This window comes from Pseudomonas sp. HOU2, assembly GCF_040729435.1.
Classification (GTDB): Bacteria; Pseudomonadota; Gammaproteobacteria; order Pseudomonadales; family Pseudomonadaceae; genus Aquipseudomonas.
In genome coordinates, this window is record NZ_CP160398.1 from 3328056 (window position 1) to 3384389 (window position 56334).

Here is a 56334-nt window from a genome sequence, read left to right on the forward strand (position 1 = left end):
GAAATGCATCTTGCCCGACAGCGCGGTGCGGTAGCCGAGGCGGCGCAGGTAGTGGGCGTAGGTCGGAATGTCGGCGGGGAAATCGGCGGCGTTGTCGTAGGCGCCGATCTTGCTCGGCAACTGGCCGCTGACCAGGGTGAAGCGCGATGGCGCGCACAGCGGACTGTTGCAGTAAGCGGCATCGAACACCACGCCTTGGGCGGCGAGGCGCGAAAGGTTCGGCAGTTTGATCGGCGACGGGCCGTAAATTGGCAACATTGGCGCGGCCATTTGATCGGCCATGATGAAAAGAATGTTCTTGCGCTTCATGTGATCGCGGCATTCCATAGTGAATATTTATGCGATATTGCTGCGATCGAGCATGGAGTCCATGCCCTGTCCGGTAAAGCCCGCGCCGGACAATGACTAGGATAAGCACCGCTTATGTATGAAGCCCTCGGTAATCTGTCCCTCGACCTGTTGCGCGCCTTCGAAGCGGCGGCGCGCCATCGCAGCTTTACCGCCGCCGCGGTGGAGCTGGGCACCACGCAACCGGCGATCAGCCAACAGATCAAGCGTCTGGAAGAGCAGCTTGGAGCACGGCTGTTTGACCGAATATACCGCGGCATTGAACTGACCGAGGGCGGGGTGATTCTGTTCGAGCAGGTTCAGCTCGGTTTGCAGCATATCGATGCAGGATTGAGTGCGATCAGCACGCAGCAGCAACATGAAGTGTTGCAGGTCGCCACCGATTTCGCATTCGCCGCTTACTGGCTGATGCCGCGCCTGCACCGCTTCCACGAAGCCAACCCGAACGTCGATGTCAGCCTGGTCACCAGCGAGCGCAACCACAACATGCTGCGTACCGACATCGATGTCGCGGTGCTGTTTGGTGACGGCCGATTCAAACAGGGCGAGAGCCATTGGCTGTTCAGCGAAGAAGTGTTTCCAGTGTGCAGCCCGCAACTGCTCAAGGGCCGCACCCTGCCCTTGCCTGCTCAGGCGTTGCTGGAGTTTCCGTTGCTGCACTTGCGCGGGGAAAACAGCAGCAACTGGTTTGACTGGAGCGGTCTGTTTCGCGAACTGGGCATCAACACGCCGCCTGCACCGGGGCAATTGCGTTTCGACAATTACACCCTGCTGATTCAAGCGGCGATTGGCGGTCAGGGTGTGGCCATCGGCTGGCGGCATCTTGTGGATAACTTGCTGACCCAGGGCTTGCTCTGTCGGCCTGTCACCGAGACCACGTTGTCGCGTCTGGGTTATTACGTGGTGTTGCCGCAGCGCAAACGCCGGGGTGCGTTGATTCAGCAGTTTGTCGACTGGTTGATGACCGAACAGGCCAGCAGCGCAGAGTCCCTCGCCGGAGTGGCATTGCCATCGATTGCGGTTTGAACAGCAAAAGCAACTCCCTGTAGGAGCTGCCGCAGGCTGCGATCTTTTTACGTACCCGACGTCGCCACAAAATTCACATGCTGCCCCACATGCAGATTCAACCGCAGCTCATCGGCAATCCCCACCGCAACGCGGTTCAGCCGTTCCAGCGGCTCCGCCAGCCCCGGCTCCAGATTGCCGCCCACCTGGCTGAAATGCTCGATCGTCAGCCCCGCCACCCCATGCGGCGCATTCACCAGCGTCCACTGCAGCGGGCTGCTTTGCAGGGCTTCGCGGATTTCCTCGGCGGCGTGGCGTTGCAACCCGTCGTCCAGTTCCAGCTCGTCGAGCACGGCAAAATTGCCCACCAGAAACAGCCGTGAAACGTTGGCTGCCTGCAGACCATCCACCAACGCATCGACAGCCAGCACCTGTTCCACCGGCCCCAGCACCACCGATCTTTCCACATGGTCGCTGTTGAACGGCAAGCCCGGCGCATCCAGCAGGCAGATCACCGCCGAGCTGCCCGCTACGCTCTGTTTTACCCGCTCGGAGTCAAACAGATCGCCGCTTTTGGTGCGCAGTCCCGGACGCGGCGCGAGTACATTCAGATCGTCGAGAATCGCGATGACTTCGTGCTGACGGCGCAGCAATTCAGCCATCAATGCACCGCCGAGGCTGGCCATGGCACCATAGAGCACCACTTTGACCATTGGGGTTTCGGCATTTTTCATGGCTGATTCCTTTTTGTTGTCCCTTGTATGGCGTGTGACATGCAGCCTGCGCCGAGGGTTCGAACCGATTCAGAGGCTTTCCGATGCAAGCAATCAATGGCTATCACGCCCACGTCTATTTCGACGCCGGCACCATCGATCAGGCGCGCGCCTTGTGTGAACAGGCGGCGCAGTTGTTTCCTCTGAAGATGGGGCGCGTCCATGAGCGCCCGGTCGGCCCGCACCCGGACTGGAGCTGCCAACTGGCTTTCGGCCCGGAGCTGATCGGCGAGGTGCTGCCGTGGCTGGCACTCAATCGCAAGGGGCTGGTGGTGTTCCTCCACCCGGATACCGGCGATGACTTGCTCGATCACACCGAGCACGCGATCTGGATGGGCGCGATGCGGCCGCTGGATTTGTCTGTTTTTTAATCAGAGCGTTTCTTGCGGCTCGCCCGGCAGATGTTCATCCAGATGCAGCCAGGGCAACTGGCTGTCGGTCCAGATATGCCGCTCGGCTGGCGCCTGCTCCGGGTGATCCAGCGTGGCGATGGTCACATCGATGCTTTCGGGACTGAGTTGCGTCACCAACGCCAGCTGCGCGCCACAACGCGGACAGAAATACCGCGCGCAACTGCTCGACGAGTCATAGCGCGAAGGCGTCCCGGCCAGCCACTGAAAGCTGGCCGCCGGAACCGTGATCCACGTGGTGACGATTCCGCCGCTGACCTTGCGGCAGATCGAGCAGTGGCAGTGGGCGATGTCCTGCAATCGCCCGCTGAACTGATAGCGAATATGTCCGCAGTGGCAGCCGCCGCTGTGCACTTCCCTCATGTCCCTGCCCTCCCGTGCCCGATTTTATTGACTCTAGCCGCATCCGACGGTCGGTTGGTCATTCGCCCGAAGCTTTCGTCAGCGAAAGCTGGCTGAAAGGTTGCCCGATTAGGATCGCCGCCACTACCGGCAACAGACCGGTTGGCCGATGCGTGTGATCGCTCGCACGCCAGGCCCAATTAACAACAACAATGGTGATTCTGATGTCCTCTGTAGCCCGCCTCCTCGCTGAAACTCCGCCCGTACGTCTCGTGCTTCCCGTTCTGCGCTGATCCCTTCCGATCCGCTCACTCAATTAGCCGCGCTACGCCTGGAGTACTCCCATGCTGACTTTCCTTGGCTTCGCCATGGTCATCACGTTCATGTTCCTGATCATGACCAAGCGCCTGTCTGCGCTGATCGCCCTGATCATCATCCCGATCCTGTTCGCCTTGTTCGGTGGTTTCGCGCCGAAGATCGGCCCGATGATGCTCGAAGGCATCACCAAGCTTGCGCCGACCGGCGTGATGCTGATGTTCGCCATTCTGTACTTCGCCCTGATGATCGACTCCGGCCTGTTCGACCCGGCCGTGCGCAAGATCCTCAAACTGGTCAAGGGCGACCCGTTGAAAGTTTCGGTCGGTACCGCCGTGCTGGCGCTCGTCGTCTCCCTCGATGGTGACGGCGCGACCACTTACATGATCTGCGTGGCCGCCATGCTGCCGCTGTACAGCCGCATCGGCATGAGCCCGCGGATCATGGCCGGTCTGATCATCCTCGCCGGTGGCGTGATGAACATGACCCCGTGGGGTGGCCCGACCGCCCGTGCCGCCAGTGCGCTGCATGTGGACCCGTCGGACATCTTCGTACCGATGATCCCGGCGATGGCCGCCGGTGTGGTGGCGATCCTGATCATTGCCTACTTCTACGGCAAACGTGAACGTGCGCGTCTGGGCGAGCTGCACCTGATCGGCGACGAGATCGATCACAGCGAAATCAGCGTCTCGCAGTTCCCCGATGCCCGCCGTCCGAAGCTGATCTGGTTCAACGGCCTGCTGACCCTGGCGCTGATGTGCACCCTGATCGCCGGCCTGCTGCCGCTGCCGGTGCTGTTCATGGTGGCGTTCAGTATCGCGATGATCGTCAACTACCCGTGCCTGCAAATGCAGAAGGACCGCGTTGCGGCCCACGCCGGCAGCGTGCTGTCGGTGGTCAGTCTGATTTTCGCTGCGGGTATCTTCACCGGTATCCTGTCCGGAACCGGCATGGTCGACGCCATGTCGAAAAGTCTGCTGGCAGTGATTCCGGACTTCCTCGGCCCGTACCTGGCGGTGATCACGGCGCTGGTGAGCATGCCGTTCACCTTCTTCATGTCGAACGACGCGTTCTACTACGGCGTGTTGCCGGTGCTCTCCGAAGCGGCCAGCCATTACGGCATCACCGCGGTGGAAATGGCCCGTGCCTCGATCGTCGGTCAGCCCGTCCACTTGCTCAGCCCGCTGGTTCCATCGACTTACCTGCTGGTGGCGCTGGCCGGTATCGAATTCGGCGATCACCAGCGTTTCACCCTGAAGTGGGCAGTGCTGGTCTGCCTGTGCATACTGGTGGCCGCCTTGCTGCTGGGGACGTTCCCGCTGTTCAGCACGTTGTAACGGCACTCACTCACCATGATGCCAGCTGCTTGCTGGCGTCCTGGTTTAACACTCGCTCAAAGGAATACACATGGATTGGCTGACCAACCCCGAAATCTGGGTTGCCTTCTTTACCCTGACCGCCCTGGAAATCGTTCTGGGCATCGATAACATCATCATGATTTCGATCCTGGTCAGCCGCATGCCCAAGCACATGCAGCAGCGCACGCGGATCTTCGGCCTGGGCCTGGCGATGATCACGCGGATCCTGTTGCTGCTGTCGATCACCTGGGTCATGCGCCTCACCGCCGACCTGTTCGTGGTGTTCGGCCAGGGCATTTCCGGTCGCGACCTGATCCTGTTCTTCGGTGGCCTGTTCCTGCTGTGGAAGAGCTCGCAGGAGATGTACCACGCACTGGAAGGCGAAGATGAAAGCGGCGACGAGCCTTCGGGCAAGGGTGGCAACTTCCTCTACACCATCATCCAGATCGCGATCATCGACATCGTGTTCTCGCTGGACTCGGTGATCACCGCCGTCGGCATGGTCTCCCATGTACCGGTGATGGTCGCGGCGATTGTCGTCGCGGTACTGGTGATGATGGCGGCCTCGGGCAAGATCAGCGAGTTCATCGACAAGCACCCGTCGCTGAAGATGCTGGCGCTGTCGTTCCTGCTGGTGGTCGGCACCGTGCTGATCGCCGAGTCGTTCGACGTGCACGTACCGAAAGGCTACGTCTACTTCGCCATGGCGTTCTCGCTGGCGGTGGAAGCGATCAACATCAAGATGCGCACCGCGATCGCCAGGAAGAAAAAACAGCAGGATCCGGTGAAGCTGCGCAAGGACGTGCCGGGGCAGTAACCCGCTGATCCGATAGCAATACAAAACCTGTGGGAGCTGGCTTGCCAGACTCCCACAGGTTTTTTTGTTCAAGCGGATTTTGAGCTCGTACACAAACCCTGTGGGAGCTGGCTTGCCAGCGATAGACGCGTGTCAGGCAACATCAATGTCGCCAGTGCTGCCGTCATCGCTGGCGAGCCAGCTCCCACAGGGATTTGGGGTGATTGCGCGGGGGGTGGATGAACCTGTTTTCATGACACTTTTGTTTCAATCCGCACTTTAGCTGTGCAATGCTGGCGCCCAGTCCGTTAGCCAACTACAGCTTAAGTATCAAAAACGTAGAAACCGCGCGGTACCGTCAACTTGCCCCTCTGGGGCGCTGCTAATACAGGGGGTCTGCATGCTCACCCTGCTCAATCTGCTTTCTGCCGTGGCCCTGTTGATCTGGGGCACGCACATCGTCCGAACCGGCATCCTGCGGGTGTACGGCACCAATCTGCGCCATGTGATCGGCCAGAACATGTCCAGGCGCTGGCTCGCGTTCGTCGCCGGCATCGTCGTGACCGCGATGGTGCAGAGCAGCAACGCCACCGCCATGCTCGTCACCTCCTTCGTCGGCCAGGGCCTGATGGCACTGACCCCGGCGCTGGCGACCATGCTCGGCGCCGACGTCGGTACCGCGCTGATGGCGCGGGTGCTGACCTTTGACCTGTCTTGGCTGTCGCCGCTGCTGATTTTTCTCGGGGTGATTTTCTTTCTGTCGCGCAAACAGACGCGGCTCGGGCAGATGGGCCGGGTCAGCATCGGTCTGGGGCTGATCATTCTCGCGCTGCAACTGATCGTCGAAGCTGCCGCGCCGATCACCCACGCCCAAGGGGTGAAGGTGATCTTCGCTTCGCTGACCGGCGACATTCTGCTCGACGCCCTGGTCGGCGCGTTGTTCGCGATGATTTCCTACTCCAGCCTCGCCGCCGTACTCCTGACCGCAACGCTGGCCGGTGCCAGCGTGATCAGCCTGCCGGTGGCGATCGGTCTGGTGATCGGCGCCAACATCGGCAGTGGCGTGCTGGCGTTCATGAGCACCAGCATGCAGAACGCGGCGGGCCGGCAAGTGGCGCTGGGCAGCCTGTTGTACAAACTGATCGGTCTGCTGCTGATCATTCCGGTGCTCGATCCGCTGGTGCACTGGATGGACGGTCTGGATTTCAGCCCGCAGGAAATGGTCATCGGTTTCCACCTGCTCTACAACACCGCGCGCTGCCTGATTCTGCTGCCCAGCGTCTCGCCAATGGCAAGGCTGTGTGCCTGGCTGCTGCCAGAGCGCCCGGAGGTCAACGGCACCGCCAAGCCGCGGCATCTCGATGCGACAGCGCTGGTCACTCCGAGCCTGGCGCTGGCCAACGCCGCCCGCGAGACCCTGCGCATGGGCGATCTGATCGACAACATGCTCGACGCGATGCTCGATGTGCTGCGCGGCAAGCAGACCGCCATTACCCAGGAAATGCGCCGACTCACCGATGACGTCGAAGCGCTGTACAGCGCGATCAAGCTGTATCTGGCGCAAATGCCCCGCGAGGATCTCGGCGAACAGGACAGTCGGCGCTGGGCGGAGACCATCGAGCTGGCGATCAACCTGAAACTGGCCAGCGACCTGATCGAACGCATGCTGCGCAAGGTGCAGCAGCAGAAGACCTCGCAACGGCGCTCGTTCTCCGAGGACGGCCTGGAGGAACTGGCGGGGTTGCATCAGCAACTGATCGCCAACCTGCGCCTGGGCCTGTCGGTGTTTCTCAGCGGCGACAAGGAAAGCGCCCGTCAGTTGTTGCGCGAAAAACGTCGCTTCCGCGCACAGGAACGGCGTCTGGCCCATGCCCATGTCAGCCGTTTGCAACGTAAGATCGTGCAGAGTCTGGAAACCAGTTCGCTGCATCTTGAGCTGATTGCCGATATGAAGCGCTTGAATTCGCTGTTTTGCAGCAGTGCTTATGTGGTGCTGGAAACGGCGGATACCGGGGCACTGGAAGCGGATGATATTGCCGACATTACGCATTCGCCTTGAACGTCTGAGGCTGGGGTCAGTCAGTAACTCAGAGTTCAGCCTCAGGGCCCCATCGCTGGCAAGCCAGCTCCCACAGGGTTTTGTGAATGCCGCCAATCCTTGTGGGAGCTGGCTTGCCAGCGATGAGGGCCTGACTGACGACACGGATCTCCAAATCAGCCGTATGGAAGCCTGTTATGCGTTGCCTGTTGTTCGCCTGTCTGTTGCTCGGTTCCCTGCCCGCCTTCGCCGTTGATCGTTTTCAGGTCGAAGGCTATGCGCTGCCCAACGGTTTGCAGCTGTTGCTCAAACCCGGCACCGAGCGCGGGCATGTGGCGATTCGTCTGGTGGTGGGCGTCGGTCTCGACGATTTCGACTGCGATGAAAAAGAGCTGCCGCACTTGCTCGAGCATTTGCTGTTCAGTGGTGTCGACGCCACCGGCGAAGGCGGTCTCGAAGAGCGCATGCAGGCGCTGGGCGGCGAGTGGAATGCGTTCACCAGCAACGCCGACACCACGTTCGTCATCGAAGCCCCGGCGAAGAATCAGCGCAAGGTCCTCGACCTGCTGCTGGGCCTGCTGACCCAGACCCGCATCGACGACAACGCGATCAACGCCGCCAAGCGCGTGGTCGAGCGCGAGGACGGCGGCCATTACACGCGCCTGCAACGCTTTCTCGACCGCCAAGATCTGGGCCACACCGCGAGCAATCAACTGGCGGTGGAACTGGGCCTGAAATGCCCGCAACGGGCCGAAGTCGGCCATCTGACCCAAGAGCAACTGGAGAAGGTGCGCAAGACCTGGTACGCGCCGAACAACATGACCCTGATCGTCGTCGGCGAACTCGACAAACTGCTGCCGGCCTATCTGGAGCGCACCTGGGGCGCGCTCGAAGCGGTGGACCCGGCCGAGCACCGTGAGCTGCCGGACATCCGCACCAGCGCCGCCCATGAACGCACCCTTACCCGCGGCTTCATCGGCGACAGCGCCAAGTTGCACTGGCTGGTGCCGGAGCCGATGCTCGACGATCAGTACGACGAGACCTTCGACATCCTCAAGGACTACCTCGACTGGGCGCTGTACCGGCAGATCCGCCTCAACCATGGCTTGTCCTATGGGCCGTGGGCCGAGCGCGAAGTGTTTGGCGGGGTCGGCTTCATGAGCCTCAACGCCGACGTCGATCGCGATGACCTCGCCGAAGCCAAACAGGTGCTGGAAGACCTTAAAGCCGATTTGCTGAAAAACGGCCTCGACCCCGACACGTTCGCCCGGATCAAACAGGCCGCCATCGCCCACCAGGCCTGGGCGGTACAGGGCAACAGCGCGATGGCCGACTACTACTGGAGCGCGCTGGGCGATTACGAGGACGGGCGCTTTGCCAACCCGGCCCGCGAGCTGCAAGGCGTGACCCTGGAAACGGCAAACAAGGCCATGCGCGAGTTGCTGTTGCAGCCGGGGTATCTGCGGATCGAGAAACCGCTGCTCAGTGATGATGAGGTGTTGTGGCTGATTGCCGGTGGCCTGGGCGTGGTGTTGCTGGTGCTGATTGGCTGGCGCTTGCATCGCCGGGAAAAACACAAAGCCAAAGGATGAGGAAATCCTGTGGCGAGGGAGCTTGCTCCCGCTGGGCTGCGAAGCAGCCCCAAAACCGACGGCTGAGTTAATTCAGGAACACCGTGCACCCAGGTTTTGCGACTGCTGCGCAGTCGAGCGGGAGCAAGCTCCCTCGCCACAGAAATAAGAGGCTTTGCTGACCGGGAGCCTCGCCACGTCGCCCGGCGGACGGTACTCTGTCGAGGTTTTTTCCCATTCAGTCGTGAACCGCCCACATGCCGAAAATACCCCAGCTGATCCAGCGCATTCTCGAACTGATGAAGCGCTACCCCGGGGTGATTGCGCTTGGCGGTTTCATCTCCGGGGTCGGCAGTTTCATTCTGGTCGATCGCCAGCAGGGGCTGGCGAGCTGGATCACCGTCATCATGCTGCTGAGCTGGATCTGGCTGATGCTGGAAAACACCCTGACCGGGCTGTTCACGCGCATCTTCAAGCGCGAAATTCCCCAGCCGCTGCTGCGTTACGCGACGCAGATGATCCATCAGGAAAGCCTGTTTTTCGTCCTGCCGTTCTTCTTCATCACCACCACCTGGAACAGCGGCCAGCTGATCTTTACCGGCCTGCTGTGCATCGCCGCACTGATCTCGATTGTCGACCCGCTCTACTACAAATGGCTGGCGCCACGGCGCTGGGCGTTTCTCGCGTTGCACACCCTGACCCTGTTCGCCGCCCTGCTCACCGCGCTGCCGGTGATCATGCACCTGACCACCGCACAGAGTTTCAAATGGGCGCTGGGTACGGCGGTGGTGCTGTCGTTCCCGAGTCTGGCGTCGATCTTCCCGATCCGCACCGTGCGCAACGCGCTGGCCATTCTGTGCATCACCTTCGGCATCGGCGCGGTGGGCTGGACCCTGCGCTCGTGGGTGCCGCCGGCGACGTTGTGGATGACCGATGTGGCGATCAGCACCCAGTTGCAGGATCGCACCCCGGGCGACAGCCTCGAACAGGTCAGCGCCGAACAGATCCGCAACGGTGGCCTCTACGCTTACACCGCGATCAACGCGCCGCGCGGGCTGGATGAGCGGATCTACCATGTGTGGCAGTTCGACGGCAAAGAGGTCGACCGTATCGCCCTCGATATCCATGGCGGGCGCAAGGAAGGTTACCGGGCGTGGACGCACAAGCAGAACTTCCCCGGCAACCCGGCAGGCAAGTGGCAGGTGCGGGTGCTGACTGAAGATGGTCAGGTGATCGGTGTGCTGCGTTTCGAAGTGACGGACAGCACAGCGATCAAAGAAAAGTAATCCGGTTCGTGCTATTACGTATGCCAGCGTCATCAGCCGAACAAGCACGGAGCTTATGATCAGCAGCTCAACGAGCGGTAATGCCCAGCTGGACACCTCGATCAGCCCTGCCCGCTTGCGGGTGTCCGGGGACTGGACGCTTGCCCATTACGCCGACCTCAAGCACCTGACCGAAAAGCTCCACGGCCAGTACGACGCCAATACCGTGGTCGACCTCAACAACCTCGGTGCGCTCGACACCGCTGGCGCTTCCCTGCTGGTGGAGCTGCTCGGTTCCGAGCGCTTGGGCAAATCCGCCGAACACCCCGACTGCACGATTTCCCAGGCTGACCGCGCGCTGTTGCAAACGGTGTATCGCTCGCTGACCGACTTCTGTGTGCCGATCAAGGAGCCGGAAGTCAGTGTCAGCGTGCAACTGCTGACCCGCATCGGGCGCGCCGTGGAAACGGTCTGGCAGGACACCCTGCAAGTGCTGGGTTTCATCGGCCTGATCCTCGAAACCATCGCCCGCAACCTGTTGCGCCCCAAGCGCTGGCGCATCACCCCCGTCGTCGCCCACATCGAACAGACTGGCCTCGACGCCGCGCCGATCGTGGCGCTGCTGACCTTTCTGGTCGGTGCGGTGGTGGCGTTTCTCGGCGCCACGGTGCTGGCCAGTTTTGGTGCAACGATCTTCACCGTCGATCTGGTGGGCTTCTCCTTTCTGCGCGAGTTCGGCGTGTTGCTCACGGCAATCCTGATGGCCGGGCGCACCGCCAGTGCGTTCACCGCGCAGATCGGTTCGATGAAGGCCAACGAGGAGATCGACGCGATCCGCACCCTCGGCCTCGACCCGATGGAACTGCTGGTGGTGCCGCGGGTACTGGCGATGCTGGTGGCGCTGCCGATGCTGACGTTTCTGGCGATGCTCTGCGGGATCATCGGCGGCGGCGTGGTGTGCGCGGTGTCGCTGGGGATTTCGCCGGCGATGTTCCTCTCGCTGCTGCAGAGCGACATCGGCATTCAGCACTTTCTGGTCGGCCTGGTGAAGGCGCCGGTCTTTGCCTTCCTGATCGCCACGATTGGTTGCCTGGAGGGCTTCAAGGTCAGCGGCAGCGCCGAATCGGTCGGTGCGCACACCACCTCTGCCGTGGTGCAGTCGATTTTCGTGGTGATCGTGCTCGATGCGGTGGCTGCGCTGTTCTTCATGGAGATGGGCTGGTGAGTCGTCTACCCCGCGCGCCCTCGGAGGCGGTGATCGAAGTCCGTGGCCTGTGCAATCGCTTTGGCAGCCAGAGCGTGCACGAGAACCTTGATCTGGATTTGTACAAGGGCGAAATCCTCGCCGTGGTCGGCGGTTCCGGCAGCGGTAAATCGGTGCTGCTGCGCAGCATTGTCGGGCTGCGGCGGCCCAGCGAAGGCAACGTGAAGGTGTTCGGGCAGAACCTGCCGAGTCTGTCCGAACATGAGCGTTCGCTGGTCGAGCGACGTTTCGGCGTGTTGTTCCAGAAAGGCGCGTTGTTCTCTTCGCTGACGGTGACCGAAAACGTCGCCCTGCCGCTGATCGAACACGCCGGCCTGAGCCGCAACGACGCCGAGCACCTGGCGGCGGTGAAGCTGGCGCTGGCCGGGCTGCCGCTGTCGGCAGCGGACAAATACCCGGCCTCGCTGTCCGGCGGGATGATCAAGCGCGCGGCGCTGGCCCGGGCGCTGGCGCTGGACCCGGACATCCTGTTTCTTGACGAACCCACCGCCGGCCTCGATCCGATTGGCGCGGCGGCGTTCGATCAACTGATCCTGACCCTGCGCGACGCGCTGGGCCTGAGCGTGTTTCTGGTGACCCACGACCTCGACACGCTCTACACCATCACCGACCGGGTGGCGGTGCTGGCGCAGAAGAAGGTGCTGGTTGCCGGCCCGATCGACGTAGTCTCGGAAACCAACGACGCGTGGATTCACGAATATTTCCACGGCCCGCGTGGCCGCTCGGCGCTGGACGCCGCCAAATTGCTCAACGAGGTCTGACATGGAAACCCGAGCCCATCATGTGTTGATCGGCCTGTTCTCGGTGATAGTGGTGGCAGGCGCCCTGCTCTTCGGCCTGTGGCTGGCCAAGTCCAGCGTCGATTCCGAGTTCAAGGATTACGAAGTAGTGTTCAACGAGGCGGTCAGCGGCCTGTCCAAGGGCAGCCCGGTGCAGTACAGCGGGATCAAGGTCGGCGATGTGGTCAACCTGCGTCTCGACCCGAAAGACCCGCGCCGGGTGCTGGCGCGGATTCGCCTGGGCGGCGATACGCCGGTCAAGGAAGACACCCAGGCCAAATTGGCACTGGCCGGGATCACCGGCACCTCGATCATCCAGCTCAGCGGTGGCACTCCAGAAAGTCCGAAGCTGCGCGGGCATGACGGCGAACTGCCGACCATCGTCGCGGCGCCCTCGCCCATTTCCCGCCTGCTCAACGACAGTAACGACTTGATGACCGGCATCACCGCCCTGCTGAACAACGCCAACCAGATGTTCTCCCCGGAGAACGTCGAGCGCGTCAGCAACACGCTGGCGCATCTGGAGCAGACCACCGGTTCGATCAACGATCAGCGCGGCGACCTGCGTCAGGCCATGCAGCAACTGGCGAGCGTCGGCAAACAGGCCGGCAGCATGCTCGAGCAGACCTCGGCGCTGATGCGCAACGCCAACGGCCTGCTCAACGATCAGGGCAAGCAGGCGCTGGGCAGTGCCGAGCAGGCAATGAAATCGCTGGAACAGAGCAGCGCCACCATCAACGGCCTGCTGAGCAAGAACCAGAACTCCCTCGACAACGGTATGCAGGGCCTAAATGGCCTGGCCCCGGCGATCCGCGAACTGCGCGAAACCCTGACCTCACTGCGCGGCATTTCCCAACGGCTTGAGGCCAACCCCAGCGGCTACCTGCTGGGCAGTGACAAGAACAAGGAGTTCACCCCATGAAGCTGACTCACTTCGCCCTCCTCGCCAGCCTCGCCTTGACCAGTGCCTGCTCGATTCTGCCCAAGGCCGAGCCTTCGGACGTCTATCGCCTGCCCGCCGCACAGGCGCCCGCCTCGTCCAGTTCGGCGGCGACCCAGCACTGGTCGCTGCGCCTGAACAAGTTGCAAGCCAGCGAAGCGCTGAACCGGCCGAACATCGCAGTGATTCCCCAGGGTGATGTGATCAGCAGCTACAAGGCCTCGCGCTGGAGCGATCCGGCGCCGGTGCTGGTGCGTAATCGGCTGCTGGATGGTTTCGCCCGGGATGGTCGGGTGACGCTGCTCAGCACCGATGACAGTAACTTCGCTGCGGATCTGGAACTGGGCGGCAGTTTGCAGGCGTTTCAGACCGAGTATCAGGGCAATCAGGCCAGCGTCGTGGTGCGCGTCGATGCGCTGCTGGTGCGCGGCTATGACCAGAAGATTCTCGCCAGCCGCCGCTTTGAAGAGCGTCAGCCTCTGAATGATGTGCAGGTGCCAGCAGTGGTGGCAGGGTTTGGACAGGCCAGTGATCGGCTGACGGCCAAGGTTGTTGCTTGGGCCGTCGACCAAGGCCAGAAACTCGCCCCTCAGAGACCCTGATCGATCAAAATTGCTTTTGTGGCGAGGGAGCTTGCTCCCGCTGGGCTGCGTAGCAGCCCCCTCTTTCAGGGCCGCTTCGCGCCCCAGCGGGAGCAAGCTCCCTCGCCACAGAGAAAGTGGTTGCCCGAAGCTCTTGTGGTTAACCAAAGAACCAGTAGCACACGCCAATCGCGCCGAGCACGCCGGCCAGTTCTGCCAGCAGCGCACAGCCCACCGCATGCCTTGCCCGCTGAATCCCCACCGCGCCGAAATACACCGCCAGCACATAGAACGTGGTCTCGGTACTGCCCTGAATCGTCGCCGCCACCAGCGCCGGGAAGCTGTCGACGCCGGAAGTCTTCATGGTCTCGATCAGCATCGCTCGTGCGGCGCTGCCGGAAAACGGTTTGACCATCGCCGTCGGCAAGGCATCGACAAAACGCGTATCCCAACCGGCCCACTGCACCAGATGCCGAATGCCATCCAGACCAAAGTCCAGCGCGCCCGAGGCACGCAGCACGCCAATCGCGCAGAGCATCGCCACCAGATACGGCAGCAGGTTCTTGGCGACGTCGAAGCCCTCCTTCGCGCCCTCGACGAACGCTTCGTAGACCTTGACCTTGCGTAACGCGCCGATCAGCAGGAACAGCATGATCAGACCGAACAGCGTCAGGTTGCCAAGGATCGACGACAGCCCGGCCAGCGCCGTGGCCGACATCGTCGCCAGCAGCGCCATGAAGCCGCCGAGGATCAGTGCGCCGGGAATCAGATAGGCCAGCACCACCGGGTCCCAGATGCGCAGGCGCTGCATGAACGCCACCGAAAGGAAGCCGACGATGGTCGAGCAACTGGTTGCCAGCAGGATCGGCAGGAATACCAGGGTCGGGTCCGGCGCGCCTTGCTGGGCGCGGTACATGAAGATCGTCACCGGCAGCAGGGTCAGGGACGAGGCGTTAAGAACCAGGAACAGGATTTGTGCGTTGCTGGCGATGGTCGAGCTGGGGTTGAGTTCCTGCAGCGCTTTCATGGCCTTGAGGCCGATCGGCGTGGCGGCGTTGTCCAGGCCCAGACCGTTGGCGGCGAAGTTCAGGGTGATCAGGCCCAGCGCCGGGTGCCCCGCCGGGACTTCCGGCATCAGCCGCAGGAACAGCGGTCCGAGGACTTTGGCCAGCCATTCGACGATCCCGGCCTTCTCGGCGATGCGCAGAAAGCCCAGCCACAGAGTCAGCGTGCCGAACAGCAGCACCATGACCTCGACCGAGAGTTTGGCCATGGCGAAAATGCTTTCCACCATCGCCGCGAAAATCCCGGCGTTGCCACCGACCAGCCACTGCACCAGCGCAGATATTGCTGCCACGACAAAGAAGCCAAGCCACAGGCCATTAAGCATCAGTCAAATCCCCCGGAAGATGCGGCGAATGATAGCGGGGTCGCCAGAAACGACAAACCCCGGATTGCTCCGGGGTTTGTCTGGCCTCAATCACCTGTAGGAGCTGCCGCAGGCTGCGATCTTTTGATTTTGTTTTAATAGCAAGATCAAAAGATCGCAGCCTGCGGCAGCTCCTACAGAGGTTCAGCTATCAGTTCTTGGAGATTTCACCAGCCGGGAGTTTTTCCTTGCTGCGCCAGTGCGGCAGGGAGTTCCAGTAGCGCTCGCCCTTGGCGTCGTCGTACATGCCTTCCCAACGCGCGATAACCAGAACTGCCAGGGCGTTGCCGATCACATTCAGTGCGGTACGCGCCATGTCCATGATGCGGTCGACACCGGCGATGAATGCCAGGCCTTCCAGCGGGATACCGACGCTGCCCAGGGTCGCCAGCAGCACTACGAAGGACACGCCCGGTACGCCGGCGATGCCTTTGGAGGTGACCATCAGGGTCAGCACCAGCAGCAGTTGCTGGCTGATCGACAGGTCGATGCCGTACAGCTGGGCAATGAAGATCGCGGCGATCGACTGGTACAGGGTCGAACCGTCGAGGTTGAACGAGTAACCGGTCGGTACCACGAAGCTGCAGATGGCTTTCGGTGCGCCGTAGGCTTCCATCTTCTCGATCACCCGTGGCAGCACGGTTTCCGAGGAGGCGGTGGAGTAAGCCAGCACCAGCTCATCCTTGAAGATGCGCATCAGCTTGATCACCGAGAAGCCGAACAGCTTGGCGATCAGGCCCAGCACCACGAAGGCGAAGAAGGCGATGGCGACGTAAACCAGGATCACCAGTTTGGCCAGCGGCAGCAGCGAGGCGAAGCCGAAGTTGGCCACGGTCACCGCGATCAGGGCGAACACACCGATCGGCGCGTAGTTCATGATCATGTGGGTGACTTTGAACATGCTTTCCGAGACGCCCTGGAACATCTTCACCAGCGGCTCGCGCAGGTCCGACTGCAGGCTCGACAGACCGAGGCCGAACAGCACGGAGAAGAAGATGATCGGCAGCATTTCGCCGCGGGCCATGGCCGCGAAGATGTTCGACGGGATCAGGTTGAGGATGGTCTCGATGAACGCGTGTTCATGCTGTACTTCGGCGGCGGTCGCCTGGTACTTGGAGATATCCACCGTGCCCAGGGTGCTCATGTCGATGCCAGCGCCCGGATGGAACAGGTTGGCCAGCAGCAGGCCGACGATGATCGCGATGGTGGTGACGACTTCGAAGTAGATGATGGTCTTCAGGCCGATACGCCCGAGCTTCTTGGCGTCGCCCACGCCGGCAATACCGACGATCAGCGAGGAGATGACGATCGGGATCACGATCATCTTGATCAGACGGATAAAGATATCGCCTGCCGGTTGCAGGACGTTGCTGATCCACCAGGCCTTCTCGGCACTGAAGTGGTTGAGCAACGCGCCAATTGCAATCCCTAAAACCAGACCGATGAGGATCTGCCAGGCGAGGCTGAGTTTTGCCTTCTTCATTATCTTTACCCTTACTTGCGTTTGACTCAGGCACATGCAGCAACTGGAACGCTCTTTAGCGGAAAAGTCTGTGCATCTGCCTCCGTATAAGGTGCCCCGAAGCGCGTGTTTACGGCTCTTCGGCAGGCGAAAAAAGGCGCAACTATTCCGATGCAAGGTTGCGCCGTCTAATGCCGTAAACGCCTACCCTATGCCGAATCGGCATGAGCTTTTTTAATTGAAACTGGCGTCCCAACCGGTTCGATTACGACATTTCAGCCGGCATAAGTGCCGTGAACCGGCCATCACAGCGTAGATGGGTGGTTTTTTTAACGAGAAATTTCGACGGAAATTTTAAGAAAAAGCCTACGTTTGCAGACTAGATGTCCCACTGTTCAAAGGGATTCTTTCTCGATATACGGTCGCCATGAAACACCGCGAAATGTTTTCGCGCGCAGTGTGAGGCATTCAAAGACGAGCAGGACGCTCTGGATCAATGTTTTTGCATTGGATAAAGCTCAGCGCAAGTCCGTCGAGCCACTGAGGGTCGGCGAACCTGCGTCGCAGCTTTTACCCTGACCCGGCCCTCGCGCAGGCACTCCCTGTACCCGTAGGTCACTCCGACCTTGCAACAGTCAGAACGTCCCGGCCCCCTGGTCATGCGCCAGCCTTCCTCGGGTAGGCGCAATAAAGGGCAGCGGGGCGCTGCCCTCATGTTCGAATCAATACCAGTTCGGATCTTTCTTCAGCGTTTCCATCAGCAGATTCTGCATACCCTCATCCGGTTTGCCGAGGAAGCGGTAAGTGGCATGTCGCGTTGGCGACTTGTCGGCCGGCAGTCCTTCGGGCACATCGACGAGCATGGCGTATGCGTCTTTCTTGTCGAAGCTGAAAGCCACGATCAAGCGGTGGTTCAGGCACTTGTCTGCGGATTCGCAGAGCGGGCCGACCAGGTACTTGTCGCCATCTTCAGTCACGGCATTCATCTGCTGGTCTGGCGTGCCGGACAGGTTCATCACCCATTCCGGCAGGCGTTCTTCGTGCTTCACGACGCCTTGCCAGGTTTCCCGGTATTGCGGGTCGGAGCTGAGCAGCTCGTTGACCCGCGCCTGGCCATCATTGGCCGCCATCGCCATGGCACTACCGCCCAGAAGCAGGGCGGCTGCCAGTGTCTTCAAAGCGATCATCGTTAACCTCGGCCGCGACGGCCAAAGAAGAAGGAAGCGATGAACATCACCAGGAACACGACAAAGAGAATCTTGGCGATACCCGTGGCGGTGCCCGCGATACCACCGAAGCCCAGGACGGCGGCGATGATGGCAATGATCAAGAATGTAATTGCCCAGCTCAACATGGTGATTCTCCTTACTTCTCTATTTAGGGATATTGCGTGTTCCGGCGCGATGCGCCTGAATTCTTCGGCTCGTCAGAAAACCCAGCGCTCTTCACGTGGCAGTTGATCCAGCGGCTGTGGCTGATCGACATCCATCATGCGCATCGACGCGCTTTCGGCCTGACTGCTGCTGACGGCACTGAAGTGCGTCTGCGTGCTGTGTTGAATCGAGATCAGTGGCTCAGGCTTCTGGCTGTTTTCCCAGCTCAGGTATTGCTGGCAGGCGATCAGGGTGATCAACAGCGCAAGTACGCCAAACAGGCCTTGCTGGATGTGCAGTGGCGAGATACGCACTTGGGCGGCACGTTGGCGAGTCATCCTGGGTTCCTCACTCTTATTCGGTTGGGGCAGGGGAATCTGCCCGGGCTGAATGAGGTATTGCAGGCTGCATGCCAGTTTTTTATTTGAAAAATATTCAATAAAATCAATGGTTTGAGAGTGAGTGAAATTCAGCGACGGACGCATCCTGCACGATGGGTCATCTATGGTCGTGCGAAATGCATGATTATTTCGTAGGAGATTTCATTCTTATGGAATTGAGAGCACGTCGCGGATGTCAGAAATGTACGCAGGGAACCCACTGCAAATCGGTGATTGTTTAAAAACTCAACAAAATCAACGCATTGGCCGTCAAGGCAGGAGAGAGCTACCCTCCTATGGCTCGCATCGTTCAGAATCAACCATGCAACTTGCCCGATTTTTCCGGGACTAACCGAAGATCAATCACTATGGAGCGTAGGAAAAATGGAATCTGCCACTGAGCATCAAGGCCGCATTCTGCTGGTGGACGACGAGTCCGCCATCCTGCGAACCTTTCGTTACTGCCTCGAGGATGAAGGTTATACGGTGGCCACCGCCAACAGCGCGGCTCAGGCCGAGGCATTGTTGCAACGCCAGGTGTTCGACCTGTGCTTCCTCGATTTACGTCTGGGTGAAGACAACGGTCTCGATGTGCTGGCGCAAATGCGCGTTCAGGCGCCGTGGATGCGGGTGGTGATCGTCACCGCGCATTCGGCTGTCGATACCGCCGTAGACGCGATCCAGGCGGGCGCCGCGGATTATCTGGTCAAACCCTGCAGCCCCGACCAGTTGCGTCTGGCCACCGCCAAGCAGCTGGAGGTGCGCCAACTCTCGGCGCGGCTGGAAGCCCTTGAAGGCGAGATCCGCAAACCCAAGGACGGCCTCGACTCCCACAGCCCGGCAATGAAAGTCGTGCTGGAAACAGCGCGTCAGGTCGCCGGTACCGACGCCAACATCCTTATCCTCGGCGAGTCCGGCACGGGTAAGGGCGAACTGGCCCGAGCCATTCATGGCTGGAGCAAGCGCGAGAAGAAATCCTGCGTGACCATCAACTGCCCGTCATTGACCGCTGAGCTGATGGAAAGCGAGCTGTTCGGTCACAGTCGTGGTGCGTTCACCGGCGCCAGTGAGAGCACCTTGGGCCGAGTCAACCAAGCGGACGGTGGCACGCTGTTTCTCGACGAGATCGGCGATTTTCCATTGACATTGCAACCGAAGTTGCTGCGTTTCATTCAGGACAAGGAATACGAGCGGGTAGGGGATCCAGTGACCCGTCGTGCCGATGTACGGATTCTCGCCGCGACCAACCTTAATCTCGAAGACATGGTGCGCGACGGGCGCTTCCGTGAAGACCTGTTGTATCGCCTGAACGTGATCACTTTGCATCTGCCGCCATTGCGCGAACGTGCCGAGGACATTCTGACCCTGGCCGACCGCTTCCTTGCGCGCTTCGTCAAAGAGTACGCACGTCCGGCGCGGGGCTTCAGTGACGAGGCGCGGGAAGCGCTGCTGGGTTATCGCTGGCCGGGCAACATCCGTGAGCTGCGTAACGTGGTGGAGCGGGCGAGCATTATCTGCCCGCAGGAGCGCGTGGAAATCAGCCACCTCGGCATGGCCGAGCAACCGGCGAACAATGCGCCACGGGTCGGTGCGGCGCTAAGCCTCGATGAACTGGAAAAAGCCCACATCGGCGCGGTGCTGGCGACTGCCGGCACCCTCGACCAAGCGGCCAAGACCCTGGGTATCGACGCTTCGACCCTGTATCGCAAGCGCAAGCAGTACAACCTGTGAGTGTCCGGCGATGAAGCTGGCGATGAAGTTGCGCACGCGCTTGTTTCTGAGCATTTCTGCGCTGATCACGGTCGCCTTGCTCGGGCTGTTGCTCGGGCTGGTCAGCGTGATGCAGATGGCCGGTACTCAGGAAGCGACGATCCGCAGCAACTTCGTGACCCTGGATCTGGGACTCAAATTGCGTCAGACCCTCGGCGACCAACTGGTGCTGATGCTGGCCGAAAAGCCCGATCCCGCCGCGTTCGAAGCGTCAAAGCAGCACTACCTGCAATTGCTCGATGAAGGCATTTCGCAGGAGGCAGACGACGATGGTCACCAGTATGGGTTTACTCAGGCCAAGGCCGACTATCTGAGTTTTCTCCAGGCGTTCGAGCTGTCGCGTAATCCGGGCAATGTGCTCAGCGGCAACAGCGACCTCAGAGAACGCTTCAACATCTTGCGCAACGGTTTGATTGCCGAGCACAAGCATGCGCTGGACAACATCAACGCGGTCCAGCATCACGCCCGGGAGCGAGCGCTGCTGGTCGCCGGCCTGCTGGGACTGGTAGGGCTGGCGGTGTTGATCATCGGCTTTGTCACCGCGCATGCGATTGCCCGGCGTTTCGGCGCGCCGATCGAGGCGCTGGCGCAAGCGGCGGACAACATCGGCCAGGGCAATTTCGAGGTGACGCTGCCGATTTCCTCGGCGATGGAAATGAACCAGTTGACCAAGCGCTTCGGGCTGATGGCCGAGGCGCTGCGCGAGCATCAGGCGACCAACGTCGACGAACTGCTGGCCGGTCAGCAGCGCTTGCAGGCGGTGCTCGACAGCATCGACGATGGCTTGCTGATGATCGACCGCGAAGGGCATCTGGAGCACCTTAATCCTGTGGCCCAGCGTCAGTTGGGCTGGGACAGTGACCGTCTTGGCCAGGGTCTCGGCAGCGCGCTTGAGCGCCCGGAGCTCGACGCACAGCTGCAACTGGTGCTGCGCGGCGGCACCCTTGAGCGCGCTCCGGAAGATTTGAGCATCGAGGTCGATGGCGAATCACGCTTGCTGACCTACAGCCTGACGCCGGTCAGCCACACTCAGGGGCATATTCTTGGTGCGGTGATGGTGCTGCACGACGTCACCGAGCAGCGCGCCTTCGAACGCGTACGCAGCGAGTTCGTGCTGCGTGCCTCCCATGAGCTGCGCACACCGGTCACCGGCATGCACATGGCGTTCGGGCTGTTTCGCGAGCGGGCGAAGTTTCCCCCGGAGTCACGTGAGGCGGACCTGCTCGACACGGTCAATGAAGAAATGCAGCGCCTGATGCAGTTGATCAACGACTTGCTTAACTTCTCGCGCTATCAGAACGGCCTGCAGAAACTCACCCTGGCGCCGTGCTCCATTGAAGATTTGCTGGAACAGGCGCAGTCGCGCTTCGCTGATTCGGCGGCGGCCAAGGGCATTGCCTTGAACGTCGAAGTGCAGGGGCCGTTGCCGCGCCTGCAGGCCGATCAGGCGCAACTCGACCGGGTGCTCGACAACCTGATCGACAATGCCCTGCGCCACACCGCTCGTGACGGGCAGATTCGCCTGCAGGCGCGCCGGCATGGCGAGCGGGTGATCATCAGCGTCGAGGACAACGGCGAAGGCATTGCCTATGGGCAGCAAGGGAGGATTTTCGAACCTTTCGTGCAGGTCGGGCGCAAGAAGGGCGGCGCCGGCCTTGGCTTGGCGCTGTGCAAGGAAATCGTCCAGTTACATGGCGGACGCATGGGCGTCTATTCGCGGCCGGGGCAGGGCACGCAGTTCTACATGGCGCTGGCGGTCTAGGCTTCGTCATCCAGCCGGCGTCCGGCGAGGCGCCGTCCGCGGGTGATCAGTTCGATGAACTGCACCGCACTCAAGGCCTGGGCGAACAGCCAGCCCTGACCGAACTTGACCCCCTCACTGCTCAGAAACACGGCTTGCGCTTCGTGCTCGATGCCTTCGGCAATCACCTTCAGATCCAGTGCCTGCGCCATGTGAATGATGTGCGGAGCAACGCCGCTGCTGGCCGCGTCGTGACCGAGTGCGTCGATGAAGGCCTTGTCGATCTTCAGGCAATCCACCGGCAACGTCTGCAGGTAGGCGAGGCTGCAATAACCGGTGCCGAAATCGTCGATCAACACCTGATGCCCGACATCGCGCAAGGCTTGCAGGTTCTCCCGCGCCACCACCACGTCGATCAGCCCGCGCTCGGTGACTTCGAAGGCAATCTGCCGCGCTGCGACCCGGTGCAGGGTCAACAGCCTGGCCATGACCTGGCCGATGCGCGGCACCATCACGTCGCACGCCGCGAGGTTGACCGAGATGTACAGCTGCGGATTGGCGCGCAGCACCGGCCCCAATTGTTCCAGCAGCCGTTGCAGGACGAAATCGGTCATCTGCCGAATCTGCCCGGTGTTTTCCGCCAACGGAATGAACAGGTCGGGGCTGGTCAGCGTGCCATCCGGGCGGCGCCAGCGCAGCAGGGCTTCGGCGCCCACGCAATTGCGGCTGTCGAGGTCGAAGATTGGTTGATACAGCACTTGCAGCTCGCCACGCCGAATCGCACCCTGCAGCTCGGCGTCCAGTGACTGGCGCTGGCGCACCAGCAGAAACACGAAGAATCCGGCAAACGCCCCCAGCAGCAGGCAGGCTGGCACCATCCACCACCAGACGGTGGGAATGTGCATGCCGCTGCGCGGGGTGATCAGCACCAACTGGTATTCCGGATTGTTGGTCGGCATGCGGTAGATCAGCCGTGACTGGGTGACTTGCAGGGCTTCGCGGCTCTTGGGTGGCCAGGTTTCGCTCGGTGGCCAGGTCTGCGCGGTGCCGAGTACCGGAATCGCTCGCTTGCCGTGATCCAGTACCACCAGCAGGCTGCTGTCCGGTGGCAGGTCGACCATGTCGGTCAAATGTCCGCGGGAGGTTGCGACACGGAAGTTGCCGCGTCCGAGCATCAGCGCCGCGCGGTTTTCATCGGGTTCGGTGGTGGTATTGAGCCAGTAGCTGTAAGTCGGGCCCTTGATGTCCGGCGCGCGGACGACCGACAGCCCTTCCTGCCGGGGGCGGTTGGAGCAGATCCGCGAGCCGTCCATGTAGGCCGCTTCATAGACGAAGCGATAGTTGAAAGTGACCTGTTGCAGGGTGGCGATCATTTCCTCATCGCAACTGCGCAACGGCTGTGCCTGGAGGTCATCGAGACTTTCGCGCAATTGCCCGAACAGTTGCTCGAGGCGGGCCAGAAAACGCTCGCCCTGAGCGTTCATCTCCTGACTCTCGTTCTGTTCGATCTGGCGCATGGCGACGAACATTCCGCCGGCGATCAGCAGGCTTGCACTGAGGACAGCCGCGATCATCGCCAAAAACCACGGGCGATAAAACCAGCTACGCAGCGTCGCTCGGGTAGCAACCATCATGGAATATCCGAAGAATTACCAATGAGTTATAGCTGCTGATTTCGATTTCGCCCTGACCGTCGGGCGGGCGTCATTATTTTGTCTGATTGAGTACCAGCAACAACGCGGCTGTTTGCGCGTCCGGCAAACCGTCGAAACGGGAAGGGCGGAAGTGCATCTGGAACGCTGCGAGCACATGGCGCGTCGCTACATCCAGCTCGCCGGTTTGCGCGGTGTCATAACCGACACGCGCCAGTTGTTCCTGGAACCAGCTAATGCTCGGCAGTTCGGCGTTGAATTGCACTTGTTGCCGGGCTACCGCTTGTTCGTTGGGCCATACGCCGAGACCCTCGGCGGCCAGACGCTTCCATGGGAACAGTGGGCCGGGGTCGAGTTTGCGCAGGGGCGCGATGTCGCTGTGGCCGATGATATGGCGCGGGCTGATGCCCTGACGCTGGCTGATGTCCTTGAGCAGGACGATAAGCGATTGAATTTGCGCTTCGCTGTACGGGTACCAGAGGCGCCCGGTCGGCGTGTCCTTGAAGCCTGGATTGACGATTTCGATGCCGATCGAACTGGAGTTGAGCCAGGTACGGCCCTGCCATTGGCTTTCCCCGGCGTGCCAGGCGCGCTGGTTTTCATCCATCAGTTTGTAGATGGTGGCGCTCTTGTCGTCGCCGATCAGGTAGTGGCTGCTGACTTCGCCGTGGGTCAGCAGTTGCAGCGAACGCGCGAGCGACGCCGAGGTGTAATGCACGATCACGAACTGCACGCGGCTGTCGTGATTGGCCGAAGGATGGCTGGTGTCGTAACGCGGGCCGCTGGCACAACCGGCCAGAACGAGCAGCGACGCGAGAAGGCTAAAAAATTTCATGGCAGGAGACAGTACACGCAAGACAGTAATGCAACAGTGTAACGTACTGCCTCGGATCTCGACGGCCGGCGGGCTGAATTAAACAAAATGGAACAATTGCTCAGCCCAGCTCGACCCGGTTACGTCCGGCATTTTTCGCCCGGTACAGCGCCTGATCGGCTCTTTTGAGCACCAGATCGCTGTGTTCTCCCGTTTTGAACGACGCCAGGCCCATGGAAATGGTGATCGTCACCCGTTCACCCTTGAAGTGAAACGGACAGGCTTCGATGGCCGCACGCAGGGATTCCAGCAGTTTGGCGCCCACGGCCGGCGTGGTGGCCGGCAACAACAGCACGAACTCCTCGCCACCAAAGCGAGCAATGAAATCCGCAGCGCGCAGGCGTTTGCGCAGCACCGTGGCGATGATCTTCAGCACTTTGTCACCGGCCAGATGGCCGTAGTTGTCGTTGATGCGCTTGAAATGATCGAGGTCGAGCATCGCCAGGCTCAAGGTATTGCCGTGTTGCTGCCACTGTTTGATCTCGTGTTCCAGCCGTTCGCTCCAGGCGGCGCGGTTGGGCAGGCCGGTGAGTGGGTCGATCAGGGCTTTCTGCCGTTGTTCTTCCAGGTGTTCGCGGAAACCCAGGGCTTCCTGCTCCATGTGCGCCACACGCTCGGCCAGGCCTTTGAGGCGCGCTGCCACTTCCTGCTCGCGGGCATCGCGTTGTTTCTGGTGCTGGTCCATGGTGCCGAGCAGGCCTTCGAGGTGGTTCTCCAGCACTTGCTTGAGATCATCCAGATCGGCTGCTTCCTGCACGCTGGTCTGCAAGCCATCGACCTGTTCGCGGATTTGCGTGTCCATCGCCCGCGCCGCCGAGCTGTTGTCGGCGTGGCCCTCGCTGGCGGCCTGCAGGTTGCTCTGGAAGGCTTCGAGACGTTCGTTGAGTTGCTGCAGATAAGCTTCGAATTCGTGCTGGCCGCTGTCGGTGATTGCCAGCATCAATGTCGCAAGATCATCGAGAATCGGCAGCAATTCATACCAGTTCAGGCCATTTTTCAAGCGATCGCGCATGGCCTCGGCCTGCGGGCGATGGCGTTCGGGCAGGGTCAGGTCATCGAGTAGCCCGATCAGCGTATCTTCGATGTGTTTGGCCACCGAGCTGTAAGACGGCTCCGGCGAGTCGGGCAGGGCATACAGAATGTCCTGCTCGGGTTGCTCCGGATCGATGGCGGCCAAGGCCTGGGCAATCGGTTCGGGCAGGGGCAGGCTGTCGAGGAGCAACGGCGCCGGGATGTCGCCCGGGTGGATCAACTCGTCGGGGTTGAACTCGGCAGCAGGCGCTGACGCTGTGATCGGGGTGATCGGCCATTCGGCTTCAGGTTCAGCCGCTGGCAGTGCAGTCGCAGCAACGGGTTCGCTGATCGGCTCGGCAGCAATGACCGGAGGCACGAACGCGAACACAGGTGATTCGGCTTGGGGTTGCACTGCTGGCGTTTGCTTATGCTCGGCCTCTGGTGGTTGCGCGATGGCCGCTGCGGTTGGCGCGGGTACCGGCTCCAACGCAGGTTCAGCATGGCTCGGCGCTGGCGCCTGAGGTTGATCCGTGGCCTCTGGCGTCCCTTCACTGTCACGGCTGCCAAACAGGCGCTGCAAAAAGCCCGGCCGGTCGGGCTCGGGCGGCGTTTCCAGCTGGCTCAATGCCTTGCCCTGCAAACCACTGAGTTCGCTCAGCAGCAGCGGCATTTCCCGCGCCTGGCCGACCCGACTGTCGAGTTGCTTGGCGAATTTCTTCAGCGGTTGGGCGACCTCTCGCGGCAGCGGCAAGGCTTGCAGCTGGGTGACCAGCGCGGTCAGTGCGGTGCTGACCTGATCGATTCGGGTTTCGCGGCGCTGCTCGGAATCGAGCACGGCCTTTTCCAGGCGTGGCAACAGAGCAGCGAGGCCGGCGTCCATGTCGTCGGTGCGCACCACCTCGCGCATCTCTTTCATGCACTGATCAACGACCTTGTCGGTGCCTTCAGCGGCCAACGTGCTGCGCACCAGGCCACGACGCAGCAAGTCCAGCCGGGCGGCCCAGCGGCGTTCGAGCTTGTCCTGTTGTTCGATGCTTTTGAGGTATTTCTCTTTCCAGCGCTGGGCGTCGTCGCTCATTCAGGGGTTCCGCGAGGGGCAGGACTCAACGCGGGCAATGCATCGGCCGTGAGCGAACCCGGCAGACGAATCTCTACCGCGACCGGCAGGTGATCGGAAATGGGTTGGGCCAGCACTTCGACCTTTTCCAGGGTCAGGGTCGGGCTGAGCAAAATATGATCAAGGCATCGCTGTGGCCGCCAGCTGGGAAATGTGGCTTGCATCTGCGGGGCCAGCAGGCCGAGATCGCGTAACGGTGACTGTTGTAGCAGATCACTGGCATGGGTGTTCATGTCGCCCATCAATATCTGGTGCTTGTAGCCACTGATCAGGTCGCGAATATAGGCCAGTTGCAGGCTGCGCACCCGTGCGCCGAGCGCCAGATGCATCATCACCACCACCAGCGCCTCCGGACCTTCGCCGAAGCGCAGCAGGATCGCGCCGCGACCTTTCGGGCCGGGCAGCGGATGATCTTCGATCGCCCACGGCTTCAGGCGACTGAGCACGCCGTTGCTGTGCTGGGCCAGTCGGCCGAGGTTGCGATTGAGTTGTTGATACCAGTAGGGGAAGGCGCCGAGGTGGGCCAGGTGTTCGACCTGGTTGACGTAGCCTGAACGCAGGCTGCCACCATCGGCTTCCTGCAGGGCGACCAGATCGAAGTCGCCAAGCAGGTCGCCGATCTTCTGCAGATTGCCTGAGCGCCCGGTGTGCGGCAGCAGGTGCTGCCAACTGCGGGTCAGGTAATGCCGATAGCGCTCGGTGCTGATGCCGACCTGGATATTGAAACTGAGCAGGCGCAGACGATGGTCTGCGGGCAGGCCCGTGGCTTCCAGATGATGCTCGTTGACCTGCGGATCATGCAGGCCAACGCTGCGTTCGGTGCCCCAGCGGCGCATGGCGATGACCGCGCTTAGTTGGCAGCTGCCTTGTTGGCCGCTCGCTCTTTGGCAATCAGCTGGTCAGCCAGTTGCAGCGCCTCTTTCTCGCCACCGGCGGAGCCGACGTCAAAGCGGTATTTGCCGTTGACGATCATGGTTGGAACGCCAGTGATTTCATACTTCTTGGCCAGTTCTTTGGCTTTTACGATCTGACCCTTGATGGCGAAGGAGCCGTAGGTGGCGAGGAACTTGTCCTTGTCGACGCCTTGAGTGGCAAGGAAGTCTGCCATGTCTTCGGGCTTGGTCAGGGGTTTGCGTTCTTTCTGGATGGCATTGAATACCGCAGCGTGAACTTTGTGCTCGACGCCCATCGCTTCCAGGGTCAGGAACATCTGGCCGTGCGCGTCCCAAGGGCCGCCGAACATCGCCGGGATACGCACGAAGTTGACGTCGGACGGCAGTTTTTCAACCCAGGGATTGATCACTGGCTCGAAGGAGTAGCAGTGCGGGCAGCCGTACCAGAACAGCTCCACCACTTCGATCTTGCCTGGTTCTGCCACCGGCACCGGGTTGGCCAATTCGACGTAAGGGGCGGCGGGTGCTTCGGCAGCCTGGGCGGTCACGCCGAACAGGCTGGCAGCGACGAGAGCGGCGCTGATGATCAGATTACGCATGCTTTACTCCTGGACAATTTTGGTCGCCTCGCGCGACCTGTTTTCAGACAGATCCTGGCGGGCATGAGTTCTGTAGTGTAACGGCAGCGGCCACAAAAAAGGGCGGCCAAAGCCACCCTTTTTATACTTGCTGCGACGGATTAATCGAGCGTTAACGTTGCCCGGGTTCTATCGCTGCCATGTGCGGTCTCAGTGCAGACCTTGAATGTAGGTGGCGACTGCGGCGATGTCTTCATCGCTCAGTTTGCGCGCGATGGTGCGCATGGTCATCGCGTCGCCATCGTTGCTGCGGCCGGCGGTCGGGTCTTCCTTGCGGAAGTCGGTCAGTTGCTTGGCGATGTATTGCGCGTGCTGGCCACCCAGGTGCGGGAATCCGGCGGCGGCGTTGCCGGCACCGTTCGGCGAGTGGCAGCCGGTGCAGGCTGGCAGGCCTTTTTCCAGGTTGCCGCCACGGAACAGGGCCTCACCACGGGCGACGATTTTTGGATCAGCGGCGCCGACGCTGCCTTTCTGGCTGGCGAAGTAGGCGGCGATGTCGGCCAGATCCTGATCGCTCAGGTTGGTCAGCAGGCCCGTCATCTCCAGAACGGTGCGCTTGCCCGACTTGATGTCGTGCAGTTGCTTGGTCAGGTAGCGTTCACCTTGACCGGCCAGTTTCGGGAAGTTTGGCGCCATGCTGTTGCCATCCGGACCATGGCAGGCCCCGCATACGGCGGCTTTGGCCTGGCCGGCGGCGGCATCGCCGGCAGCATGGGCGAAGCCTGAAATTCCCACGGTCAACAGCAGACTCACGATCAGTTTGTTCATCAGCTAATCCAACTACGGCTAAGGGTTAAGAGTTATGGACCGGGCTTACTCTTGCTCATCCAGAGGATGATGGCTCGGTAATCCTCGGCACTGCAGTCCATGCACAAACCACGCGGCGGCATCGCCTTGAAACCCTGGGTCACGTGTTGCACCAGCGTCTCCATACCTTTCGCCAACCTCGGCGTCCAAGCTGCCTGATCGCCTCTTTCGGGCGCCATGGGTAGTTGGCCGGAATGACAGGCACCACAAACACGGTTGTACACGGCTTCCGGTTCCTGTGTAGCCTGTGCGCCGCAAAGCGGTATCAGGACTCCGGCAGCCAGCAGCCATTTCGTCATAAAACGACCTTTTCAGGGTTGAGAGCGTTCTGCGTTCTGATGCGCAATCAAGGTCTTTGGCTCTCGTGAACTTCATCCTTCGCTGGGACAAAGCACACACAAAATCTGCGGCATTATATACTGGCGTCACTGAAACGGAAGCGACACCGCGTTCCGCGCCCAATCCCGGCGCCGCCCACATCGGAAATCCCATGCAACTCAAGAATCCCATCCTCGGCCTGTGCCAACAGTCCACGTTCATGCTCAGTGCCGCCAAAGTCGATCAATGCCCTGACGACGAAGGCTTCGAAGTGGCGTTTGCCGGTCGTTCCAACGCCGGCAAATCCAGCGCACTGAACACCCTGACTCACGCCAGCCTGGCGCGCACCTCGAAAACCCCGGGTCGCACACAGCTGTTGAACTTCTTCAAGCTAGACGATGAACGGCGTCTGGTCGACCTGCCGGGCTACGGTTATGCAAAAGTACCGATCCCGCTCAAGCAACACTGGCAGCGTCACCTCGAGGCTTACCTCGGTGGCCGCGAGAGTTTAAAGGGTTTGATTCTGATGATGGACATCCGTCATCCAATGACCGACTTCGACCTGTTGATGCTCGACTGGGCGGTTGCGGCCGGCATGCCGATGCATATCCTGCTGACCAAGGCCGACAAACTGACCTACGGCGCCGCCAAGAACACGCTGCTCAAGGTGCAGGCGGAAATCCGCAAGGGCTGGGGTGATCTGGTGACGATCCAGCTGTTCTCGGCACCAAAACGCATGGGCCTGGAAGAGGCCTACACTGTGTTGGCAGGCTGGATGGAACTGGCGGACAAGGGTGCGGAAGCAACAGTTGAATAATCGGATTATGGAAAATTGGTTGTAGTGCGGTCAGGCAAGGCAAAAGCGTTAATAAAACGGCCGGGGTCGCGCTCGACTTTAGGGGACCTAAATGAGCATTTTTAGTAACGCTTTTAACGCAGCATTACCGCGCTACAGCCGATTTTTGGGTAAAAAAAGCCCCGGACTTCATATGGGGAGGGAGAAGTTCCGGGGTTCAAGTTCCGAACCGCTAGGGCGGGGTTCAGATATCTGCCAACACTTAACACAACATAGGAGCATCGAAGGGCTTCACCAGCCATTCAGTATCTCTGAGTAGTGAGTTGTCAGATTAGTTCAGATTTTTTTCAAAAAGCTTTGGAATAAGCCAAAGCGCGTTTCGAAATAAGCCCGATACAGCCGTTTGCCGCGACAGTGTGACACGGCAAACGCCCGTTCCAGAAGCCTCAGTGCGCCTCATCCCAGTTGTTGCCGACGCCGACTTCCACCAGCAACGGCACGTCCAGTTTCGCCGCTTCGCTCATGTGCAGGCGGATTTCCTGGCTCACCTGATCGACCAGATCCTCGCGAACCTCCAGTACCAGTTCGTCGTGCACCTGCAGGATGACTTTGGCGTCCAGCCCGGACGATGCCAGCCAGTTATCCACCGCCACCATGGCTTTCTTGATGATGTCGGCGGCGGTGCCTTGCATCGGCGCGTTGATCGCCGTGCGCTCGGCGGCGGCGCGTTCCTGTGGCTTGTTCGAGTTGATCTCCGGCAAATACAGGCGACGACCGAAGAAGGTTTCCACATAACCTTGATCCGCAGCCTGTTTGCGGGTGCGCTCCATGTATTCGCGCACACCCGGGTAGCGGGCGAAGTAGGTGTCGATGTAAGCCTTGGCAGTCTTGGTATCGACGCCGATGTCCTTGCCGAGCTTCTGCGCGCCCATGCCGTAGATCAGGCCGAAGTTGATCGCCTTGGCGCCACGGCGCTGGTCGGAGGTCACTTCATTGAGCTCGACCTTGAACACTTCGGCGGCGGTGGCGGTATGCACATCCAGATTGTTGCGGAAGGCGTTCATCAGGCCTTCGTCTTTGGACAGGTGCGCCATGATCCGCAGTTCGATCTGCGAATAGTCCGCCGCCAGCAGTTTGTAGCCCTTTGGCGCGACGAACGCCTGACGGATACGCCGGCCTTCAGCGGTACGCACCGGGATGTTCTGCAGGTTCGGATCGCTGGAAGACAAACGCCCGGTGGACGCCACAGCCTGGTGATACGAGGTGTGGATACGCCCGGTGCGCGGGTTGATCTGCTCCGGCAGGCGATCGGTGTAGGTGCTTTTCAGCTTGCTCATGGAACGGTGTTCCATCAGCACTTTCGGCAAACGGTGATCATCCTCAGCCAGTTTCGCCAGGACTTCCTCGGCGGTCGATGGTTGGCCCTTGGCGGTTTTCTTCAGCACCGGCAGGCCGAGCTTTTCGTAGAGGATCACGCCCAGCTGCTTCGGCGAGCCGAGGTTGAATTCTTCGCCGGCGATTTCAAACGCTTCGCGCTCCAGCGCGACCATCTTGTTGCCCAACTCGATGCTCTGGATGCCGAGCAGCTCAGCGTCGACAAACGCGCCTTGGCGTTCGATGCGCGCCAGCACCGGAACCAGCGGAATCTCGATGTCGGTCAGCACGCTGGCCAGGCTCGGGATCGCGCTGAGTTTGTCGAACAGGGTCTGGTGCAGGCGCAGGGTAATGTCGGCGTCTTCGGCGGCGTACGGGCCGGCCTGCTCCAGGGCGATCTGGTCGAAGGTCAGCTGCTTGGCGCCTTTGCCGGCGATGTCCTGGAAGCTCACGGTGGTGTGATCCAGGTACTTCTGCGCGAGGCTGTCCATGTCGTGGCGGGTGGCGGTGGAGTTGAGCACGTAGGACTCAAGCATGGTGTCGAAGGCAATCCCGCGCACGTTGATGCCCTGGCTCTGATCGCCACCGATGGCGCAGTTGGCCAGAATGTTCATGTCGAACTTGGCGTGCTGGCCGACCTTGAGTTTGTTCGGATCTTCCAGAATCGGCTTGAGTGCGCGCAGCACGGTGTCGCGATCCAGTTGCTCGGGCACGCCGATGTAGGAGTGGGTCAACGGAATGTACGCCGCTTCGTTGGCCTGCACCGCGAACGACAGGCCGACCAGTTGCGCCTGTTGCGCGTCGATGCCGGTGGTTTCGGTGTCGAAGGCGAACAGCTTGGCGTTGTTCAGTTTCTCCAGCCAGACGTCGAAACGCGCCTGATCGAGGATGGTTTCGTAGGCAGCTTCAGCGGGGGCGGCGGGCGTCTCATCCACTGGCGCGCTGAACAGATCGCCCGCTGGCGCAGGCTCGGCGGCCGCGCTCAGCTCCTGGCGCTTGGCGTCACGGTCGAGATCATTCAGCCAGCTCTTGAATTCCAGCAGGGTGTACAGCTCGTAAAGCTTGGCCGGGTCTTCCGCGCCCATTTGCAGGTCGTCGAGGCCAATGTCCAACGGCACGTCGACTTTGATGGTCGCCAGTTGATAGGAGAGGAACGCCATCTCCTTGTGCTCTTCGAGCTTGGCCGGCAGAGTCTTGGCCCCGCGAATCGGCAGCGTCGGAACGATGTCGAGATTCGCGTAAAGCTCGGTGAGGCCGCCGTTGACGCCCACCAGCAGGCCGGATGCGGTCTTTGGACCGATGCCGGGAACGCCCGGAATGTTGTCGGAAGAATCGCCCATCAGCGCCAGATAATCGATGATCTGCTCGGGTGCGACGCCGAATTTCTCCTTCACGCCCTCCACGTCCATCGAGCTACCGGACATGGTGTTGACCAAGGTAATGTGGCCGTCGACCAGTTGCGCCATGTCCTTGTCGCCAGTGGAGATGATCACCGGGCGATCGGCCGCCGCGCTGCTGCGGGCGAGGGTGCCGATCACGTCGTCCGCCTCGACGCCGTCCACACACAGCAGCGGGAAGCCGAGGGCGATCACGCTCTGGTGCAGCGGTTCGATCTGCACGCGCATGTCGTCGGGCATGCTCGGACGGTTGGCCTTGTATTCGGCGTACATCTCATCGCGAAACGTCCCGCCCTTGGCATCGAAGACCACGGCGAACGGGCTGTCCGGGTACTGCTTGCGCAGACTCTTGAGCATGTTCAGCACACCTTTGACCGCGCCGGTCGGCAGGCCTTTGGAGGTGGTCAGCGGTGGCAGGGCATGGAAAGCGCGGTACAGGTAAGACGAACCGTCCACCAGGACGAGGGGGGCTTGGCTCATGAGCAGAATCAACCTTTTCGGCGGGCCCGGCGCTAGAATAGCGGGACCGTTGACGACAAAGGGACAAGGTTATCATGCGTACGTTAAATCGCTTGCTGCTGGTCGGTTTGATTGCTGCCTCACCATTGGCCGCGATGGCGGCGGATGATGCGCCGTCAAAGGAGCCGGAAGTTACCATCAACACGCACACCGAAGGCGACAAGGTCATTCAGGAATACAGCCGCAGCGGCTTCGTCTATGCGATCAAGGTCACGCCGAAGGGTGGCAAACCGTATTTTCTGGTGCGCGCCGATGGTTCGGACGTGAACTACATCCGTTCCGACCAGCCGGATATGCTGATTCCGTCGTGGGAAATCTTTACCTGGAAGTAAGATTCCCGACTTTTAATCGGCGCCGCTCGACAGCGGCGCCCGAACTGAGCAGTTTTTAACCATGTCTGTGTTCACCCCCCTGGCTCGGCCCGAGCTGGAAACCTTTCTCGCCCCTTACGGGCTCGGCCGTCTGCTTGATTTCCAGGGGATCGCCGCCGGCAGCGAAAACACCAATTTCTTTATCAGCCTGGAGCAGGGCGAATTCGTCCTGACCCTGGTCGAGCGCGGCCCTGTGCAGGAAATGCCGTTCTTCATCGACCTGCTCGACGTGCTGCACGAGGCGGATCTGCCGGTGCCTTACGCGCTGCGCACCACCGACGGCGTGGCTCTGCGTGAACTGAAGGGGAAACCGGCGCTGCTGCAACCGCGCCTGTCCGGCAAGCACATCAAGGTCGCCAACGCCCAGCATTGCGCGCAGGTCGGTGAGTTGCAGGCGCATCTGCATTTGGCGACCCAGGGCGAGCGCATGATCAAGCGCAAGACCGACCGTGGTCTGGACTGGATGCTGGAGGAGGGCACCGAGTTTCTCTCGCATCTGGCGGACGAGCCGCGTGCGCTGCTGCACAAGGCGCTGGAAGAAATCACCCTGCAGAAAGACAAAATTCTCGCGCTGCCACGGGCCAATATTCATGCGGATCTGTTCCGCGACAATGCGATGTTCGAAGGCACGCACCTGACCGGGTTGATCGACTTCTACAACGCCTGCTCGGGGCCGATGCTCTACGACGTGGCGATTGCCTTGAATGACTGGTGTTCGGACGAGGAAGGCTTGATTGACGGCCCGCGTGCCCGCGCATTCCTCGGTGCCTACGCGGCGCTGCGTCCGTTCACTGCCGCCGAAGCGGGGCTATGGCCGACCATGCTGCGCGTGGCCTGTGTGCGCTTCTGGCTGTCGCGGTTGATCGCCGCCGAGCAGTTTGCCGGGCAGGACGTGCTGATTCACGATCCGCAGGAGTTCGAGCAGCGCTTGGCGCAGCGGCAGCAGGTCAGCACCCCTCTGCCGTTCGCGCTTTAAATTGTGGCGAGCGAGCTTGCTCGCGCTGGGCTGCGAAGCGGCCCCAAAATTCTGGCAGTCAGCCATATTTTGTGAGTGCTGCGCACTCAAGCGGGAGCAAGCTCCCTCGCCACAGGTTTTGCGTTGTTACAACGATTCCAGGCACCCGGCCAGATCGTTGCCCAGCTTTTCCAGCACCTGCTCATACCCCTGAGCCGTCGCCGGCGTATAACCGCCCAGCGCATCCAGCTCCGCCAGCTTCACCGGCAGGCCAGCCACCAGGGTTTCCGCCAGGCGTGGACGCAGCGGCGGTTCGCTGAACACACAGGTCTTGCCCACTTCCTGCAGACGCTTGCGCATTGCCGCCACATGCTGCGCGCCCGGCTGCACTTCCGCCGCTACGCTGAACACGCCTGTGTGTTTCAGGCCGTAAGCGTCCTCGAAGTAATCGAAGGCTTCGTGGAACACGAAGTACGGTTTGCCTTCAATGCCGGCCAGACGCTTCTTCAAGCGCGCGTCCAGCGCATCTAGACGCTCGTCGAAGGCCTTGGCGTTGCTCTGATAGCGTTCGGCGTTGGCTGGGTCGGCAGCGCTCAAATCAGTCGCCATTTTGTCGGCAATAACCCGCGCATTGACCGGCGATAGCCACAAATGGGCATCAAGGGTGCCCGGGCGGTGATCGTGATCATGCTCGTCGGCGTCTTCGGCGTGGGAGTGGCTGTCTTCGGCAAAGCGGCGCAACTTCATGCCCGGCAGGTCCTGCACGGCGACGCTCGGCAACGTACGACCGTTCAGCACGCGCGGCAGGAAACCTTCCATGTCCGGGCCGATCCAGTACAGCAGGTCCACCGATTGCACCTTGCGCACGTCGGATGGGCGCAGCGCGTAGTTGTGCGGCGACGCGCCCGGCGGCAGCAGCACTTCCGGGATGGCTACACCGTCCTGCACGGCCGCGGCAATCAACTGCAGCGGTTTGATGCTGGTGAGAACCTTGACCTCGGCCTGAGCCGAACCGATCAGCAGAAAACTGGCGACAAAAGCCACAAAAACAGAAAAAAGTCGGGACACGATGACCACTCAAGGAGGCGAGAACGGGTAACATAATAACGTCTCTATCAAAACTCGTCGCCGCCCATGCCTATTACACCGATTGCCAGCCGTCCCCACGACCACTCTCATTGCGTGCACAGCGCACTGACCGAGGCCGATACCTTGTGCGCCCAGAAAGGCCTGCGCCTGACTGCGCTGCGCCGGCGGGTGCTGGAACTGGTGTGGCAGAGCCACAAGCCGCTGGGCGCCTACGACATTCTCGCGGTACTGAGCGAGCAGGACGGCCGCCGTGCCGCGCCGCCGACCGTGTACCGCGCGCTGGATTTCCTGCTGGAAAACGGCCTGGTGCACCGCATTTCCTCGCTCAACGCCTTCGTCGGCTGCGTGCACCCGGAGCATGCGCATCAGGGCCAGTTCCTGATCTGCCGCGAGTGCCACGCCGCCATCGAGCTGGAACAGAAAGCCATCAGCGACGCAATCATCCACAGCGCCAGGGATGTCGGTTTCATCGTCGAAGCGCAGACCGTCGAAGTGGTCGGCCTGTGCTCCGGTTGCCAGGGGGCTTGATGAGCAACCCGTTGATCCGTCTTCAGCACGTCGCCGTCACCTTTGCCGGGCAGACCGTGCTGGACAACATCGAGCTGAGCGTCGAGCCGGGGCAGATCGTCACCCTGATCGGCCCCAACGGCGCCGGCAAGACCACCCTGGTGCGCGCCGTGCTCGGGCTGTTGAAGCCGGACAGCGGCAGCGTCTGGCGCAAGCCGAAACTGCGCGTCGGCTACATGCCGCAAAAGCTGCATGTCGATCCGACCTTGCCGCTGTCGGTGCTGCGTTTCCTGCGTCTGGTGCCTGGCGTTGATCGTCCGCGTGCGTTGGCGGCGCTGAAAGAAGTCGGCGCCGAACACGTCATCGACAGCCCGGTGCAAAGTGTTTCCGGTGGCGAAATGCAGCGCGTGCTGCTGGCTCGAGCGCTGTTGCGCGAGCCTGAGCTGCTGGTGCTGGATGAGCCGGTGCAAGGCGTCGATGTCGCCGGGCAAGCCGAGCTGTACAGCCTGATCACCCGCCTGCGCGACCGTCACGGTTGCGGTGTGCTGATGGTGTCCCACGATTTGCATCTGGTGATGAGCACCACCGATCAGGTGGTTTGTCTGAATCGCCACGTCTGCTGCTCCGGGCACCCTGAGCAGGTCAGCGGTGATCCGGCGTTCGTCGAGCTGTTCGGCAAGAACGCGCCGAGTCTGGCGATCTATCACCACCATCACGACCACGCCCACGACCTGCACGGTTCGGTGGTCAAGGCGCCCGGTGCGGGCCACAACCACGTTCACGGAGACCACTGCAAGCATGGCTGATTTTCTGTTGTATGCCCTGCTTGCAGGTCTGGCATTGGCGCTGGTGGCCGGGCCTTTGGGTTCGTTCGTGGTCTGGCGGCGCATGGCCTACTTTGGCGACACCTTGTCCCACGCCGCACTACTCGGCGTGGCGCTGGGCTTTCTGCTGGATGTCAGCCCGACTGTTGCGGTGACTGTCGGCTGTCTGCTGCTTGCAGTGCTGCTGGTGACCTTGCAACAGCGCCAGCCGCTGGCCTCCGACACGCTGTTGGGGATTCTTGCACCGAGCACGCTCTCTCTCGGGCTGGTGGTACTAAGCTTCATGCATGAAGTGCGGATCGACCTGATGGCCTACCTGTTCGGCGACCTGCTGGCGATCAGCCCGACCGACCTGGCGTGGATCCTCGGCGGCAGCGCGGCGGTGCTGGTGCTGCTGGTGACGCTGTGGCGGCCGCTGCTGGCGATCACCGTGCATGAGGAATTGGCCAGGGTCGAAGGCCTGCCAGTAGCGGGCCTGCGCATGGCGCTGATGCTGTTGATTGCGGTGGTGATCGCGGTGGCGATGAAAATCGTCGGTGTATTGCTGATTACTTCGCTGCTGATCATCCCGGCGGCTGCGGCACAACGTCACGCCCGCTCGCCGGAGCAGATGGCCGTGGGCGCGAGCCTGCTGGGCATGCTCGCCGTGTGTGGCGGGCTGGCGCTGTCATGGTTAAAGGACACCCCGGCGGGGCCGTCGATCGTGGTGACGGCGGCCGCACTGTTTCTGCTGAGTTTTGTTCTGCCCCGTCGAGGGGTGTAGACTTGCTCGCTTTTTGCGCAATTAGAGAGTCGCAGGAATGAAGCCGTTCGCCTCCCGTTATCTGCTCCTTGTCGCATTTTCCGTGCTGCTGGGCGCCTGCCAAAGCACGCCGCCGGTGGCCGAAGCCCCCGACGCGCGGGCCACGGCCATCGCACAGCTGGAGCAAAGCCTGGCCAGCAGCGAACTGGCCACCGCCGAAGACCAGTTGGCGGCCTTGCAGACAGAAACGCCCAACGATCAATCCCTCGAGCAATACCAGCGCCAGTTGGCCGAAGCCTACCTGCGCCGCAGCCAGATCGTATTGCAGAAAGGTGATGTGAACGCTGCTGCCACCGCGCTGAGCCGCGCCCGCGCCCTGATGCCCAAAGCCCCGGCACTGACCGGAGGCGTCAACGGCGCCATCACCGAAGCACGCAAAGCCGAGCTGGAGAAAGCCGAAGCCGCGCTGCTGGCAGCTGAAGCCAAGCCGAAAGCCAAGGTCATCGACCCGACGGCGGAAAGCACCACGGTTGCACTGAACATCAACGATAGCCGCAAACTTCGCCGCCAACTGGATGCGATCGCCGCCGATGTGGTGAATTATGAGTGCGCTGTGAGCATTCAGGCGCCGCGCACCCAGGACTATCCTTGGCTGGCGACGTTGCTGAGCAAGCGGGTGAAGAAACTGAATCCGGATTTCGAGCTGAAGATTGAAAAACAGATCCTGCGCACCGTGCCGGCGCAGATGGTTCTGATTCCGGCCAAACCCTAAAAGATCACAGCCTCCGGCAGCTCCTACAGGTACAAGTAATCCCTGTAGGAGCTGCCGAAGGCTGCGATCTTTTGCTTTAGGCCGGAATGGCCTTGGCCTTAGGCTCCCGCGCCCAGACCCGATGCTGCCCGATCGCCGCGAAGAACGGCTTGGTCAACCCCGGCACATCCTTGCCCTGCAGCAACCCGTCATCCGCCTCGAGCTTGAGCAGATCCTGCAACTGCTTGGCCTCGCCGTGCAGGGCAATCGCCTTCAGGTGCTTGTAGGCTTCCAGCAGGTAATGCAGCGCCACACCGTCGCCGCTCAACGCCTTGATCGACGCCGCGCCACCGGGCACGAACACCGCATCGAAGATCACTGAAGGCATGCCTTCCATCGATGCGTCCACCGGCAGGGCTTTACCGTCGGCGGTTTTCACCGGTGCCGAAGTCGGACCCAGCAGCTTGGCGTGCGCACCTTGCGCCGCCAAGGCCTTCTTCATCGCATCAATCGCCGCACCATCGACGCCGTTGGCGGCAAGAATCGCCACTTTTCGGGTTTTGATGTTCTCTGGCAGCAGGTTGGCCTGACTCAGCGCCGGTGAATGATCGAACGAGGTTTTACGCACCTCGACCGTGCCTTTGCTCGGCGCCGGCAGGCCCAGATTGGCTGCTACGCGTTTGGCCAGTTCCAGGTCGATGTTGGCGAGAATCTCGTTCACCTCACGGGCGCGGATGAACTCGCGTTCCACCTTGCCCAACTCGAAGCTGTAGGCGGCGATGATGTGCTCCTTCTCGTGCGGGCTCATGCTGTTGAAGAACAGCCGTGCTTGCGAGAAGTGATCACTGAACGACTCGCTGCGCTGGCGGATCTTGTTCGCATCGATGCGTTCCGGGTAGCTCTCGAAGCCGCCGTCTTTAGCCGCCGGCGGGGTTTCCTTCGGCCAGCCGCCATCGATCGAGTTTGGCTCATAAGACGCGCGACCCTTGTCGATCACCGTGCGGTGCTGCGCATCGCGCTGACCGTTGTGGAACGGCGCCACCGGGCGGTTGATCGGCAGCTCATGAAAGTTCGGCCCACCGAGTCGGCTGATTTGCGTATCGGTGTAGGAAAACAGCCGGCCTTGCAGCAGCGGGTCATTGGAGAAGTCGATGCCGGGCACGATGTGGCCCGGGCAGAACGCGACCTGCTCGGTCTCGGCGAAGAAGTTGTCCGGGTTGCGATTGAGGGTCATCTTGCCCAGCGGGGTGATCGGCACGATCTCTTCGGGGATTAGCTTGGTCGGGTCGAGAATGTCGAAATCGAAGTCGTGCTCGTTTTCTTCCTCGATGATCTGCACACCCAGTTCCCATTCCGGGTAGTCGCCCATCTCGATGGCTTCCCAGAGGTCGCGACGATGGTAGTCGGTGTCTTTACCGGCGAGTTTCTGCGCCTCGTCCCACACCAGCGAGCAAGTGCCGGCGGTGGGGCGCCAGTGGAATTTGACGAAGCGCGATTTGCCCTCGGCATTGACCAGGCGGAAGGTGTGCACACCAAAGCCCTGCATGCTGCGCAGGCTTTTCGGGATCGCACGGTCGGACATCGCCCAGATCACCATGTGCGCCGATTCCGGCACCAGCGAGACGAAGTCCCAGAACGTGTCGTGGGCCGAGCCGCCGGTCGGGATCTCATTGTGTGGCTCGGGTTTCACCGCGTGGACGAAGTCGGGAAACTTGATCGCGTCCTGAATGAAGAACACCGGCATGTTGTTGCCGACCAGGTCGAAGTTGCCTTCGTCGGTGAAGAATTTCACCGCGAAACCGCGCACGTCACGCACGGTATCGCCGGAACCGCGCGGCCCCTGCACCGTGGAAAAACGCACGAACACTGGCGTCTTTTTCCCCGGGTCTTGCAGGAAACCGGCCTTGGTCAGCGCCGAATGGTTCTCGTAGGCCTGGAAGAAACCATGCGCGCCGGTGCCGCGCGCATGCACGATGCGCTCCGGAATGCGCTCATGGTCAAAGTGCGTGATTTTCTCACGCATGATGAAGTCTTCCAGCAACGACGGCCCACGCGCGCCGACCTTGAGGGTGTTCTGGTTATCGGCGACCTTTACCCCTTGATTGGTACGCAGGGCCTGGCCGGTAGCGTCGGATCGGAATTTCTCCAGGCTGTCGAGTTTGGCGTTGGTGTTGGCGCGATCCTTGGTATCGGTTCCGGCCAGCTGGCTTTTGTCGGTCGTAGGTTTCTTGCTGCTCATCAGACGTAAACTCCTCGGTTGACCCCTTTTTACGGGGACTCTTGAGCGTTTCCGGGCACGGTTACCCAGGGTTTCAAGTCGCTTATCTAGTGACCAATGAGCAGGAACGGGCGTTCCTTTTTTATGACCTTTGATCTTGTTATTGCCAAATCGAAGGTTAATTGCGAAATAAATGCTAAGAACCTCTATACGGACAGGCTAAAATGCGCGCCCGGCTAACCGCTGATCCTTTTCTAACGCGCCCCACAAGGTTCGCTACGTGATCGAGTTTCAAAACGTCCACAAAACTTACCGCGTCGCCGGTAAGGACATCCCCGCCCTGCACCCGACCAGTCTTTCGATTGAAAACGGCCAGGTCTTCGGCCTGATCGGCCATTCCGGTGCGGGAAAAAGTACCCTGCTGCGTCTGATCAATCGCCTGGAAGATTCCAGCGGCGGCAAGATCATCGTCGACGGCGAAGAAGTCACTGCGCTGGACGCCAACGGCCTGCGTCGTTTCCGCCAGCAGGTCGGGATGATCTTCCAGCACTTCAACCTGCTCGCCTCCAAGACCGTGGCCGACAACGTCGCGCTGCCGCTGACCCTGGCCGGCGAACTGTCGAGCAGCGAGATCAATCAGCGCGTGGCCGAGCTGCTGGCGCGGGTCGGTCTGTCCGATCACGCAAAAAAGTACCCGGCACAATTGTCCGGCGGCCAGAAACAGCGCGTCGGCATCGCCCGCGCCCTGGCGACCAAGCCGAAGATCCTGCTGTGCGACGAGGCCACCAGCGCCCTCGACCCGCAGACCACTGCCTCGGTCCTGCAACTGCTGGCCGAGATCAACCGTGAACTGAAGCTGACCATCGTCCTGATTACCCACGAGATGGACGTGATCCGTCGCGTCTGCGACCAAGTAGCAGTGATGGACGCCGGGGTGATCGTCGAGCAAGGCTCGGTGGCCGATGTGTTCCTGCATCCGCAGCACCCGACCACCAAGCGTTTCGTCCAGGAAAGCGAGCAGATCGACGAAAGCGAACAGCGCGACGACTTCGCTCACGTGCCGGGTCGCATTGTGCGTCTGACCTTCCAGGGGGAAGCGACCTACGCGCCGTTGCTCGGTACCGTGGCCCGGGAAACCGGGGTCGACTACAGCATCCTTGCCGGTCGCATCGACCGCATCAAAGACATTCCTTACGGGCAGTTGACCCTCGCCGTCACCGGTGGCGACATGGAAGCGGCGTTCGCCCGCTTCACCGCCGCTGACGTTCACATGGAGGTGCTGCGTTAATGGAAATGCTCAAGGCTTTCTTCGAAAACATCGATTGGCTGGAAATCTGGCTGGCCACCGGTGACACCATGCTGATGCTTGGCGGTTCGCTGCTGTTCACCGTGCTGCTCGGCCTGCCGCTGGGCGTGCTGCTGTTTCTCTGCAGCCCGCGCCAGTTGCTGGAAAACCGCGGCCTGTACGCAATCATGTCGCTGGCGGTGAACATCCTGCGCTCGCTGCCGTTCATCATTCTGTTGATCGTGATGATCCCGTTCACCGTGCTGATCACCGGCACCTCGCTGGGCGTGGCCGGTGCGATTCCGCCGCTGGTGGTGGGTGCGACGCCGTTCTTCGCGCGTCTGGTGGAAACTGCGCTGCGTGAAGTCGATCGCGGCATCATCGAAGCCACCCAGTCGATGGGCGCGACCACCCGGCAGATCATCATGAATGCCTTGCTGCCGGAAGCCCGTCCGGGCATCTTCGCGGCGATTACGGTGACGGCGATTACGCTTGTGTCCTACACGGCGATGGCCGGTGTGGTCGGCGCCGGTGGTCTGGGTGACCTGGCGATCCGCTTCGGCTACCAGCGTTTCCAGACTGACGTGATGATCGTCACCGTGGTATTGCTGCTGATTCTGGTGCAAGTGCTGCAAATGGTGGGCGACCGTCTGGTCGTGCATTTCTCGCGCAAATAAGCGGTTTTTGTAATCAAGAGATGAGCCGGCCATTCGCTGGCAGGCGCCACACGGGCGCCTCATAAGGAGTTAGCTGAATGAAAAAACTGATCGCTGCTTTCGCGGCCGTAGCCGCTTTTTCGGCCCACGCTGAAACCCTGACCGTTGCCGCCACCCCGGTGCCGCACGCAGAAATCCTCGAATTCGTGAAGCCGGCCCTGGCCAAAGAAGGCGTGGATCTGAAGGTCAAGGTCTTCACCGACTACATTCAGCCGAACGTGCAGGTGGCTGAAAAGCGCCTGGACGCCAACTTCTTCCAGCACCAGCCGTACCTCGATGAGTTCAACAAGGCCAAGGGCACCAGCCTGGTCGCGGTGACTGGCGTGCATCTGGAGCCACTGGGCGCGTACTCGAACAAGTACAAGAAGCTTGAAGATCTGCCAAGCGGCGCCAACGTGGTGATCCCCAACGACGCCACCAACGGCGGCCGTGCGCTGTTGCTGCTGGCCAAGGCTGGCCTGATCACCTTGAAGGATCCGACCAACATTCTGTCGACCCCGAAAGACATCGCGCAGAACCCGAAAGACCTGAAAATCCGTGAACTGGAAGCCGCGACCATCCCGCGCGTGCTGACCCAGGTCGATCTGGCGCTGATTAACACCAACTACGCGCTGGAAGCCAAGCTCGATCCGTCCAAGGACGCGCTGGTGATCGAAGGCAATGACTCGCCGTACGTGAACATCCTGGTGTCCCGTGCGGACAACAAGGACAGCGACGCGATGCAGAAACTGGCAGCTGCGCTGCACAGCCCCGAAGTGAAGAAATTCATCACCGAGAAGTACAAAGGCGCGGTGTTGCCGGCGTTCTGATACAGATAGCTGCAATGAAAAGGGGGACGCCAATGGCGTCCCCTTTTTTTGTGGCCGAGTGTTCGGTTTTGGATCTGCTGTGTATTCGCCCCTCACCCCAGCCCTCTCCCGGAGGGAGAGGGAGCCGACCGAGGTGTCTTGCGTTGTAAATCGACCTGAAAGATTGGGTCGATTATGGATTCGGCAAAGGACTTACAGGTCGGCGTATTTCGTCAGCATCCCTCGGTCAGTCCCCTCTCCCTCCGGGAGAGGGTTAGGGTGAGGGGTGGCTTTTGATCTTGGCTATTTACGGTTGAGCATTACTGGCAGCTGCGCCACCAGTTTGGCGTTGTTCAACGGCGCACGAATAAACCCGCGCTGCGTCCCATCCGGCCCGATCACCGCCAGATTGCCGCTATGGTCGACGGTGTAATTCGGTTTGCTGGTATCGGCCGGAATGAACGGAATACTCACCGCATTCGCGACTTTCTGCAGTTCTTCGATCGACTTCGGCGTCAGGCCCACGAACTGCGGATCGAAGTAACCCAGGTACTGTTTCAGCTGCTGCGGGTTGTCGCGGTTCGGATCGACGCTGACCAGCACGATCTGCAGTTTATCCACAGCATCCTTGGGCAACTCGCTCTTGATCTGGCGCAGCTGGGCGAGGGTGGTCGGGCAGATGTCCGGGCAGAAGGTGTAGCCGAAGAACAGCAGGCTCCATTTGCCTTTCAACTCGTCGATGGCGACCGGTTGCCCGTCCTGATTGGTCATGGTCACGCCCGGCAGGGTGCGGCTCTGCGGCAGCAGGATGATGCCGGCGTCAATCAGCGTGGTGGGGTCGCCCTGGCCCTTGCCACTCAGCACTTTGTTGACGGTCAGTCCCAGGATCAGCGCGATCACGGCGACGAGGATGAAAACGGTTTTCTGGGTTCGAGTCATAGGTTCAACAGTAAGTAGTGGTCTACGAGCAGGGCGATGAACAACAGGAACAAGTAATAAATAGAGTACTTGAAGGTGTTGATCGCCGCGTGCGGCCGAGTGCCACGGTACAGCACCACGGCCCATTGCAGAAACCTTGCGCCCAGCGCGAGGGCGCAGATCAGGTAGAGCACGCCGCTCATGTGAATCACGTATGGCAGCAGGCTCACCGCGAGCAGGGCGCAGGTGTACAGCAGAATGTGCACCTTGGTGTAGTGCTCGCCGTGGGTCACCGGCAGCATCGGGATGTCGGCCTTGGCGTATTCCTCCTTGCGATGAATCGCCAGCGCCCAGAAGTGCGGCGGGGTCCAGGCGAAGATGATCAACACCAGCAGCAACGGTTCGGCGCTGACATGGCCGGTGGCGGCGGTCCAGCCGAGCAGCGGTGGCGCCGCGCCGGCGAGGCCACCGATGACGATGTTCTGCGGCGTCGCGCGTTTGAGAAAACCGGTGTAGATCACCGCGTAACCCAGCAGCGAAGCCAGTGTCAGCCATGCCGTCAGCGGATTGGTGAAGGTCAGCAGCAAAGCCTGACCCAGCAGCGCCAGCACCAGCGCAAAGGTCAGCGCCGCTGCCGGTGAAACCCGACCCTCGGCCAACGGCCGTTTGTGGGTGCGCGCCATCACCGCATCGATGCGCCGGTCCACCACATGATTGACCGCCGCCGCACCGCCGGCACACAACGCGATCCCCAGGTTGCCGAACACCAGCACCGTCCAAGGCACCCCGGCGCGGGTCGCGAGGAACATGCCGACCAGCGAGGTGATGAGCATCAGCACCACCACTTTCGGCTTGGTCAGCTCCAGATAGTCACGCCACAGCGCCTGCGCAGGGCGTTCGCCGATCAGAAGCGCCATGGCGTTTCTCCTTTTATCGTGATGGGCGCGGCCGAATGTTTACGCGGGCTCAGACGCCAGCGCGCCAACATCGGCTGTTTGACCCGAACCAGACTGGTGCGCGCGTGGTAATTGACCAGCACCATGGTCAGCAGCAGCGCGGCGCCTCCGGCGTTGTGCGCCACGGCCACCGGCAACGGCAGATGAAACAGCACGTTGCTGATACCGAGGGTGATTTGTGCGGCGAGGGCGATGACGACTAGCCCGGCCAAACGTGTCATGCCAACAGCCCTGAGTTGCCAGGCCAGACCGAGCAGCACCAGCGTCACCAGCAGCGCGCCGATGCGGTGGGTCAGGTGAATCGCCGTGCGCGCGTCGCTGTCGAGCTGGCCACCAAGATAATTGGGGCCGATGTGCTGGGTCAGGTGAAAGCCGTTGGCAAAGTCGGCGGGCGGCAGCCATTGGCCGTGGCAGGTCGGAAAGTCGATGCAGGCCACCGCCGCATAGTTGGAACTGACCCAGCCGCCCAGCGCGATCTGGCCGATCACCAGCAACAGCCCCGCGGTCGCCCAATACTGCAAACGCTTGGGGACGGTCAGTGCCGGCAGCACGCCTGACAGGCGCAGGGTCAGAAGAAACAGCAGACTCAAGGTCGCAAAACCGCCGAGCAAATGCCCGGTGACCACCTGCGGCCAGAGCTTGAGCGTCACCGTCCACATGCCGAACGCCGCCTGGGCGAACACCACTGCCAGCAGAAACAGCGGCAACTTCAGTGGTTGACCCGGATGATGCCGGTTAACCCAGGCGCGCCCGGCCAGAAGCGAAATCATCAGGCCGAGGGTGCCGGCGAAATAACGGTGGATCATCTCGTTCCAGCCCTTGTGCGCCACCACCGGCGAGTCGGGGTAATGCAGTTCGGCATGGGCCAGTTGGGCTTCGCTTTTCGGCACGCTGATAAACCCGTAGCACCCCGGCCAGTCCGGACAGCCCAAGCCTGCGTGGGTCAGGCGGGTGTAGGCGCCGAGCAACACGACGATCAGTGCCAGCAGGGTGGCAAACAGCGCGAGGCGAAATCCAGGTTTGGCCATGACAATGCCCTTATCCGATGTTCGACAGTTTCAGCAGGTGACGCAGATCGTTGAGCAGATCCTTGCCCTTCACGCTCGGGTCGTAGCGCAGCACCAGGTTGCCGTGGGGGTCGATGATCCACAGTTGCGGTGTGGCCTTGTCGCCGGTGGCCTTGCTCAACGCTGCGCTGTCCAGCGGGTAGCGTTGCAGCTGCGGATATTCGCGGGTCAGCTTGGCCTCGTAGTCGGCGCTCAACGGTTGCGCGGCGGCGAGGGCGTGGCTGGCGCGACCGGCGTCGCGACCGAGGCCGATCTGGATCTGGCGGGCGAGGTACACCAGTTGCTGACAGTCCACCGCGCAATCCTTCGGCGCGGTCACCAGCATCTGCCAGCGCTGTTCATCGGCTTGCACGCCGAGGTCGGCGCGGGTCTGGCCGTTGCCGATCAGTTCGCCGTGGTAGCTGCGACCTTCCGGCACCCAGAACTGCAATTTGTACATGCCGGTGGCGAGGATCATCGGGCCGACCACGCCGAGCACAATCAGCAACAGCTGGATCCGCCCGCGACGGCGGGTGGCCGGGATTTTTGCCTCAGACATGCTGGGTGGATTCATGGCCGTTCCCATGGGTTTTCTCCTTTGCGTTGTGCAAGCCCAAATAGATGTAGAGGCCGAGCAGGGCGGTGGCCATGGCGAACCACTGCACGGCGTAACCGAGGTGTTTTTCCGGTCCCATGGCCACGACCGGCCAGTCGGCCTCGTAGCTGGCAGGGCCGGGTTCGGCGCGCAGTTCGTAGGCGAAGCCGTCGCGTTCGAGGGTTTTCCACAGCTTGGCCGGCTCGACCGCGGTAATGGTTTGCGGCCAGGTGCTGCTGGCCGGGTCGGCGTGCAACTGGAAGGTTGCGCCGGGGGCGACATAGACCCAGGCGTCCAGGTTGACCGCGTCGGCGGGGGTGGAAAATTTTGGCGTTACCCGGCGATCCGGCCATGGCAGCCAGCCGCGATTGACCAGCAGCCACTGGCCGGTGGCCCGATCCTGAAACGGTTGCAGCAACTCGATGCCGACCTTGCCGTTGCGCTGGCGGTTGTCGAGCAGCAGGCTGTGCGCGGCATCGAACTGGCCGTACAGATGCACGCGGCGAAAGGCCGGGTCGGCGCTGTGCAGCAACTCGCTGCTGGCCATCGGCTCGGCGGCGCGGCGTTCGGCGTAACTGGCGAGCAGGGCGGTTTTCTCCGCGCCCCGGCCCAATTGCCAGAAACCCAGCGACACCAGCAGCGGCAGCAACAGCGCCACCACCACGGTCGGTATCACGCCCGGCCAAAAGCGCTTCATGGCCGCGCCACAAAGGCAGTCGTCGCGCTCGCTATACTCAACTGCATCGCCTGTCCCCCGGAGTTCTTCCCATGCTCAAGGCAGCCATTGTCGTGCTGCTGATTGCCACGGTGATCAGCCTGTTCAGCGGCCTGTTTTTCCTGGTCAAGGACGACAGCAGTTCCAATCGCCTGGTGATCGCCTTGAGTGTTCGGGTGGCACTGGCCGCTGCCACCGTCGGCTTGATTGCCTGGGGCTTCTACAGCGGCCAACTGGTGTCGCACGCGCCTTGGTGATCAGTGCTCAGAGCACATAAACGAAGACGAACAGGCCGATCCACACCACATCAACGAAGTGCCAGTACCAGCTCGCGGCCTCGAAGCCGAACTGATGCTCGGCATCGAAATGGCCCTTCATGATGCGCATCAGCATCACGAACAGAATGATCGTGCCGATGGTCACGTGGGCGCCGTGGAAACCGGTGAGCATGAAGAACGTCGCACCGTAGATGCCCGACCCCAGAGTCAGGCCCAATTCGTGGTAGGCGTGCATGTATTCCTCGGCCTGCAAGGCGAGGAAGCCGCAGCCCAATAGAACGGTGATCGCCAGCCAGATTTTCAGTGCGCCGCGATGGCCCTTCTTCAAGGCATGGTGAGCGATGGTGATGGTCACGCTGGAGCTGACCAGCAGGATCGTGTTGATCAGCGGCAGACCCCACGGGCTGATGACTTCCTTGGGTGGCGGGAACAGTTTCGGGTCCGGGGTGTGCAGCAGTGGCCAGGTGAACTGGAAGTTCGGCCAGAGCATGTGGGCGATGCCTTTCGGGCCTTCACCACCCAGAGCGGGCCCCGAGACGTGGCGCACGTAAAACAGCGCACCGAAGAAGGCGACGAAGAACATCACCTCGGAGAAGATGAACCAGCTCATGCCCCAGCGGAACGAGCGATCAAGCTGCGGACTGTACAGGCCGGCGCGACTTTCCTTGATCACCGCCCCGAACCAGCCGAACAGCATGTACGCCAGCAACAGCCCGCCGACGAAAAAGATGTATGGGCCGTGGGATTCCGGGCGCGCGGCCTTCAGATCGTTGAACCAGGTCGCCAGGCCGTACACGGTGATGACCATGCCGAAGGTGGCGATGATCGGCCATTTGCTCTGGGCCGGGACGTAATAGTGCTCATGAGTTGCCATTTATTGTTCTCCTTATCGGGCACGCTTAACCGCCAGTGTTTGCAGCCACCGGAGGATGTCGGGCGGTGATATCGAACAGCGTGTAGGACAGCGTCAGGTGCTTCACGTCCTTGGGCATGTCGCGGTCAACGATGAAACGCACCGGCATCTCGATCTGCTGACCGGGCTGCAGCACCTGCTGGGTAAAGCAAAAGCATTCGGTCTTGTGGAAATACGCCGCCGCGTTGCTCGGCGCGATGCTCGGCACAGCTTGCGCACTCATCGGTTTGTCGGTGGGGTTGCGGGCGATGAAAATCATCTCGTTGACCGCGCCGGGGTTGGCAGTCAGCTCGTCGTGCTTGGGGTAAAACTCCCACGGCATGTCGATGTTGTTGGTCGAGAGAAACTGCACGCGCACTTGCCGCGAGCTGTCCACCACCTGCTCGCCTTCGTATTGCCCGGCAGTTTTGCCGTTGATGCCGAAGGCCTTGCACATCACGTCGTAGATCGGCACCAGGGCGAAGCCGAAGACAAACATTGCCACCACCACGCCGAGCAGGCGGGTGACCAGTTTTTTCAGCGAGATCGAGTCAGCCATGAGTCATGCCTCCCTCGAAGGTGCGAGTGAGCCTTTGTGGCGAGGGAGCTTGCTCCCGCTGGGTTGCGCAGCAGCCCCAAAGATTTTTTGGGCGCTGCGCACCCCAGCGGGAGCAAGCTCCCTCGCCACAGGGGTCGCGTTAACAGTGGAGCGTTTCATTTCACTTCCGGCGGCGTGGTGAAGGTGTGATACGGCGCCGGTGACGGCACGCTCCACTCCAGACCTTCGGCGCCATCCCACGGTTTGGCCGGGGCTGGCGGGCCGCCGCGAATGGTCTTGATCACGATGAACAGGAAGAAGATTTGCGTGGCGCCGAACATGAACGCGCCGATCGACGAGACCATGTTGAAATCGGCGAACTGCAGGTTGTAGTCCGGGATCCGTCGCGGCATCCCCGCCAGCCCTACAAAGTGCATCGGGAAGAAGGTCAGGTTCATGCCGACGAACGACAGCCAGAAGTGCAGCTTGCCGAGGGTTTCGTCGTACATGTGCCCGGTCCACTTCGGCAGCCAGTAATAGGCCGAGGCGAAGATCCCGAAGATCGCCCCCGGCACCAGTACGTAGTGGAAGTGCGCGACCACGAAGTAGGTGTCCTGGTACTGGAAGTCCGCCGGGGCGATGGCCAGCATCAGCCCGGAAAAGCCGCCGATCGAGAACAGGATCACGAACGCCACGGCAAACAGCATCGGCGTCTCGAAGGTCAGCGAGCCTTGCCACATGGTGCTGGCCCAGTTGAACACTTTCACCCCGGTCGGCACGGCGATGAGCATGGTCGCGTACATGAAGAACAGCTCGCCCACCAGCGGGATGCCGACCACGAACATGTGGTGCGCCCAGACGATGAACGACAGGAACGCGATGCTCGCCGTGGCGTAGACCATCGAGGTGTAGCCGAACAGCGGCTTGCGCGAGAAGGTCGGGATGATCTGGCTGACGGCGCCGAAGGCCGGCAGGATCATGATGTACACCTCGGGGTGGCCGAAGAACCAGAACACGTGCTGGAACAGCACCGGGTCACCGCCACCGGCGGCGCTGAAGAAACTGGTGCCGAAGTGGATGTCCATCAGCATCATCGTCACGCACCCGGCCAGCACCGGCATCACCGCGATCAGCAGGAACGCGGTGATCAGCCAGGTCCAGACGAACAGCGGCATTTTCATCAGGGTCATGCCGGGAGCGCGCAGGTTGAGGATGGTGGCGATCACGTTGATCGCGCCCATGATCGAACTGATCCCCATCAAGTGGATGGCGAAGATGAAGTAGGTAACGCTTTCCGGCGCGTAGGTGGTGGACAGCGGGGCGTAGAACGTCCAGCCGAAGTTCGGCCCGCCACCGGCGGTGAACAGGGTCGAGACCAGCAGCAGGAACGCCGCCGGCAGCAACCAGAAGCTGAAGTTGTTCATCCGTGGCAGGGCCATGTCCGGCGCGCCAATCATCAGCGGGATCATCCAGTTGGCGAGGCCGACGAACGCCGGCATCACCGCACCGAAGACCATCACCAGGCCGTGCATGGTGGTCATCTGGTTGAAAAACGCCGGCTCGACGATCTGCAGCCCGGGCTGAAACAGCTCGGCGCGGATCACCATGGCGAACGTGCCGCCGAGCAGGAACATGCAGAACGCAAACCACAGGTACAGCGTGCCGATGTCCTTGTGGTTGGTGGTCAGCACCCAGCGCATCAGGCCTTTGGCGGGGCCGTGGGCGTGGTCGGCATGACCGTGGTCATCGATTACAGCGCTCATGGCCGGTCTCCTTTACGTGAGTGGACGGGGCTGGCCGGGGCGCGGTGCCCCGGCCGGTTCACGAAGTACGCGATGGACCGGCTCATTTGCTTTCCGCCTGTTTGAGCTCCAGCACTTCTTTTGGCGTGACCATGTCGCCCTTGTTGTTGCCCCAGGCGTTACGTTCGTAGGTCACGACCGCTGCGATATCGACTTCCGACAACTGCTTGCCGAACGCCGCCATGGCGGTGCCGGGCTTGCCGAAATACACGCGATGCAGGTGATCGGCTTTCGGCCCGGTGGCAATCGGCGAGCCTTTGAGCGCCGGGAACATCGGCGGCAGGCCCTGGCCTTCAGCCTGGTGACAGGCCACGCAGGTGGTGTGATAGATCTTGTCGCCGCGCTCTTTAAGCTCGTCGAGGGTCCATTCCTTGCTGGTCAGCTCCTTGAGCTGCGCGGCTTCGGCTTTGCGGTCGGCAAGCCATTTGTCGTAGTCGGCCTTCTCTTTGACGTCGACCACGATCGGCATGAAGCCGTGATCCTTGCCGCACAACTCGGCGCACTGGCCACGGTAAAGGCCGGGCTTGTCGATGCGGGTCCAGGCTTCGTTGACGAATCCCGGGATCGCATCGCGCTTGACCGCGAAGGCCGGCACCCACCACGAGTGGATAACGTCGGCGGAGGTCACGAGGAAGCGCACCTTGGCGCCGACCGGCAGCACCAGCGGCTTGTCGACTTCGAGCAGGTAGTGCTCGCCCTTGGCTTCCTTGTTGTGGATCTGTTCGGCGGGGGTGGCCAGGTTGCTGAAGAACTCGACATCCTGACCCAGGTATTTGTAGTGCCACTTCCACTGATAACCGGTGATCTGGATATCGATATCCGGCTCACTGGTGTCGTACATGCGGATCAGGGTAGCGGTCGCCGGGACAGCCATCGCCACCAGGATCAGCAGCGGCACGACGGTCCAGAGAATCTCGACGGTGGTGCTTTCGTGGAATTTTGCGGCGACCTGCCCGGTCGAGCGGCGATGCACGATCATCGACCAGAACATGGCGCCGAAGACGATGATCCCGATCACCACACAGATCCAGAAAATGGTCATGTGCAGGTCGAATACTGCGTGACTGATTTCAGTCGCTCCAGGCGCCATATTCACAGTCCAGGCCGCATGGGCCGGGCTGAAAATCGACCACAACAGGAGGCCCATCCAGACGTGTGGATGTCGCATCATTGCGGGTTCCCCTTATCGTTCTTGTTATCCCGTAGGCGCAACGCCTTCGGCAAGGGAGCGGCTGCATCAGACTACGAACTTGAATCGCCGGGCCTTGCTGCGTGGGCAGTCGGGCGTCATCAGCTAACTCCATTCAATGGCGAGTATAGACAGCCATCGGGAATTGCAATGTCGACGCGTAAATCATCTGAAACAGCCGGGGCTTGCGCTCAAGGGTGCGAATGGAGAAGGATGCAGACGAGTGGCGGCAAACTGATATAACGCAGGTGTATCAAGGATGAAATAATTATGACAAATGCGTCTTAGCATTTTTCGTAAGCCAGCTAAGTTATGTCTTCCCTATTTCATTGCCTTGTTTCCTGGAGTTTTCATGAACACCGCCGCATTGCGCGAGCAGATCCAAAAAGCCCGACAAACCGAAAACGAAACCGGACGGCTCAAGCGTCAGCTGGAAGCCAAACTGCCTCATCTGCATTCGGCGATCCAGTTGCCAGACGCCAACCGCGAAGAAGCGTTGACCAGTTTCGTCACCGCCTACATCGATGAAGTACCAGACATGCTGGACGCAGCCAATGAAGTTGCCAGGGAAGCGGGAATCGAGTCGCAGATCAAACCGGTGCTGAAAATCGCCGAGCAATACTTTCTCCAGCCGCCGGTCGGCCTGGACAGCCTGCTCGACGAAGCCTATCTGGCGCACCGCTTTGTTGAAGAGGTCAACGACCTGTACATCAAGCACCTCGGCCAGCCACTGATCCCCTTGGACATGACGGTCGCCAATCTGATTGCTCACCAATTGCTCGGTGAGGAATTTGCCAATCAACTGGACGAAGTGGTTCATCACACTATCGACGAGATGCTCGACGACGAGAGTTTTGCGCTGGAATCGGTAGAGGCCTACCGCGACAAACTCAGCAGCCCGGATACCGGTGCGGCGTGGAAACGATGGCCGTGCATGGGCCGTCGCCTCGGCGTGGGCCTGGAGCTCGACCAGCCCGCCGCGTAATCCGCGTTCCACACAAATACCTGTGGGAGCTGGCTTGCCAGCGATAGCGGTGGATCAGTCGACATTTTCAGTGACTGAAAGACCGCCATCGCTGGCAAGCCAGCTCCCACAGGGTTTATTTGTGTATGAGGGATTTAGCCAGCCGCACCGATCCCGGTATTAGTCCGAACCCGCCCCTCAAGCCGTCGCTTCAACCCGCGCGACTCAATCAACAGCTTCGACCCCTTCGCCGCATTTGCCCGGCCCCACTCCTCCAGCAACTCCAGACACGAATGGTCGATGTAGCTCAGGTTATTGAGCGGCACATGCACCGTTGTGCCCGCTGGAATGCTGCCCAGCACCTGGGTCAGTGCCGGCACCTTGAGAAAGGTCGCCGCACCCACCAGACGCAACTCCATCTCGCCGTCCTGCGGCAGGTCGATCAGGCTGATCTTCAAACGCGAAGCCTTGAGCGCCAGTTTCAACATCGTCAGACCGAAACCGATCAGCACGCCGGTCAGCAGGTCGGTGAAGATGATTGCCAGCGCCGTGGCGGCGTAGGTGAACATCGGCATCCGCCCGTAACGGCCCAGACCGCGAAAGGCTTTCAAGTCCACCAGTTTGAACCCGGTATACACCAGCACTCCCGCCAGACTCGCCACCGGAATGCTTTGCAGCACGCTCGACAGCAACAGCACGAACGCCAGCAGCCACAGACCATGGAAAATCGTCGAATAACGGGTGGTCGCGCCGGCCTGGACGTTGGCCGAACTGCGCACGATCACCCCGGTCATCGGCAGCGCACCGACCAGACCGCAGAGCATGTTGCCGACGCCTTGTGCCGACAGCTCACGGTCGAAATCCGAGCGCACGCCGCTGTGCATGCGATCCACCGCTGCGGCGGACAACAACGTTTCGGCGCTGGCGATAAACGCCACCGCGAATGCCGCGATCAGCAGGGTTGGATCAGCGAGGCTGAGCAGATCCGCCGGTTTCAGCCAGTCGATGGCCTCGGCCAGATTCTCCGGCACCTCGACCCGTTTCACCTGCAATGCCAGCAGCAGACTGGCGCCCGTGGCCAGGCCGACACCGAGCAGCGCACCGGGAATGAAGCGTAGCGAATGCGGGCGAAATTTCTCCCACAGCCACATCACCGCAATGGTCGCCAGCCCGAGCAAGCCGGCCTGCCAGCCGAACGACGGCAAGGCTTGCGCTACCGCCCCGGGGAACGCCGTGAGGTTATCCAGCCCGGACGGTTGTGGCTTGGCATCAAGCATCACATGCACTTGCGAGAGCACGATCAGCACACCGATTCCGGCGAGCATGCCGTAGACCACTGCTGGGGCCGTCACTCGAAACCAGCAACCGAGCTTGAGGCGCCCGGCCACCAGTTGCAGGAACCCGGCGAGCAACAGAATCGGCCCGAGCATCTCGATCCCGTGCTGGCGCACCAACTCGAACACCAACACCGCCAGCCCCGCCGCCGGGCCGCTGACCTGCAACGGCGAACCCGCCAGCCAACCCACCACCAGGCCACCGATGATCCCGGTAATCAGGCCCTTGGCTGGCGGCAACCCTGACGCAATCGCGATGCCCATGCACAGCGGCAGCGCGACCAGAAACACCACCACCGAAGCCAGCAGCTCCCGTGGCAACACCGCTTTCAATTGAGCAGCACGCATGGTGACTCTCCCGAAGCTTTCTTCAGGCATGGCTTCGCCGAACCGCTGAAACAGCGGTCGGCATCAAACCACACAGATTTTTAGGAGGATTTAGAAGCGCGCTTTGGGCGTCGCCACCGGAATCGGATGGCTGCCGTCGAGCGGCAGGAAGCGTCCCTGATCCGCGTCGTAAGCTTTGATTTCGCTGGTTTCGATGTTGTAGACCCAGCCATGGATGAACAGTTGACCGTTCGCCATGCGTGAGGCTACCGAAGGATGGGTACGCAAGTGCTGCAATTGGGCTATGACGTTTTCCTCGGTGAGGATCGGCATGCTCTCTTTTTCGTCGGTGCAGTTGCAGTTTTCGTGCACCATGGTTTTTGCCACTTCGGCGTGGCGCAACCAGGCTTTGACCGTTGGCATTTTTTCCAGGCTTTCCGGATTGAGCACTGCGCGCATGGCGCCGCAATCGGAATGGCCGCAGATGATGATGTGTTGCACGCCCAGCGCCAACACCGCGTATTCGATGGCAGTGGAAACGCCGCCGTTCATCTGGCCGTAAGGCGGCACGACGTTGCCGACGTTACGGGTCACGAACAGATCGCCCGGCGAGCTCTGGGTGATCAGTTCGGGCACGATGCGCGAGTCGGCACAGGTGATGAACATCGCCCGTGGCGATTGCGCCGTGGCGAGTTTCTTGAAGAGTTCTTCCTGCTGCGGGAAGACCTCATGATGAAAATGCAAAAAGCCGTCAACGATCGTACGCAACGCTGCATCGGCGGATTCCGCCCCAGGGACGGCTTGCGCCGACGCAGCCAACGGCTGTTTATCCTTGTCACTCATGATTCATCCTCTTTGGCGGATTCGGGGAGTCGTTCCCGTGTGTTCCGGTATGAAGCCAGTGGCTGTTTAAAACATCCGGGCCATCCCGACCCGTCAGTCACTCGATGAACAAGGTAGCCGCCGAAACTTAACTCAAACTGAATCGAGCGCTCTAGAACGTGTGTTCCAGGTCACAAAAACGTGACTGGCGTATTTCAACGGAAGGATTCTGACCCTCAACCATAAACTGATTGTCGCTAAATCAACGACATCTGGCGACCCGGTGGACAGAAGGCAGTGCAGTCCAGGTTATAGCCCTCGCGATGGTTGAGGCCGAGCCGTTTGATCGCTTTGGCAAAGCGTTGCGCCAGCA

55 protein-coding genes (2 of these 55 running past the window's edge) are annotated in these 56334 nt (G+C 61.1%); 25 read left to right on the top strand and 30 right to left on the bottom strand.

Translation table 11 applies throughout. The features are described from left to right. A protein-coding gene (gene betC, locus ABV589_RS15020; RefSeq protein ID WP_367082239.1) for a choline-sulfatase crosses the window boundary here: on the bottom strand, positions 1–309 show its 5' end (the start). It extends 1206 nt beyond the left edge of the window; 309 of the gene's 1515 nt are visible here — the first part of the coding sequence; its start codon is at positions 307–309; its stop codon lies off the left edge, out of view. Between the two features lie 114 nt (positions 310–423). Here betC and ABV589_RS15025 point away from each other — a divergent pair, with 114 nt between their 5' ends. Next, on the top strand, positions 424–1374 hold the full coding sequence (locus tag ABV589_RS15025) for a LysR family transcriptional regulator (RefSeq protein ID WP_367082241.1): 951 nt from the start codon (positions 424–426) through the stop codon (positions 1372–1374). A gap of 47 nt (positions 1375–1421) precedes the next feature. On the opposite strand, the gene ABV589_RS15030 is transcribed toward ABV589_RS15025, so the two are convergent. Then, positions 1422–2087: an NAD(P)H-binding protein gene (locus ABV589_RS15030; protein ID WP_367082242.1), complete on the bottom strand. Its 666-nt coding sequence runs from the start codon at positions 2085–2087 to the stop codon at positions 1422–1424. An 83-nt stretch (positions 2088–2170) separates the two neighbouring features. On the opposite strand from ABV589_RS15030, the gene ABV589_RS15035 reads away from it, so the two are divergent. Then, a complete protein-coding gene (locus ABV589_RS15035) occupies positions 2171–2497 on the top strand; it encodes a DOPA 4,5-dioxygenase family protein (protein WP_367082243.1) in 327 nt (108 codons plus the stop codon). Here ABV589_RS15035 and ABV589_RS15040 read toward each other — a convergent pair whose 3' ends face one another. Beyond that, complete coding sequence (locus ABV589_RS15040; protein WP_367082245.1) at positions 2498–2899, bottom strand: GFA family protein; 402 nt, start codon at positions 2897–2899, stop codon at positions 2498–2500. 323 nt (positions 2900–3222) lie between these two features. On the opposite strand from ABV589_RS15040, the gene ABV589_RS15045 reads away from it, so the two are divergent. The 9 genes from ABV589_RS15045 to ABV589_RS15085 all read left to right on the top strand — a co-directional run bounded on the left by ABV589_RS15045 (position 3223) and on the right by ABV589_RS15085 (position 13806). Beyond that, a complete protein-coding gene (locus tag ABV589_RS15045; protein WP_007954069.1) occupies positions 3223–4530 on the top strand; it encodes a CitMHS family transporter in 1308 nt (435 codons plus the stop codon). Between the two features lie 70 nt (positions 4531–4600). Continuing rightward, positions 4601–5368 carry a TerC family protein gene (locus ABV589_RS15050; protein WP_123586005.1) on the top strand — a complete coding sequence of 256 codons (768 nt, stop codon included), beginning with the start codon at positions 4601–4603 and terminating at the stop codon, positions 5366–5368. Positions 5369–5747: 379 nt separating this feature from the next. Further along, on the top strand, positions 5748–7406 hold the full coding sequence (locus ABV589_RS15055) for a Na/Pi cotransporter family protein (protein WP_367082246.1): 1659 nt from the start codon (positions 5748–5750) through the stop codon (positions 7404–7406). 176 nt (positions 7407–7582) lie between these two features. Then, a complete protein-coding gene (locus ABV589_RS15060) occupies positions 7583–8977 on the top strand; it encodes an insulinase family protein (protein ID WP_367082247.1) in 1395 nt (464 codons plus the stop codon). Between the two features lie 236 nt (positions 8978–9213). Continuing rightward, entirely contained in the window at positions 9214–10242 is a 1029-nt protein-coding gene (locus ABV589_RS15065) for a DUF5924 family protein (RefSeq protein ID WP_367082248.1), read from the top strand. Between the two features lie 55 nt (positions 10243–10297). Then, complete coding sequence (locus ABV589_RS15070) at positions 10298–11446, top strand: ABC transporter permease (RefSeq protein WP_367082250.1); 1149 nt, start codon at positions 10298–10300, stop codon at positions 11444–11446. Further along, positions 11443–12246: an ABC transporter ATP-binding protein gene (locus ABV589_RS15075; protein WP_103483976.1), complete on the top strand. Its 804-nt coding sequence runs from the start codon at positions 11443–11445 to the stop codon at positions 12244–12246. Before ABV589_RS15070 ends, ABV589_RS15075 begins: the two co-directional genes overlap by 4 nt. Position 12247: 1 nt before the next feature. Further along, positions 12248–13186, top strand: a complete 939-nt coding sequence (locus ABV589_RS15080; protein ID WP_367082252.1) for an MlaD family protein — start codon at positions 12248–12250, stop codon at positions 13184–13186. After that, positions 13183–13806, top strand: a complete 624-nt coding sequence (locus ABV589_RS15085) for an ABC-type transport auxiliary lipoprotein family protein (protein ID WP_367082254.1) — start codon at positions 13183–13185, stop codon at positions 13804–13806. The genes ABV589_RS15080 and ABV589_RS15085 overlap by 4 nt, the downstream gene beginning before the upstream one ends. 139 nt (positions 13807–13945) lie before the next feature. Here the strand turns inward: ABV589_RS15085 and ABV589_RS15090 are convergent, their stop codons facing one another. The 5 genes from ABV589_RS15090 to ABV589_RS15110 all read right to left on the bottom strand — a co-directional run bounded on the left by ABV589_RS15090 (position 13946) and on the right by ABV589_RS15110 (position 18387). After that, positions 13946–15175 carry a nucleoside recognition domain-containing protein gene (locus tag ABV589_RS15090; protein ID WP_007962727.1) on the bottom strand — a complete coding sequence of 410 codons (1230 nt, stop codon included), beginning with the start codon at positions 15173–15175 and terminating at the stop codon, positions 13946–13948. A 190-nt stretch (positions 15176–15365) separates the two neighbouring features. Then, positions 15366–16697: a glutamate/aspartate:proton symporter GltP gene (gltP, locus tag ABV589_RS15095; RefSeq protein ID WP_367082256.1), complete on the bottom strand. Its 1332-nt coding sequence runs from the start codon at positions 16695–16697 to the stop codon at positions 15366–15368. Positions 16698–17398: 701 nt separating this feature from the next. Continuing rightward, positions 17399–17863: an inhibitor of vertebrate lysozyme family protein gene (locus ABV589_RS15100; RefSeq protein ID WP_007962729.1), complete on the bottom strand. Its 465-nt coding sequence runs from the start codon at positions 17861–17863 to the stop codon at positions 17399–17401. 2 nt (positions 17864–17865) lie between these two features. Then, positions 17866–18030 carry a DUF1328 domain-containing protein gene (locus tag ABV589_RS15105; RefSeq protein WP_003177151.1) on the bottom strand — a complete coding sequence of 55 codons (165 nt, stop codon included), beginning with the start codon at positions 18028–18030 and terminating at the stop codon, positions 17866–17868. A 72-nt stretch (positions 18031–18102) separates the two neighbouring features. Then, positions 18103–18387: a hypothetical protein gene (locus ABV589_RS15110; RefSeq protein ID WP_047297449.1), complete on the bottom strand. Its 285-nt coding sequence runs from the start codon at positions 18385–18387 to the stop codon at positions 18103–18105. A gap of 426 nt (positions 18388–18813) precedes the next feature. Here ABV589_RS15110 and algB point away from each other — a divergent pair, with 426 nt between their 5' ends. Together algB and ABV589_RS15120 are read left to right on the top strand one after the other, a co-directional pair. Beyond that, positions 18814–20160 (top strand): sigma-54-dependent response regulator transcription factor AlgB, encoded by a 1347-nt coding sequence (gene algB / locus ABV589_RS15115; RefSeq protein WP_003220286.1) that lies wholly within the window; start codon positions 18814–18816, stop codon positions 20158–20160. Positions 20161–20170: 10 nt separating this feature from the next. Beyond that, positions 20171–21961 carry a KinB sensor domain-containing domain gene (locus ABV589_RS15120; RefSeq protein ID WP_367082259.1) on the top strand — a complete coding sequence of 597 codons (1791 nt, stop codon included), beginning with the start codon at positions 20171–20173 and terminating at the stop codon, positions 21959–21961. Here the strand turns inward: ABV589_RS15120 and ABV589_RS15125 are convergent. The 7 genes from ABV589_RS15125 to ABV589_RS15155 all read right to left on the bottom strand — a co-directional run bounded on the left by ABV589_RS15125 (position 21958) and on the right by ABV589_RS15155 (position 29234). After that, entirely contained in the window at positions 21958–23574 is a 1617-nt protein-coding gene (locus tag ABV589_RS15125; protein ID WP_367082261.1) for an EAL domain-containing protein, read from the bottom strand. The two genes, ABV589_RS15120 and ABV589_RS15125, sit on opposite strands and share 4 nt — an antisense overlap. Positions 23575–23647: 73 nt before the next feature. Beyond that, entirely contained in the window at positions 23648–24427 is a 780-nt protein-coding gene (locus ABV589_RS15130; protein WP_367082262.1) for an N-acetylmuramoyl-L-alanine amidase, read from the bottom strand. A gap of 100 nt (positions 24428–24527) precedes the next feature. Continuing rightward, the gene (locus ABV589_RS15135) at positions 24528–26558 is read right to left on the bottom strand and encodes a diguanylate cyclase (RefSeq protein WP_367082263.1); all 2031 of its coding nucleotides are present in this window, start codon (positions 26556–26558) and stop codon (positions 24528–24530) included. Then, positions 26555–27433, bottom strand: coding sequence for an endonuclease/exonuclease/phosphatase family protein (locus ABV589_RS15140; RefSeq protein WP_367082264.1), 879 nt, complete (start codon positions 27431–27433; stop codon positions 26555–26557). Before ABV589_RS15140 ends, ABV589_RS15135 begins: the two co-directional genes overlap by 4 nt. Before the next feature lie 14 nt (positions 27434–27447). After that, complete coding sequence (locus ABV589_RS15145) at positions 27448–28089, bottom strand: thiol:disulfide interchange protein DsbA/DsbL (protein ID WP_367082265.1); 642 nt, start codon at positions 28087–28089, stop codon at positions 27448–27450. Positions 28090–28278: 189 nt separating this feature from the next. Beyond that, positions 28279–28896 (bottom strand): c-type cytochrome, encoded by a 618-nt coding sequence (locus ABV589_RS15150; RefSeq protein ID WP_007962749.1) that lies wholly within the window; start codon positions 28894–28896, stop codon positions 28279–28281. Positions 28897–28928: 32 nt separating this feature from the next. Beyond that, positions 28929–29234, bottom strand: coding sequence for a c-type cytochrome (locus ABV589_RS15155; protein ID WP_329696837.1), 306 nt, complete (start codon positions 29232–29234; stop codon positions 28929–28931). A gap of 191 nt (positions 29235–29425) precedes the next feature. On the opposite strand from ABV589_RS15155, the gene yihA reads away from it, so the two are divergent. Continuing rightward, positions 29426–30070: a ribosome biogenesis GTP-binding protein YihA/YsxC gene (gene yihA / locus ABV589_RS15160; RefSeq protein WP_367082267.1), complete on the top strand. Its 645-nt coding sequence runs from the start codon at positions 29426–29428 to the stop codon at positions 30068–30070. A gap of 425 nt (positions 30071–30495) precedes the next feature. On the opposite strand, the gene polA is transcribed toward yihA, so the two are convergent. Next, a complete protein-coding gene (gene polA / locus ABV589_RS15165) occupies positions 30496–33300 on the bottom strand; it encodes a DNA polymerase I (RefSeq protein ID WP_367082268.1) in 2805 nt (934 codons plus the stop codon). 74 nt (positions 33301–33374) lie between these two features. Between polA and ABV589_RS15170 the strand changes: the two genes are divergently transcribed. Continuing rightward, on the top strand, positions 33375–33671 hold the full coding sequence (locus ABV589_RS15170; protein WP_007962757.1) for a DUF2782 domain-containing protein: 297 nt from the start codon (positions 33375–33377) through the stop codon (positions 33669–33671). Between the two features lie 61 nt (positions 33672–33732). Beyond that, positions 33733–34686, top strand: coding sequence for a homoserine kinase (locus tag ABV589_RS15175; protein ID WP_367082269.1), 954 nt, complete (start codon positions 33733–33735; stop codon positions 34684–34686). A 126-nt stretch (positions 34687–34812) separates the two neighbouring features. Here ABV589_RS15175 and ABV589_RS15180 read toward each other — a convergent pair whose 3' ends face one another. Beyond that, positions 34813–35733: a zinc ABC transporter substrate-binding protein gene (locus ABV589_RS15180; RefSeq protein ID WP_367082270.1), complete on the bottom strand. Its 921-nt coding sequence runs from the start codon at positions 35731–35733 to the stop codon at positions 34813–34815. A 66-nt stretch (positions 35734–35799) separates the two neighbouring features. Between ABV589_RS15180 and ABV589_RS15185 the strand changes: the two genes are divergently transcribed. Genes ABV589_RS15185 through ABV589_RS15200 form a run of 4 tightly spaced genes read left to right on the top strand, consistent with a single transcriptional unit; the run spans position 35800 to position 38599 of the window. Beyond that, positions 35800–36282 carry a Fur family transcriptional regulator gene (locus ABV589_RS15185; RefSeq protein WP_097090199.1) on the top strand — a complete coding sequence of 161 codons (483 nt, stop codon included), beginning with the start codon at positions 35800–35802 and terminating at the stop codon, positions 36280–36282. Beyond that, positions 36282–37067, top strand: a complete 786-nt coding sequence (znuC, locus tag ABV589_RS15190) for a zinc ABC transporter ATP-binding protein ZnuC (protein ID WP_367082271.1) — start codon at positions 36282–36284, stop codon at positions 37065–37067. Before ABV589_RS15185 ends, znuC begins: the two co-directional genes overlap by 1 nt. Then, positions 37060–37848, top strand: a complete 789-nt coding sequence (gene znuB, locus ABV589_RS15195; protein ID WP_367082273.1) for a zinc ABC transporter permease subunit ZnuB — start codon at positions 37060–37062, stop codon at positions 37846–37848. The genes znuC and znuB overlap by 8 nt, the downstream gene beginning before the upstream one ends. 37 nt (positions 37849–37885) lie before the next feature. Beyond that, entirely contained in the window at positions 37886–38599 is a 714-nt protein-coding gene (locus ABV589_RS15200) for a PA5502 family lipoprotein (protein ID WP_007962765.1), read from the top strand. A gap of 76 nt (positions 38600–38675) precedes the next feature. Here the strand turns inward: ABV589_RS15200 and katE are convergent, their stop codons facing one another. Further along, entirely contained in the window at positions 38676–40817 is a 2142-nt protein-coding gene (katE, locus tag ABV589_RS15205) for a catalase HPII (protein ID WP_367082274.1), read from the bottom strand. Positions 40818–41076: 259 nt separating this feature from the next. Here katE and ABV589_RS15210 point away from each other — a divergent pair, with 259 nt between their 5' ends. From ABV589_RS15210 to ABV589_RS15220, 3 genes are all read left to right on the top strand, one after another. Beyond that, the gene (locus tag ABV589_RS15210; RefSeq protein ID WP_027610230.1) at positions 41077–42084 is read left to right on the top strand and encodes a methionine ABC transporter ATP-binding protein; all 1008 of its coding nucleotides are present in this window, start codon (positions 41077–41079) and stop codon (positions 42082–42084) included. Beyond that, entirely contained in the window at positions 42084–42758 is a 675-nt protein-coding gene (locus ABV589_RS15215; RefSeq protein ID WP_007962770.1) for a methionine ABC transporter permease, read from the top strand. Before ABV589_RS15210 ends, ABV589_RS15215 begins: the two co-directional genes overlap by 1 nt. A gap of 77 nt (positions 42759–42835) precedes the next feature. After that, entirely contained in the window at positions 42836–43606 is a 771-nt protein-coding gene (locus ABV589_RS15220) for a MetQ/NlpA family ABC transporter substrate-binding protein (RefSeq protein WP_367082276.1), read from the top strand. A gap of 282 nt (positions 43607–43888) precedes the next feature. Here ABV589_RS15220 and ABV589_RS15225 read toward each other — a convergent pair whose 3' ends face one another. The 5 genes from ABV589_RS15225 to ABV589_RS15245 are packed head-to-tail and all read right to left on the bottom strand — an operon-like array spanning position 43889 to position 47797. Then, positions 43889–44524, bottom strand: coding sequence for an SCO family protein (locus ABV589_RS15225; protein ID WP_367082277.1), 636 nt, complete (start codon positions 44522–44524; stop codon positions 43889–43891). Further along, a complete protein-coding gene (cyoE, locus tag ABV589_RS15230; protein WP_367082278.1) occupies positions 44521–45420 on the bottom strand; it encodes a heme o synthase in 900 nt (299 codons plus the stop codon). Before cyoE ends, ABV589_RS15225 begins: the two co-directional genes overlap by 4 nt. Continuing rightward, complete coding sequence (locus ABV589_RS15235; RefSeq protein ID WP_367082280.1) at positions 45408–46487, bottom strand: COX15/CtaA family protein; 1080 nt, start codon at positions 46485–46487, stop codon at positions 45408–45410. Before ABV589_RS15235 ends, cyoE begins: the two co-directional genes overlap by 13 nt. Before the next feature lie 10 nt (positions 46488–46497). After that, the gene (locus tag ABV589_RS15240; protein ID WP_367082282.1) at positions 46498–47091 is read right to left on the bottom strand and encodes a hypothetical protein; all 594 of its coding nucleotides are present in this window, start codon (positions 47089–47091) and stop codon (positions 46498–46500) included. Continuing rightward, positions 47057–47797 carry an SURF1 family protein gene (locus ABV589_RS15245; protein WP_367082283.1) on the bottom strand — a complete coding sequence of 247 codons (741 nt, stop codon included), beginning with the start codon at positions 47795–47797 and terminating at the stop codon, positions 47057–47059. Before ABV589_RS15245 ends, ABV589_RS15240 begins: the two co-directional genes overlap by 35 nt. Positions 47798–47868: 71 nt before the next feature. Here ABV589_RS15245 and ABV589_RS15250 point away from each other — a divergent pair, with 71 nt between their 5' ends. After that, positions 47869–48072 carry a twin transmembrane helix small protein gene (locus ABV589_RS15250; RefSeq protein ID WP_041073718.1) on the top strand — a complete coding sequence of 68 codons (204 nt, stop codon included), beginning with the start codon at positions 47869–47871 and terminating at the stop codon, positions 48070–48072. Between the two features lie 7 nt (positions 48073–48079). Here ABV589_RS15250 and ABV589_RS15255 read toward each other — a convergent pair whose 3' ends face one another. The 4 genes from ABV589_RS15255 to coxB all read right to left on the bottom strand — a co-directional run bounded on the left by ABV589_RS15255 (position 48080) and on the right by coxB (position 52496). Further along, entirely contained in the window at positions 48080–48967 is an 888-nt protein-coding gene (locus tag ABV589_RS15255; RefSeq protein WP_027610223.1) for a cytochrome c oxidase subunit 3, read from the bottom strand. Between the two features lie 25 nt (positions 48968–48992). Further along, positions 48993–49544, bottom strand: coding sequence for a cytochrome c oxidase assembly protein (locus ABV589_RS15260; protein ID WP_096797313.1), 552 nt, complete (start codon positions 49542–49544; stop codon positions 48993–48995). A gap of 155 nt (positions 49545–49699) precedes the next feature. Next, positions 49700–51286, bottom strand: coding sequence for a cytochrome c oxidase subunit I (gene ctaD, locus ABV589_RS15265; RefSeq protein WP_007962785.1), 1587 nt, complete (start codon positions 51284–51286; stop codon positions 49700–49702). Positions 51287–51368: 82 nt separating this feature from the next. Further along, the gene (gene coxB / locus ABV589_RS15270) at positions 51369–52496 is read right to left on the bottom strand and encodes a cytochrome c oxidase subunit II (RefSeq protein ID WP_007962788.1); all 1128 of its coding nucleotides are present in this window, start codon (positions 52494–52496) and stop codon (positions 51369–51371) included. A 370-nt stretch (positions 52497–52866) separates the two neighbouring features. Between coxB and ABV589_RS15275 the strand changes: the two genes are divergently transcribed. After that, the gene (locus tag ABV589_RS15275) at positions 52867–53499 is read left to right on the top strand and encodes a hypothetical protein (RefSeq protein ID WP_007962790.1); all 633 of its coding nucleotides are present in this window, start codon (positions 52867–52869) and stop codon (positions 53497–53499) included. Between the two features lie 134 nt (positions 53500–53633). On the opposite strand, the gene ABV589_RS15280 is transcribed toward ABV589_RS15275, so the two are convergent. The 3 genes from ABV589_RS15280 to ABV589_RS15290 all read right to left on the bottom strand — a co-directional run. After that, positions 53634–55160 (bottom strand): SulP family inorganic anion transporter, encoded by a 1527-nt coding sequence (locus ABV589_RS15280; RefSeq protein ID WP_007962791.1) that lies wholly within the window; start codon positions 55158–55160, stop codon positions 53634–53636. A gap of 90 nt (positions 55161–55250) precedes the next feature. Beyond that, the gene (locus ABV589_RS15285; RefSeq protein WP_007962793.1) at positions 55251–55982 is read right to left on the bottom strand and encodes a carbonic anhydrase; all 732 of its coding nucleotides are present in this window, start codon (positions 55980–55982) and stop codon (positions 55251–55253) included. Positions 55983–56218: 236 nt separating this feature from the next. Further along, on the bottom strand, positions 56219–56334 hold the 3' end of the coding sequence (locus ABV589_RS15290; RefSeq protein ID WP_007962795.1) for a PA0069 family radical SAM protein. 943 nt of this gene lie beyond the right edge of the window; the window shows 116 of its 1059 coding nt (coding positions 944–1059); its start codon lies beyond the right edge, outside the window; the stop codon is at positions 56219–56221.

Bases quoted from the DNA above. Each gene is read 5' to 3' on its own strand.
- ABV589_RS15225 (WP_367082277.1), bottom strand. From the start codon at position 44,524: ATGACTCGAACCCAGAAAACCGTTTTCATCCTCGTCGCCGTGATCGCG.
- ABV589_RS15175 (WP_367082269.1), top strand. From the start codon at position 33,733: ATGTCTGTGTTCACCCCCCTGGCTCGGCCCGAGCTGGAAACCTTTCTC.
- ABV589_RS15100 (WP_007962729.1), bottom strand. From the start codon at position 17,863: ATGATCGCTTTGAAGACACTGGCAGCCGCCCTGCTTCTGGGCGGTAGT.
- ABV589_RS15085 (WP_367082254.1), top strand. From the start codon at position 13,183: ATGAAGCTGACTCACTTCGCCCTCCTCGCCAGCCTCGCCTTGACCAGT.
- ABV589_RS15120 (WP_367082259.1), top strand. From the start codon at position 20,171: ATGAAGCTGGCGATGAAGTTGCGCACGCGCTTGTTTCTGAGCATTTCT.
- ABV589_RS15215 (WP_007962770.1), top strand. From the start codon at position 42,084: ATGGAAATGCTCAAGGCTTTCTTCGAAAACATCGATTGGCTGGAAATC.
- ABV589_RS15070 (WP_367082250.1), top strand. From the start codon at position 10,298: ATGATCAGCAGCTCAACGAGCGGTAATGCCCAGCTGGACACCTCGATC.
- ABV589_RS15260 (WP_096797313.1), bottom strand. From the start codon at position 49,544: ATGGCTGACTCGATCTCGCTGAAAAAACTGGTCACCCGCCTGCTCGGC.
- ABV589_RS15220 (WP_367082276.1), top strand. From the start codon at position 42,836: ATGAAAAAACTGATCGCTGCTTTCGCGGCCGTAGCCGCTTTTTCGGCC.
- znuB (WP_367082273.1), top strand. From the start codon at position 37,060: ATGGCTGATTTTCTGTTGTATGCCCTGCTTGCAGGTCTGGCATTGGCG.
- ABV589_RS15110 (WP_047297449.1), bottom strand. From the start codon at position 18,387: ATGACTCGCCAACGTGCCGCCCAAGTGCGTATCTCGCCACTGCACATC.
- ABV589_RS15140 (WP_367082264.1), bottom strand. From the start codon at position 27,433: ATGCGCCGCTGGGGCACCGAACGCAGCGTTGGCCTGCATGATCCGCAG.
- ABV589_RS15060 (WP_367082247.1), top strand. From the start codon at position 7,583: ATGCGTTGCCTGTTGTTCGCCTGTCTGTTGCTCGGTTCCCTGCCCGCC.
- ABV589_RS15280 (WP_007962791.1), bottom strand. From the start codon at position 55,160: ATGCGTGCTGCTCAATTGAAAGCGGTGTTGCCACGGGAGCTGCTGGCT.
- ABV589_RS15235 (WP_367082280.1), bottom strand. From the start codon at position 46,487: ATGGCCAAACCTGGATTTCGCCTCGCGCTGTTTGCCACCCTGCTGGCA.
- ABV589_RS15055 (WP_367082246.1), top strand. From the start codon at position 5,748: ATGCTCACCCTGCTCAATCTGCTTTCTGCCGTGGCCCTGTTGATCTGG.
- ABV589_RS15090 (WP_007962727.1), bottom strand. From the start codon at position 15,175: ATGCTTAATGGCCTGTGGCTTGGCTTCTTTGTCGTGGCAGCAATATCT.
- ABV589_RS15170 (WP_007962757.1), top strand. From the start codon at position 33,375: ATGCGTACGTTAAATCGCTTGCTGCTGGTCGGTTTGATTGCTGCCTCA.
- ABV589_RS15200 (WP_007962765.1), top strand. From the start codon at position 37,886: ATGAAGCCGTTCGCCTCCCGTTATCTGCTCCTTGTCGCATTTTCCGTG.
- polA (WP_367082268.1), bottom strand. From the start codon at position 33,300: ATGAGCCAAGCCCCCCTCGTCCTGGTGGACGGTTCGTCTTACCTGTAC.
- znuC (WP_367082271.1), top strand. From the start codon at position 36,282: ATGAGCAACCCGTTGATCCGTCTTCAGCACGTCGCCGTCACCTTTGCC.
- ABV589_RS15030 (WP_367082242.1), bottom strand. From the start codon at position 2,087: ATGAAAAATGCCGAAACCCCAATGGTCAAAGTGGTGCTCTATGGTGCC.
- ABV589_RS15145 (WP_367082265.1), bottom strand. From the start codon at position 28,089: ATGCGTAATCTGATCATCAGCGCCGCTCTCGTCGCTGCCAGCCTGTTC.
- coxB (WP_007962788.1), bottom strand. From the start codon at position 52,496: ATGATGCGACATCCACACGTCTGGATGGGCCTCCTGTTGTGGTCGATT.
- ABV589_RS15050 (WP_123586005.1), top strand. From the start codon at position 4,601: ATGGATTGGCTGACCAACCCCGAAATCTGGGTTGCCTTCTTTACCCTG.
- algB (WP_003220286.1), top strand. From the start codon at position 18,814: ATGGAATCTGCCACTGAGCATCAAGGCCGCATTCTGCTGGTGGACGAC.
- ABV589_RS15035 (WP_367082243.1), top strand. From the start codon at position 2,171: ATGCAAGCAATCAATGGCTATCACGCCCACGTCTATTTCGACGCCGGC.
- cyoE (WP_367082278.1), bottom strand. From the start codon at position 45,420: ATGGCGCTTCTGATCGGCGAACGCCCTGCGCAGGCGCTGTGGCGTGAC.
- ctaD (WP_007962785.1), bottom strand. From the start codon at position 51,286: ATGAGCGCTGTAATCGATGACCACGGTCATGCCGACCACGCCCACGGC.
- ABV589_RS15105 (WP_003177151.1), bottom strand. From the start codon at position 18,030: ATGTTGAGCTGGGCAATTACATTCTTGATCATTGCCATCATCGCCGCC.
- ABV589_RS15130 (WP_367082262.1), bottom strand. From the start codon at position 24,427: ATGAAATTTTTTAGCCTTCTCGCGTCGCTGCTCGTTCTGGCCGGTTGT.
- katE (WP_367082274.1), bottom strand. From the start codon at position 40,817: ATGAGCAGCAAGAAACCTACGACCGACAAAAGCCAGCTGGCCGGAACC.
- ABV589_RS15155 (WP_329696837.1), bottom strand. From the start codon at position 29,234: ATGACGAAATGGCTGCTGGCTGCCGGAGTCCTGATACCGCTTTGCGGC.
- ABV589_RS15275 (WP_007962790.1), top strand. From the start codon at position 52,867: ATGAACACCGCCGCATTGCGCGAGCAGATCCAAAAAGCCCGACAAACC.
- ABV589_RS15135 (WP_367082263.1), bottom strand. From the start codon at position 26,558: ATGAGCGACGACGCCCAGCGCTGGAAAGAGAAATACCTCAAAAGCATC.
- ABV589_RS15045 (WP_007954069.1), top strand. From the start codon at position 3,223: ATGCTGACTTTCCTTGGCTTCGCCATGGTCATCACGTTCATGTTCCTG.
- ABV589_RS15285 (WP_007962793.1), bottom strand. From the start codon at position 55,982: ATGAGTGACAAGGATAAACAGCCGTTGGCTGCGTCGGCGCAAGCCGTC.
- ABV589_RS15065 (WP_367082248.1), top strand. From the start codon at position 9,214: ATGCCGAAAATACCCCAGCTGATCCAGCGCATTCTCGAACTGATGAAG.
- ABV589_RS15245 (WP_367082283.1), bottom strand. From the start codon at position 47,797: ATGAAGCGCTTTTGGCCGGGCGTGATACCGACCGTGGTGGTGGCGCTG.
- ABV589_RS15080 (WP_367082252.1), top strand. From the start codon at position 12,248: ATGGAAACCCGAGCCCATCATGTGTTGATCGGCCTGTTCTCGGTGATA.
- ABV589_RS15025 (WP_367082241.1), top strand. From the start codon at position 424: ATGTATGAAGCCCTCGGTAATCTGTCCCTCGACCTGTTGCGCGCCTTC.
- ABV589_RS15125 (WP_367082261.1), bottom strand. From the start codon at position 23,574: ATGATGGTTGCTACCCGAGCGACGCTGCGTAGCTGGTTTTATCGCCCG.
- ABV589_RS15040 (WP_367082245.1), bottom strand. From the start codon at position 2,899: ATGAGGGAAGTGCACAGCGGCGGCTGCCACTGCGGACATATTCGCTAT.
- ABV589_RS15150 (WP_007962749.1), bottom strand. From the start codon at position 28,896: ATGAACAAACTGATCGTGAGTCTGCTGTTGACCGTGGGAATTTCAGGC.
- ABV589_RS15240 (WP_367082282.1), bottom strand. From the start codon at position 47,091: ATGGGAACGGCCATGAATCCACCCAGCATGTCTGAGGCAAAAATCCCG.
- gltP (WP_367082256.1), bottom strand. From the start codon at position 16,697: ATGAAGAAGGCAAAACTCAGCCTCGCCTGGCAGATCCTCATCGGTCTG.
- ABV589_RS15255 (WP_027610223.1), bottom strand. From the start codon at position 48,967: ATGGCAACTCATGAGCACTATTACGTCCCGGCCCAGAGCAAATGGCCG.
- ABV589_RS15250 (WP_041073718.1), top strand. From the start codon at position 47,869: ATGCTCAAGGCAGCCATTGTCGTGCTGCTGATTGCCACGGTGATCAGC.
- ABV589_RS15185 (WP_097090199.1), top strand. From the start codon at position 35,800: ATGCCTATTACACCGATTGCCAGCCGTCCCCACGACCACTCTCATTGC.
- yihA (WP_367082267.1), top strand. From the start codon at position 29,426: ATGCAACTCAAGAATCCCATCCTCGGCCTGTGCCAACAGTCCACGTTC.